At 53.0% G+C, this 55,337-nt stretch carries 62 protein-coding genes and 3 tRNA genes (2 of these 65 only partly in view); 30 read left to right on the forward strand and 35 right to left on the reverse strand.

The annotated features are described in order from the left end of the window. Together BWM17_RS01950 and BWM17_RS01955 are read right to left on the reverse strand one after the other, a co-directional pair. A protein-coding gene (locus BWM17_RS01950; protein ID WP_309492204.1) for a phosphotransferase crosses the window boundary here: on the reverse strand, positions 1 to 214 show its 5' portion. The gene continues 893 nt to the left of window position 1, outside the view; the window shows 214 of its 1,107 coding nt (coding positions 1–214); the start codon lies at positions 212 to 214; the stop codon falls past the left edge of the window. After that, positions 211 to 804, reverse strand: a complete 594-nt coding sequence (locus BWM17_RS01955) for an adenylyl-sulfate kinase (RefSeq protein WP_309492384.1) — start codon at positions 802 to 804, stop codon at positions 211 to 213. Before BWM17_RS01955 ends, BWM17_RS01950 begins: the two co-directional genes overlap by 4 nt. Positions 805 to 929: 125 nt before the next feature. On the opposite strand from BWM17_RS01955, the gene BWM17_RS01960 reads away from it, so the two are divergent. Further along, complete coding sequence (locus BWM17_RS01960; RefSeq protein WP_309492205.1) at positions 930 to 1,550, forward strand: hypothetical protein; 621 nt, start codon at positions 930 to 932, stop codon at positions 1,548 to 1,550. Between the two features lie 5 nt (positions 1,551 to 1,555). Beyond that, positions 1,556 to 2,248, forward strand: a complete 693-nt coding sequence (gene rpiA, locus BWM17_RS01965; RefSeq protein WP_309492385.1) for a ribose 5-phosphate isomerase A — start codon at positions 1,556 to 1,558, stop codon at positions 2,246 to 2,248. 10 nt (positions 2,249 to 2,258) lie between these two features. On the opposite strand, the gene BWM17_RS01970 is transcribed toward rpiA, so the two are convergent. Further along, complete coding sequence (locus tag BWM17_RS01970) at positions 2,259 to 2,945, reverse strand: ZIP family metal transporter (protein WP_309492206.1); 687 nt, start codon at positions 2,943 to 2,945, stop codon at positions 2,259 to 2,261. A 76-nt stretch (positions 2,946 to 3,021) separates the two neighbouring features. Then, complete coding sequence (locus BWM17_RS01975) at positions 3,022 to 3,936, reverse strand: NAD(P)/FAD-dependent oxidoreductase (RefSeq protein ID WP_309492208.1); 915 nt, start codon at positions 3,934 to 3,936, stop codon at positions 3,022 to 3,024. 82 nt (positions 3,937 to 4,018) lie between these two features. On the opposite strand from BWM17_RS01975, the gene BWM17_RS01980 reads away from it, so the two are divergent. The 6 genes from BWM17_RS01980 (at position 4,019) to BWM17_RS02005 (ending at position 8,094) form a co-directional block, all read left to right on the forward strand. Continuing rightward, positions 4,019 to 4,813, forward strand: coding sequence for a translation initiation factor IF-6 (locus tag BWM17_RS01980; RefSeq protein WP_309492209.1), 795 nt, complete (start codon positions 4,019 to 4,021; stop codon positions 4,811 to 4,813). 39 nt (positions 4,814 to 4,852) lie between these two features. Then, positions 4,853 to 5,308 (forward strand): Holliday junction resolvase Hjc, encoded by a 456-nt coding sequence (gene hjc, locus BWM17_RS01985; protein WP_309492210.1) that lies wholly within the window; start codon positions 4,853 to 4,855, stop codon positions 5,306 to 5,308. Between the two features lie 35 nt (positions 5,309 to 5,343). Next, positions 5,344 to 6,420 carry an RNA 3'-terminal phosphate cyclase gene (gene rtcA / locus BWM17_RS01990; protein ID WP_309492386.1) on the forward strand — a complete coding sequence of 359 codons (1,077 nt, stop codon included), beginning with the start codon at positions 5,344 to 5,346 and terminating at the stop codon, positions 6,418 to 6,420. Between the two features lie 19 nt (positions 6,421 to 6,439). Next, positions 6,440 to 7,024, forward strand: a complete 585-nt coding sequence (locus tag BWM17_RS01995; RefSeq protein WP_309492387.1) for an MGMT family protein — start codon at positions 6,440 to 6,442, stop codon at positions 7,022 to 7,024. 95 nt (positions 7,025 to 7,119) lie between these two features. Continuing rightward, entirely contained in the window at positions 7,120 to 7,335 is a 216-nt protein-coding gene (locus BWM17_RS02000) for a hypothetical protein (protein WP_309492212.1), read from the forward strand. A 129-nt stretch (positions 7,336 to 7,464) separates the two neighbouring features. Next, positions 7,465 to 8,094 (forward strand): hypothetical protein, encoded by a 630-nt coding sequence (locus BWM17_RS02005; protein WP_309492213.1) that lies wholly within the window; start codon positions 7,465 to 7,467, stop codon positions 8,092 to 8,094. A 56-nt stretch (positions 8,095 to 8,150) separates the two neighbouring features. Here BWM17_RS02005 and BWM17_RS02010 read toward each other — a convergent pair whose 3' ends face one another. Next, positions 8,151 to 9,434 (reverse strand): cobalamin-binding protein, encoded by a 1,284-nt coding sequence (locus BWM17_RS02010; protein WP_309492214.1) that lies wholly within the window; start codon positions 9,432 to 9,434, stop codon positions 8,151 to 8,153. Between the two features lie 191 nt (positions 9,435 to 9,625). Between BWM17_RS02010 and BWM17_RS02015 the strand changes: the two genes are divergently transcribed. Further along, a complete protein-coding gene (locus tag BWM17_RS02015) occupies positions 9,626 to 10,960 on the forward strand; it encodes a helix-turn-helix domain-containing protein (RefSeq protein WP_309492215.1) in 1,335 nt (444 codons plus the stop codon). 33 nt (positions 10,961 to 10,993) lie between these two features. Here BWM17_RS02015 and BWM17_RS02020 read toward each other — a convergent pair whose 3' ends face one another. After that, positions 10,994 to 11,191: a hypothetical protein gene (locus BWM17_RS02020; RefSeq protein ID WP_309492216.1), complete on the reverse strand. Its 198-nt coding sequence runs from the start codon at positions 11,189 to 11,191 to the stop codon at positions 10,994 to 10,996. 247 nt (positions 11,192 to 11,438) lie between these two features. Between BWM17_RS02020 and BWM17_RS02025 the strand changes: the two genes are divergently transcribed. The 3 genes from BWM17_RS02025 to BWM17_RS02035 all read left to right on the forward strand — a co-directional run bounded on the left by BWM17_RS02025 (position 11,439) and on the right by BWM17_RS02035 (position 14,121). Beyond that, positions 11,439 to 12,080, forward strand: coding sequence for a hypothetical protein (locus tag BWM17_RS02025; RefSeq protein WP_309492217.1), 642 nt, complete (start codon positions 11,439 to 11,441; stop codon positions 12,078 to 12,080). A 119-nt stretch (positions 12,081 to 12,199) separates the two neighbouring features. Further along, the gene (locus BWM17_RS02030; protein WP_309492218.1) at positions 12,200 to 13,300 is read left to right on the forward strand and encodes an NDP-sugar synthase; all 1,101 of its coding nucleotides are present in this window, start codon (positions 12,200 to 12,202) and stop codon (positions 13,298 to 13,300) included. Between the two features lie 134 nt (positions 13,301 to 13,434). Continuing rightward, the gene (locus BWM17_RS02035) at positions 13,435 to 14,121 is read left to right on the forward strand and encodes a 5-formyltetrahydrofolate cyclo-ligase (protein ID WP_309492219.1); all 687 of its coding nucleotides are present in this window, start codon (positions 13,435 to 13,437) and stop codon (positions 14,119 to 14,121) included. Here the strand turns inward: BWM17_RS02035 and BWM17_RS02040 are convergent. Both BWM17_RS02040 and BWM17_RS02045 read right to left on the reverse strand, forming a co-directional pair. Beyond that, positions 14,118 to 15,203 (reverse strand): DUF1786 domain-containing protein, encoded by a 1,086-nt coding sequence (locus BWM17_RS02040; protein ID WP_309492221.1) that lies wholly within the window; start codon positions 15,201 to 15,203, stop codon positions 14,118 to 14,120. The two genes, BWM17_RS02035 and BWM17_RS02040, sit on opposite strands and share 4 nt — an antisense overlap. An 82-nt stretch (positions 15,204 to 15,285) precedes the next feature. Further along, on the reverse strand, positions 15,286 to 16,491 hold the full coding sequence (locus BWM17_RS02045) for an orc1/cdc6 family replication initiation protein (RefSeq protein WP_309492222.1): 1,206 nt from the start codon (positions 16,489 to 16,491) through the stop codon (positions 15,286 to 15,288). Between the two features lie 552 nt (positions 16,492 to 17,043). Between BWM17_RS02045 and BWM17_RS02050 the strand changes: the two genes are divergently transcribed. Next, positions 17,044 to 17,454 (forward strand): hypothetical protein, encoded by a 411-nt coding sequence (locus BWM17_RS02050; RefSeq protein ID WP_309492223.1) that lies wholly within the window; start codon positions 17,044 to 17,046, stop codon positions 17,452 to 17,454. A gap of 3 nt (positions 17,455 to 17,457) precedes the next feature. On the opposite strand, the gene BWM17_RS02055 is transcribed toward BWM17_RS02050, so the two are convergent. From BWM17_RS02055 to BWM17_RS02070, 4 genes are all read right to left on the reverse strand, one after another. After that, entirely contained in the window at positions 17,458 to 18,177 is a 720-nt protein-coding gene (locus BWM17_RS02055) for a helix-turn-helix domain-containing protein (RefSeq protein WP_309492224.1), read from the reverse strand. Between the two features lie 389 nt (positions 18,178 to 18,566). Beyond that, complete coding sequence (locus tag BWM17_RS02060; RefSeq protein WP_309492225.1) at positions 18,567 to 19,070, reverse strand: hypothetical protein; 504 nt, start codon at positions 19,068 to 19,070, stop codon at positions 18,567 to 18,569. Positions 19,071 to 19,209: 139 nt separating this feature from the next. Continuing rightward, positions 19,210 to 20,505: an HD domain-containing protein gene (locus BWM17_RS02065; protein ID WP_309492226.1), complete on the reverse strand. Its 1,296-nt coding sequence runs from the start codon at positions 20,503 to 20,505 to the stop codon at positions 19,210 to 19,212. Between the two features lie 18 nt (positions 20,506 to 20,523). Beyond that, positions 20,524 to 20,904 carry a hypothetical protein gene (locus BWM17_RS02070; protein ID WP_309492227.1) on the reverse strand — a complete coding sequence of 127 codons (381 nt, stop codon included), beginning with the start codon at positions 20,902 to 20,904 and terminating at the stop codon, positions 20,524 to 20,526. A gap of 50 nt (positions 20,905 to 20,954) precedes the next feature. On the opposite strand from BWM17_RS02070, the gene BWM17_RS02075 reads away from it, so the two are divergent. The 5 genes from BWM17_RS02075 to BWM17_RS02095 all read left to right on the forward strand — a co-directional run bounded on the left by BWM17_RS02075 (position 20,955) and on the right by BWM17_RS02095 (position 24,896). Further along, complete coding sequence (locus tag BWM17_RS02075; protein WP_309492388.1) at positions 20,955 to 21,704, forward strand: endonuclease III; 750 nt, start codon at positions 20,955 to 20,957, stop codon at positions 21,702 to 21,704. 150 nt (positions 21,705 to 21,854) lie between these two features. Next, positions 21,855 to 22,490 carry a Snf7 family protein gene (locus tag BWM17_RS02080; protein WP_309492228.1) on the forward strand — a complete coding sequence of 212 codons (636 nt, stop codon included), beginning with the start codon at positions 21,855 to 21,857 and terminating at the stop codon, positions 22,488 to 22,490. Between the two features lie 102 nt (positions 22,491 to 22,592). After that, on the forward strand, positions 22,593 to 23,570 hold the full coding sequence (locus BWM17_RS02085) for a hypothetical protein (RefSeq protein ID WP_309492229.1): 978 nt from the start codon (positions 22,593 to 22,595) through the stop codon (positions 23,568 to 23,570). Between the two features lie 56 nt (positions 23,571 to 23,626). Continuing rightward, the gene (locus BWM17_RS02090; protein ID WP_309492230.1) at positions 23,627 to 24,265 is read left to right on the forward strand and encodes an MBL fold metallo-hydrolase; all 639 of its coding nucleotides are present in this window, start codon (positions 23,627 to 23,629) and stop codon (positions 24,263 to 24,265) included. 16 nt (positions 24,266 to 24,281) lie between these two features. Then, entirely contained in the window at positions 24,282 to 24,896 is a 615-nt protein-coding gene (locus BWM17_RS02095; protein WP_309492231.1) for a DUF99 family protein, read from the forward strand. On the opposite strand, the gene BWM17_RS02100 is transcribed toward BWM17_RS02095, so the two are convergent. Beyond that, positions 24,849 to 26,444 (reverse strand): DNA-directed DNA polymerase II small subunit, encoded by a 1,596-nt coding sequence (locus BWM17_RS02100; RefSeq protein ID WP_309492232.1) that lies wholly within the window; start codon positions 26,442 to 26,444, stop codon positions 24,849 to 24,851. The genes BWM17_RS02095 and BWM17_RS02100 overlap by 48 nt on opposite strands. Positions 26,445 to 26,530: 86 nt before the next feature. Here BWM17_RS02100 and BWM17_RS02105 point away from each other — a divergent pair, with 86 nt between their 5' ends. Next, a complete protein-coding gene (locus tag BWM17_RS02105) occupies positions 26,531 to 27,535 on the forward strand; it encodes a phosphate uptake regulator PhoU (protein ID WP_309492233.1) in 1,005 nt (334 codons plus the stop codon). Positions 27,536 to 27,588: 53 nt separating this feature from the next. On the opposite strand, the gene BWM17_RS02110 is transcribed toward BWM17_RS02105, so the two are convergent. Then, complete coding sequence (locus BWM17_RS02110) at positions 27,589 to 28,764, reverse strand: MFS transporter (RefSeq protein WP_309492235.1); 1,176 nt, start codon at positions 28,762 to 28,764, stop codon at positions 27,589 to 27,591. A gap of 53 nt (positions 28,765 to 28,817) precedes the next feature. Between BWM17_RS02110 and BWM17_RS02115 the strand changes: the two genes are divergently transcribed. Further along, positions 28,818 to 30,245, forward strand: coding sequence for an NUDIX domain-containing protein (locus BWM17_RS02115; protein ID WP_309492236.1), 1,428 nt, complete (start codon positions 28,818 to 28,820; stop codon positions 30,243 to 30,245). 24 nt (positions 30,246 to 30,269) lie between these two features. Here BWM17_RS02115 and BWM17_RS02120 read toward each other — a convergent pair. Continuing rightward, positions 30,270 to 30,393 (reverse strand) — tRNA-Ser (locus BWM17_RS02120). 101 nt (positions 30,394 to 30,494) lie between these two features. Between BWM17_RS02120 and BWM17_RS02125 the strand changes: the two genes are divergently transcribed. Further along, entirely contained in the window at positions 30,495 to 31,184 is a 690-nt protein-coding gene (locus tag BWM17_RS02125; RefSeq protein ID WP_309492237.1) for an HD domain-containing protein, read from the forward strand. Here the strand turns inward: BWM17_RS02125 and BWM17_RS02130 are convergent. Next, on the reverse strand, positions 31,181 to 32,281 hold the full coding sequence (locus tag BWM17_RS02130; RefSeq protein WP_309492238.1) for a Clp1/GlmU family protein: 1,101 nt from the start codon (positions 32,279 to 32,281) through the stop codon (positions 31,181 to 31,183). The two genes, BWM17_RS02125 and BWM17_RS02130, sit on opposite strands and share 4 nt — an antisense overlap. 17 nt (positions 32,282 to 32,298) lie before the next feature. Further along, positions 32,299 to 32,961, reverse strand: coding sequence for a hypothetical protein (locus tag BWM17_RS02135; RefSeq protein WP_309492239.1), 663 nt, complete (start codon positions 32,959 to 32,961; stop codon positions 32,299 to 32,301). 68 nt (positions 32,962 to 33,029) lie between these two features. Between BWM17_RS02135 and BWM17_RS02140 the strand changes: the two genes are divergently transcribed. Further along, positions 33,030 to 33,104 (forward strand) — tRNA-Cys (locus tag BWM17_RS02140). A gap of 105 nt (positions 33,105 to 33,209) precedes the next feature. Here the strand turns inward: BWM17_RS02140 and add are convergent. The 7 genes from add to BWM17_RS02175 form a co-directional block, all read right to left on the reverse strand. Next, complete coding sequence (gene add, locus BWM17_RS02145; RefSeq protein WP_309492241.1) at positions 33,210 to 34,244, reverse strand: adenosine deaminase; 1,035 nt, start codon at positions 34,242 to 34,244, stop codon at positions 33,210 to 33,212. A gap of 104 nt (positions 34,245 to 34,348) precedes the next feature. Further along, a tRNA-Leu gene (locus BWM17_RS02150) sits at positions 34,349 to 34,436 on the reverse strand. 7 nt (positions 34,437 to 34,443) lie between these two features. Beyond that, on the reverse strand, positions 34,444 to 34,716 hold the full coding sequence (locus BWM17_RS02155) for an RNA repair domain-containing protein (RefSeq protein ID WP_309492242.1): 273 nt from the start codon (positions 34,714 to 34,716) through the stop codon (positions 34,444 to 34,446). A 40-nt stretch (positions 34,717 to 34,756) separates the two neighbouring features. Then, entirely contained in the window at positions 34,757 to 35,278 is a 522-nt protein-coding gene (locus BWM17_RS02160) for a stage II sporulation protein M (RefSeq protein ID WP_309492243.1), read from the reverse strand. A 172-nt stretch (positions 35,279 to 35,450) separates the two neighbouring features. Then, entirely contained in the window at positions 35,451 to 36,695 is a 1,245-nt protein-coding gene (locus BWM17_RS02165; protein ID WP_309492244.1) for a Glu/Leu/Phe/Val dehydrogenase, read from the reverse strand. 158 nt (positions 36,696 to 36,853) lie between these two features. Beyond that, positions 36,854 to 37,984 (reverse strand): radical SAM protein, encoded by a 1,131-nt coding sequence (locus BWM17_RS02170; protein WP_309492245.1) that lies wholly within the window; start codon positions 37,982 to 37,984, stop codon positions 36,854 to 36,856. Positions 37,985 to 38,098: 114 nt separating this feature from the next. Beyond that, positions 38,099 to 38,284 (reverse strand): hypothetical protein, encoded by a 186-nt coding sequence (locus BWM17_RS02175; RefSeq protein WP_309492246.1) that lies wholly within the window; start codon positions 38,282 to 38,284, stop codon positions 38,099 to 38,101. Between the two features lie 175 nt (positions 38,285 to 38,459). On the opposite strand from BWM17_RS02175, the gene hisS reads away from it, so the two are divergent. After that, positions 38,460 to 39,740: a histidine--tRNA ligase gene (gene hisS / locus BWM17_RS02180; RefSeq protein ID WP_309492247.1), complete on the forward strand. Its 1,281-nt coding sequence runs from the start codon at positions 38,460 to 38,462 to the stop codon at positions 39,738 to 39,740. Positions 39,741 to 39,809: 69 nt separating this feature from the next. Here hisS and endA read toward each other — a convergent pair whose 3' ends face one another. The 4 genes from endA to BWM17_RS02200 form a co-directional block, all read right to left on the reverse strand. Continuing rightward, complete coding sequence (endA, locus tag BWM17_RS02185) at positions 39,810 to 40,379, reverse strand: tRNA-intron lyase (protein WP_309492248.1); 570 nt, start codon at positions 40,377 to 40,379, stop codon at positions 39,810 to 39,812. Positions 40,380 to 40,444: 65 nt separating this feature from the next. Next, positions 40,445 to 41,818: an allantoinase AllB gene (gene allB, locus BWM17_RS02190; protein WP_309492249.1), complete on the reverse strand. Its 1,374-nt coding sequence runs from the start codon at positions 41,816 to 41,818 to the stop codon at positions 40,445 to 40,447. A gap of 58 nt (positions 41,819 to 41,876) precedes the next feature. Then, a complete protein-coding gene (locus BWM17_RS02195) occupies positions 41,877 to 42,311 on the reverse strand; it encodes a hypothetical protein (RefSeq protein ID WP_309492250.1) in 435 nt (144 codons plus the stop codon). A 63-nt stretch (positions 42,312 to 42,374) separates the two neighbouring features. Continuing rightward, the gene (locus BWM17_RS02200; RefSeq protein ID WP_309492251.1) at positions 42,375 to 43,445 is read right to left on the reverse strand and encodes a phosphate uptake regulator PhoU; all 1,071 of its coding nucleotides are present in this window, start codon (positions 43,443 to 43,445) and stop codon (positions 42,375 to 42,377) included. Positions 43,446 to 43,650: 205 nt separating this feature from the next. Here BWM17_RS02200 and BWM17_RS02205 point away from each other — a divergent pair, with 205 nt between their 5' ends. Further along, a complete protein-coding gene (locus tag BWM17_RS02205) occupies positions 43,651 to 44,187 on the forward strand; it encodes a GTP-dependent dephospho-CoA kinase family protein (protein ID WP_309492253.1) in 537 nt (178 codons plus the stop codon). A 4-nt stretch (positions 44,188 to 44,191) separates the two neighbouring features. Next, complete coding sequence (locus BWM17_RS02210) at positions 44,192 to 44,392, forward strand: 30S ribosomal protein S27ae (RefSeq protein WP_309492254.1); 201 nt, start codon at positions 44,192 to 44,194, stop codon at positions 44,390 to 44,392. Positions 44,393 to 44,397: 5 nt separating this feature from the next. Here BWM17_RS02210 and BWM17_RS02215 read toward each other — a convergent pair whose 3' ends face one another. From BWM17_RS02215 to BWM17_RS02240, 6 genes are all read right to left on the reverse strand, one after another. Then, positions 44,398 to 44,754, reverse strand: coding sequence for a hypothetical protein (locus tag BWM17_RS02215; protein WP_309492255.1), 357 nt, complete (start codon positions 44,752 to 44,754; stop codon positions 44,398 to 44,400). 84 nt (positions 44,755 to 44,838) lie between these two features. Next, positions 44,839 to 45,402 carry a biotin transporter BioY gene (locus BWM17_RS02220; protein ID WP_309492256.1) on the reverse strand — a complete coding sequence of 188 codons (564 nt, stop codon included), beginning with the start codon at positions 45,400 to 45,402 and terminating at the stop codon, positions 44,839 to 44,841. 45 nt (positions 45,403 to 45,447) lie between these two features. After that, positions 45,448 to 46,467, reverse strand: a complete 1,020-nt coding sequence (locus BWM17_RS02225) for a biotin--[acetyl-CoA-carboxylase] ligase (protein WP_309492257.1) — start codon at positions 46,465 to 46,467, stop codon at positions 45,448 to 45,450. 53 nt (positions 46,468 to 46,520) lie between these two features. Further along, on the reverse strand, positions 46,521 to 47,285 hold the full coding sequence (locus BWM17_RS02230; RefSeq protein WP_309492258.1) for a hypothetical protein: 765 nt from the start codon (positions 47,283 to 47,285) through the stop codon (positions 46,521 to 46,523). 27 nt (positions 47,286 to 47,312) lie between these two features. Continuing rightward, a complete protein-coding gene (locus BWM17_RS02235; protein WP_309492259.1) occupies positions 47,313 to 48,824 on the reverse strand; it encodes a glutamate synthase-related protein in 1,512 nt (503 codons plus the stop codon). Beyond that, positions 48,824 to 49,954, reverse strand: a complete 1,131-nt coding sequence (locus BWM17_RS02240; RefSeq protein WP_309492260.1) for a glutamine amidotransferase family protein — start codon at positions 49,952 to 49,954, stop codon at positions 48,824 to 48,826. Before BWM17_RS02240 ends, BWM17_RS02235 begins: the two co-directional genes overlap by 1 nt. Positions 49,955 to 50,039: 85 nt before the next feature. Here BWM17_RS02240 and BWM17_RS02245 point away from each other — a divergent pair, with 85 nt between their 5' ends. Further along, the gene (locus tag BWM17_RS02245) at positions 50,040 to 50,639 is read left to right on the forward strand and encodes an Lrp/AsnC family transcriptional regulator (RefSeq protein ID WP_309492262.1); all 600 of its coding nucleotides are present in this window, start codon (positions 50,040 to 50,042) and stop codon (positions 50,637 to 50,639) included. Between the two features lie 21 nt (positions 50,640 to 50,660). Here the strand turns inward: BWM17_RS02245 and BWM17_RS02250 are convergent, their stop codons facing one another. Beyond that, a complete protein-coding gene (locus BWM17_RS02250; protein WP_309492264.1) occupies positions 50,661 to 51,659 on the reverse strand; it encodes a hydroxyacid dehydrogenase in 999 nt (332 codons plus the stop codon). Positions 51,660 to 51,879: 220 nt separating this feature from the next. On the opposite strand from BWM17_RS02250, the gene BWM17_RS02255 reads away from it, so the two are divergent. The 4 genes from BWM17_RS02255 to BWM17_RS02270 form a co-directional block, all read left to right on the forward strand. Further along, complete coding sequence (locus BWM17_RS02255; protein ID WP_309492265.1) at positions 51,880 to 53,151, forward strand: B12-binding domain-containing radical SAM protein; 1,272 nt, start codon at positions 51,880 to 51,882, stop codon at positions 53,149 to 53,151. A 120-nt stretch (positions 53,152 to 53,271) separates the two neighbouring features. After that, entirely contained in the window at positions 53,272 to 54,159 is an 888-nt protein-coding gene (locus tag BWM17_RS02260; protein WP_309492389.1) for a branched-chain amino acid ABC transporter permease, read from the forward strand. Continuing rightward, complete coding sequence (locus BWM17_RS02265) at positions 54,156 to 55,112, forward strand: branched-chain amino acid ABC transporter permease (RefSeq protein WP_309492266.1); 957 nt, start codon at positions 54,156 to 54,158, stop codon at positions 55,110 to 55,112. The genes BWM17_RS02260 and BWM17_RS02265 overlap by 4 nt, the downstream gene beginning before the upstream one ends. 146 nt (positions 55,113 to 55,258) lie before the next feature. After that, a protein-coding gene (locus BWM17_RS02270) for an ABC transporter ATP-binding protein (RefSeq protein WP_309492267.1) crosses the window boundary here: on the forward strand, positions 55,259 to 55,337 show its 5' end (the start). The gene runs 656 nt beyond the window's last position; only the first 79 of its 735 coding nucleotides appear in the window; its start codon is at positions 55,259 to 55,261; its stop codon lies off the right edge, out of view.

Consider the following 55,337-nt stretch of genomic DNA (forward strand, 5'->3'; position numbering starts at 1 on the left):
GCCTCATGGTCTGAAGCACGACGCTGCGTTTTTCCCCACGGACTTGAAACTCGATGAGATAGGATTTCCCGTAGCCGAAACCCTTGAGCTCCAAGAAGGGCTCGGAAACTTTAGCCCTTTCCACCCCCAGTTCTTCCACGTGGGTTATTCTGGCTTCTCCTCGGTAAAGGGAGGCCAAGTAGTTTTGGAGTTCAGCTAAACTGAGGCTTGTCATGTTGTTCCTCCTCTTCTGGAAACATTCCGCCTTTTCCCGGCTTGAACTCCAAACCTGCCCGCTAAAGCTTTAAGGATTTTTTCAGCAGCCTGCCGAGGGGACACGGCGTCCGTTTCTACGATCACCTCAGGCTTGTGGGGTTCCTCGTAGGGAGCACCCATGCCGGGAATGGTTCCGCTCAGATTTTTGAAGGCTTTTTCGTAGATTTTTTTAGGGGCTCCGAAGGTTTTCCCTCGGCTTTCCTCCCTCCGGATGCAGGTGGGTAGAGGACATTTCAAATAGACTTCCATGAACTTCTTAATTTCCCTGCGAGCCTTATCCCTGTAGCTTCTTCTGTTTCCCGTGGCGTCGATGATTATGTTTGTTCCCCCCTCCGTCAGCTGCTTAGCCATGAAGACTAGGACATTGTAGACCATCTTCCGCTCTTTCTCCGTGTAGGTTGGTTTGGGGGTTAAGATTTTCCGAAGCCTATCAGAGGATAGGATTTGAACAGGAACCTTCTTTTCGCGTAGTTTACGCGCCACTAGTCGGGCTAGAGTGGACTTTCCCGACCCCGGTAAACCTGTGAGCCAAACAGCCCAGCCTTTCATTTTCAACCATCCGTAAAGTTTGCGGATTTTTCACTCAGCCTAAATCACAATTATTAAATGGCTTAAAGGGTTAAATCTTTAATTGTAAGAAGTTTCCTAAATCAAGATTAGAAGCTCTGGAAAGGATGTTCATGATCTTCTGGCGACGTAAGGAGAAGAAAGAAACAGAGCCTCCGAAAAGCCTTTCCACAGAGGTCCCTCCAGTTTTGAAGGTTGAGAGAAGCTTCACCCCCGAAGACATCGAAAAAGCCAAAAGCGAACTCAGACTCTCCACCGTGGAGAAAGACATTCTCGGTGAAACTGTAACCCATCTTTACGAGGCCGCGGCGGAAGGGAAGATCACTCCTGAAGAAAGAGACCGCCTCATCTCAAAGTACAAGGACCAGCTGGCCATGTTGGACTCCATCGTCGAACGCAACCAGCGGATCATCAGCCTTCACGAACTGGAAGAAACCCGCGCCGAGCTTGCTAAAATGTTCCATGATAAATTCATGGAGGTCAACACCAAGATCGAAGAGTTCCGGAGAAAACTTGGACTGAAGACCAAGGAAACCGTAGAGCTAAAGCTAGCCCCAAAGGTTGAAAGAGAAGCCAAACCGTCTCCCCCGGAAAAGGTTTCTCCACCAACCCCCACACCCGCTCCCCCGCCGAGGAAGCGGACGAAAGCCGACGAGGAACTGGAAAAGCTGAGGGAAGACCTCCAAAAGGAACTGGAAAAACTGGAGCAGATTGAGCTGGAGGCCTGACCTAGATTCCCTCTTGGCGGGAGAAGGCGAAAAAGAGAGCTGCAGAAGAAGCGGTTAAACTCGTGAAAGACGGGTTTGTTGTAGGGCTGGGAAGCGGCAACACCGTCGCCCACGCCATAGCTGAACTCGGGCGGAGGGTGAGAGTTGAGGGGCTACAGGTTTCAACCGTCCCCACCTCCTACCAAGTCTTCTTCGCAGCCATCAAAGAAGGGTTGAAGGTCACTTCCCTAGACGCTCACCCCCAGCTCGACCTAGCCATCGACGGAGCTGACGAGATCGATGGAAAGCTGAACTTGGTGAAGGGAGGCGGGGCCGCGCTCGCTCGGGAGAAGATGGTAGCCTTTTCAGCGAAAAGATATGTCATCATAGCCGATGAAACCAAGCTGGTGAAAAAACTGGGCTCCACCCATCCTCTGCCCGTGGAAATTCTACCCTTCGCCGCCTCGGTAACCTTAGAGAGGATTAAAAAACTCTGGAAGAAAGCTGAAATCCGGGAAGGCGGGGGAAAAGTGGGGCCCCTCATCACCGACAACGGAAACTTCATCGTAGACGTCCACTGCGGCCCCTTGAAAGACCCTGAGAAGGCCGATGGAATGTTGAAGGCTATCCCCGGTGTGGTGGAAACAGGACTATTTCTTAAGCTGGCGGATGTTGCCTACGTAGGCGACAGGGAAGGCCGGGTTAGAAAGTTAGCTTAGGTCCTTTCAGCTAGGTCCATATTCCCAAGGCGGTGATGAGAAGGCCGCCCAGCAACACGGAGAGGATAACTTTGAGGTTGAATTTCTCATGGGCTTCAGGCAGCAGGTCGCTGGCTCCGATGTAGATGAAGGTGCCGGCTGCGAAGGCGAGGATATGCTCAAACACAGCTTCAGGGATCAGAAAAGAAAGCAAAGCCCCCAGAGGAGTGAACATGGCAGCCAGAAACAAGGCTATCAGTATCTTAGAGCCGCGGTATTTGGCTTTCATGATCACCGCCATGGAAAGCCCTTGGGGTAGCTCATGGGTTGCAACCGCTAGGGCTACTGTAACTCCCAGTATGGGGCTGAGGATGGAGCCTACGGCTATTCCCGCACCGTCGACAACGTTGTCCAAGGTTAAACCGCTCACCGGAAGCCATCCCACGTGGTGAAATTTGTAGGGGCATTCCCTCTCTTGGCAGGCGTGGATGATGGTTAACTTTTCAAAGAAGTAAAGGAAGAAAAAGCCCAGCCCAGCCGCCCAAAGGCTTCCTTTCACCTCGGGGAGCATGACCAAGAGGGCTGTGGAGATCAGAACCCCCGCGGAGAACCCCGCTAGGTATCGGAGGTCCACGTTCTTCAGCCCAGTGTAAAGGGCCAAAGCCCCTCCTAGGATGGTGGCTGCGCCGGCGATGAGGGCTAAAATAAGAAATATCAACGGTAAGCTCGCCTATCAATAGGGCATTAGAAGAAAGTGGGTTTTTTAAGGCTTTTCGAAGAGGCTCCCTTTTGCCTCATCCGCCTTTGAGGTAGCGGTAGGCGTTTACCGCCGCGGTTATGCCTTCCCCCACGGCAACGCCTACCTGGCGTACGTTCCCCGTCACGTCTCCCGCGGCATATACAGCTTTGAGGCTGGTTTCCTGCTTCCGGTTGACGAGGATGAACCCTTCACCGTCAACCCGAACTCCTGCTTTCTCCGCCAACTTGCTTTGGGGAGCTTCGCCCACGTAAATGAATACGCCGTCCACGGGAAGAGCTGCCTCTTCCCCTGTTAGGCTGTTGGCCAGTTGAACACGGGCTACATGCCCGTTTCCTTCTATTGATTTGACTAAAGTGTCCCAAAGAATCTCTACGCCGCTTTCCTCCAACCTCTCTCGGAGGACAGCGTCCGCCCTAAGCTGGCTTCTTCGGTGCACGAGGTAAACTTTTTTCGCTAAATCCTTAAGGTGAAGCGCCCCGGACACAGCGGAGTTTCCTCCGCCCACCACCATGACAGTTTTATCCTTGAAGAAGGGGCCGTCGCAGGTGGCACAGTAGCTGACGCCTTTGCCTTTGAATTTTTCTTCACCGGGGACTCCCAGTTTTTTGGGAGCGCATCCAGTGGCGATGATCACCGCCCGGCAGGAGTAAAGGTTCCTGTCGGTTTTCACCTTCTTCTCCTCCCCGTGGAGGACCAGTTCCAAGACTGTTTCCGGGGCGTGGATTTTCGCCCCATACTTTGCAGCTTGCCTATGCAGCCTGTCCATGAGTTCGAGGCCGGTCACGGGTTCGACGCCGGGATAGTTTTCTATCAAAGCGGCTTCCGTAGCCAGTCCGCCTAGTATTTCCCCTACGACAAGCGTGTTCAACCCCATTCTCGCCCCGTAGAGTCCAGCTGCCAAGCCGGCGGGGCCTGCTCCGACGATGATGAGCTCGAAGTTTTCGGCCAAAATTTCCCCCTCAGCCTCGAAAGGCTTCCGCCATGATTTTCATCTGATGTAAAGGCTTATAAAATATGATAGAATGAAGGTAATGTCGGAAAGTCTAAGTTCAGGTATGCACGCAGCCGAGGTCAGTCTTGAGAAAAGCTCTGCTGGTGAATGGTTAATTTTGGCTATAATCCGCTACAGCATCTTCGGAAGCCCTAACATCGGCATCTATTCTCTGGCCACCGACAAGTTCGTCATGCTTCCCGCCGGAGTTTCGGCCAGAAAAATTGAGAGGGCTGAAAAGGTTCTAAAGGTTAAGGCTGTAAGCCTGGATTTAGGCTACTCTAAACTGATAGGAATCCTCGCAGCCGCCAATTCCCACGGCATAATCCTACCTCACTACATTTCCGACGAGGAAGTCAGCTTCATCCGGAAACAGTTGGACGTGAGGGTCGACAGGCTTAACAGCAAGCATACATCCCTGGGAAACCTGATCCTAGCTAACGACCGCGGCGCGGTGGTAGCGCCTCTCTTCAGCCGAAGGGAGGTGAGGAGAATCGAAGAAACCTTAGCCGTTGACGCTGCCTCCAGCCCGCTGGTAGGTCTGCCTCTTCCCGGCTCCTTGGCCGTCGCAACCAACCAAGGGGCTCTCGTTCACCCTGAAGCCTCGGAGGAGGAGAAGAAATTGCTGTCAGAAGTCCTGAAGGTTCCGGTAAGCGTGGGAACCATCAACGGAGGTGTAACCTTCCTGAGCAGCGGCATCCTTATCAACAGCCATGGGGCGCTGGTGGGTGCTTTCACCACAGGCCCTGAACTCATGGGCATTTCAGCTATCCTCCCCTCCAAAGCTCGAAGTCGAACTCGGGATTCCTCTAAGCCCTTGAATAGGAAGAGTTAAGAATTTTCCTTCTTATCGTATCTTGGGATTCGAAGGGAAGTGTCTGAAAGGAAACCTACCCAAGTAGGCTGGATTCCGATGGGGCGGGGAATAGGAAGCGAAAGGGAGCTTGTCCGTAAACTCGACGGCCTCGGGTTCGCCGTCCTCCGAGCTCCTGCTTCCGGCTCCCGAACGAAGCTGGACCGCCCTGACATCCTAGCCGGCCGGAAGGGTTTCTGCCTTGCCTTGGAAGTGAAGACCACAGCGAAAAGTATCCTATACGTTGAGAAGGCGTCTGTAGCCCAGTTGCTCCGGTTCTCCGAGAGATTCGGCGCCAAGGCCATGCTTGCTGTGAAGTTTAAACATAAAGGGAAGGGGTGGCTTCTCCTCGAACCCGGGAAACTCCCCTCCACCAGGAAAGGCTACAGAATAGCCTTCAAAGAAGCCTTAAAAACGGGTAAAAGCTTGGAATCCCTTGTCGCCCACAAGCTTGAAACCTACCTTCAGCCTTCTTGAAAAACCCAAACAGGTGAAGAGAAAACTTGGAGTTCGTGGAAATCGACGGCAGCATGCTGGAGGGAGGCGGGCAAATCCTCCGGGTTTCCGCAGCCCTCTCCGCCCTCACAGGTCGGGCTGCCCGAATTTTCAACATCAGGGCTAAGCGGAACCCTCCGGGCCTTCGCCTTCAGCATATCGCAGCCCTAAAGTCTGTGGCTTCCGTGGCGGAAGCTGAGGTGGAAGGCCTAAACCTCGGCTCCTCGGAGGTCAGGTTCAACCCCAAAACCTTGAGGGGAGGGGAGTTCCTCTTCCAGATCGGAAGCGCTGGAAGCACCATGCTCATCCTCCAAGCGTTGGCTCCGGTGGCAGCCTACGCTCCGAAGACCATGTTCGCCGAGATCCACGGGGGAACCAACAACAAGTGGGCGCCTCCCGTCGAATACGTGCAGCAGGTTCTTTTCCCAACCTTGGAAAAGATAGGCTTCCGGGGCAGTGTTGCGCTGGTGAGAAGAGGCTTCTACCCACGAGGAGGCGGCGTGGTCAGGGCTAGGCTGAATCCGGCTCGAAGGCTGACGGCCGTTGACTTCACAGATTTCTCCAAGGTTTCCCAGATTCGGGGACTGGCCTACGTCTGCCGCCTCCCCGGCCACATCGCCTCTAGGATGGCTAAAACCGCCTTGGAAATGCTTAGGGACGCCGGGTATGCCGACGTGGACATTCAGGTGGAGGTTCTTCAGGATGGGGATGGCGCCTGCGCGGTGAGCCCCGGCTGCGGCCTGTTTTTGGTGGCGGAGCTTCAAAACGGCTTGAAGATAGCTGCGGACAGTTTGGGGGAGAGGGGGAAACCTTCGGAGAAAGTGGGCGCTGAGGCTGCTGAAGCCCTTCTAAGCCAGCTGGGAACCAAGGCGCCTGTGGACACGCATCTAGCAGACCAGCTTATCGTCTGGTTGAGTCTAGCTCAAGGTGTTTCAAGGCTTAAAGTCTGCAAGCTCACTCTTCACGCGTTGACCTCCATGGAAGTCTGCAAGCTTTTCGTAGGGGCGGGCTTCAAGGTGGAGGGAAAGCTGGGGGAAACCGCCAACATAACCTGCGAAGGAGTAGGCTGGAAGAACAGGTTTCTCGAACCCTAAGGAGCCGTTTGGAGCTGTGATGCGCATTTACAGCCTCCGAAAAGAAGGCGCATGGTTCTGCGTAGGCATGGAGGAGGACGACTCTGTTTCCTTCTCCAGTTTCTCCCCCAAAAGTTTAAACCACGCCCTCCAAGCTTACGGGGGCTTCCCGGGCGAAGGCTGGAAGGTGGAAGAGAAACCTTCTCCGGAGGCGAAGGAAATCTTGGAAGCCCTAGCCGAAGCCTACATGGGGAGGGAGACCAACGTGAAGCCTCCCCTCGCCTTGGGAAGGCTGTCCCCCTTCACGAGGAGGGTTCTGGAAGCCGTGCGGGAGGTTCCCCGAGGCTTCACCGCCACCTATCGGGGCGTAGCTGAAGCTGTGGGGGTTCCTAGGGGAGCCAGAGCCGTGGGGAACGCTGTGGCCGGAAACCCGTTCTCCCTTCTCGTTCCCTGCCACCGCATCATAAAGTCAGACCTCACCCTAGGCCGCTACGGTTTAGGCGCCTCCGTCAAGTTGATGCTGCTGAAGCGGGAAGGCGTAAAGATTTACCTCAGCCCCTCCAGCCGAAAACTCCGGGTCGACGTGCAGCACGTCTTAAAAAAAGGAACCCGGCGGCTGGCATAGGCGGGAAGTCTCGCCCAAAAAACCTATGCTCATATATGCCACTTTTTCACATTCACCTCCAGCCGAGCTCTAGTCTTGACTCAGCTTAGGTCACGTTGCCTAAACCCGGTGATACGTTTGATGGGGCATTAGTTTTTTCGTTTTTCAGTGCAAAAAAGTATATATTCAACGGCAGCGAGGTTTCGGAGGGTTCTTCCCTGAAGTGCGCTTGGTGTGGAAGCGTTCTCAGCAAAAATTCCGCCTACTATCCTAGGTCGATGAAAGAACCTGTCTGCCGAAGCTGCTACCGGAAATATGGAGAAGACTACTGAGCTTCGGTGATGCTGCGGGAAGGCGGGGACGATAGCTATCAGTTTCGTTGGAAAGAATTATGGCACTTATTTATGAGTAATAACTTATTAATAGTACTCCAGATATAAGCCTTCTCGGCTGGAACTATGATGCGCAAGCCGAATATCGTAGGCATTGCAGGCGCAGCTGTGCTGGCAGCCTTATCTGTGACCTTACAGCTTCTACCTCCCCTTTTCCTAACCCCTTGGTTCATGAGAATAGACTTCGTGGCGGTGCCTTGGATTTTGGCCTGGATCTTCTTCGGATTTAGGCCGGCGGCCCTCAGCCTCCTCATAAGCGTCCCCTTGGTGGGGCTTCTCGGCCCCTTCGCTGGAGGCTGGGTGGGAGCCATCATGAAATCCGCAGCCAGCGTGTGGATGATCGCCGTGCCAGCCGGCTTCGCCTGCAAGTTCGGAGTTAACCGTCTGCTTCACAGCAAATGGCTTTACGCTTTGGTGGGCCTTGTGGCTGTAGCCGTACGGGATTTGGCCACCATCCTTTTCAACCTGTATTTCGCCATTCCCGTCTTCTTCGGGATGACCGTCCGCCAGGTGGTGGAGTTTTTCTCCAACCCTGTTTTCCAGAGCTTTGTAGGCCTCTCCCTAGGGGCGGCTGGGATAACGGCTGTAGCCGTGGAGATAGCCTTCTGGAACTCCGTTCAAGGCTTCATCGACCTCTATGTGGCCTTAGCCTTAGGTTTAGCCGTCCTCCGCAGGCTGAAGATAAGGCCGGCCTCTTGAGCGCCAATCCGCCTCGGTTTTCGCTGAGTATTTTTGGCTAACCTGAGCCTCCGAGCTTACCGCTGCCACCACATGAAGATGGGCGGTAAAACTATCAGGTCCACAGGTTCACTTACGCTCGTTGCATAGGCCGGGTCATCTGGAACGAAGATGATGTAAACCTTCAGCGTAAGCCACAGCCTTTCGGAAGGTAGCTGCCAGTTAAAGGAGTAGTTGCCGTTTTCCACCCTGATGTCGCGGAGGATGATGTCGTACTCTGGGCCTCGGCCTGAGTAAGCTACGAAGATGATGGACCCGTTTACTGCGGGCTCCACCGAGCCCACGGTCTCTAGGCTTGCACCAGCTTCAACAATAGGCAGTTTCATGGCAAAGGGCAGAGGAACCACCGGTAAGTCTAAATTCATCGTCACCAAGGTGGGCCGCTGAGTCTGTATGACTATTTCCGGGTGAAGGATAGAGGCCAAAGTGTAGAGGCCGTTCACTATCCGGGGCCCCGGCCTTAGGAAAAGGTCCTCGTCCACCACGTAGATTCGCTCATTTCGCACAGCGTCGATGATGTCCCACCCCGGCCTGCTCTTGACATCGTTCGGGGACACTCCTCCGGCTGAGTGAGATTGGAGGATGATGAACTCGGGGTTGCGGTCGATGATGGTTTCGCTGCTCACAACCGGGTACTGGGAAAGGGCGTCGTGGAAAATGTTACTCCCACCTGCCTTGGTTATGATCTCGTCCACCCACGTGTCGGGGCCGAAGCTCATGAAGGGGTCATGCCAAAGCTCAAAATAGACCCGGGGCGTGTAATCCGCCTCAGCGGCTACAATGTCTTCAACCCGGGAAACTTGGTCCATCATCTCCTGCGCCACCCTGTTTCCTCCTTCCACGTTTCCCGTGGCCGTTCCCACTAAGATGGCGTTCTGGATTACATCGTCGATGCTTTTGGGGTCTAGGGCGATCACCGCATAGCCTAGGTCGCTGAGTTCCTCAACGTAGGGCAGCTGAACTCCGGCGGTGGCGAGGATGAGGTCCGGCTCCAAGCCGATGACCGCCTCGATGCTGATGGAGCCGAAGCCTCCCACGGTAGGTAAGCCCACAGCTTCAGGAGGATAATCCGAGTAGGTGTCCACCCCCACAACCTGAGGCCCCGCGCCCACCGCGAAGAGAAGCTCCGTGTTGCTGGGGGCCAAGGAAACGATTCTTTGAGGAGGATAAGGATCAATCGTCACCGACCTCCCCAAATTGTCCACCACGGTAATCGAGTCAGCCGAAGCGGAAGGAACAACCCCGCCCGCCAAGGAAGCCAAAAGCAAAACCAAGACGAAATAGGTAAGGACTGCCCTCATACGCATTCCCTCTTAATGATATATGGATGGTTAATCCATCCTTATATATTTAACGCACCAAAACCGGCAACGGCAGTCAGTTTTTTACCCTCTTTTCTCTTCAGTCGATTTTTGATTAAACTTTAAATTTAGCCGCTGTGAAACGAAATATGCGCAATTATATCTACTGGATGATTAAAAGGTAGGCTGCGTTGGAGTTCGAAGTTTTGAAGAAGGTTTACGAGTTAACCCAATTTGGGTTAACGCTCCTTCAGGCTAAGGTTTACGTTGGGCTTCTTCAGCTCGGCAAGTCTTCTGCAAGTCAGATAGCGAAGACGGTGAACATGCACAAGGCGGAGGCCTACCGGGTTTTGAGAGAGTTGGAGAAGTTGGAGTTGGCGGAGGCTTCGTTAGGCCGTCCGATAACATTCCAGCCTGTCCATCCCCGAAAGGCGCTTACAAGGCTTCTCTCTCAGCTTTCTTCAAAAATGAAGAGCTTGAGCGCGAAGAAGAGGGAGCTGAGCTTATGGTTATCTTCCATTCCCAAAAGAAGCGTAGTGGAGGAGAAAGAGCATGTTAGGTTTGAATTGATTTCGGAGCAAGCTGGCAACAAGAGAATAGCCTCCATGCTGAAGCGTGCAAAAAAGGAGTTTCTCTTCGTTACGCCGGTTGAACTTTTGGGAACCTACATTTCCATGTTAGACGGCGCAACGCTTAGAGGACTTATGCGAAGGGGAGTGAAGGTTAAGGGTATTTTAGAGGTAAAACAGTTCACTGACAGATTTTTAAACCATCTCATGGGATTGGTTAAACGCTACCAGAGAGTGGTTGACCTCAGACATTCTGACGACCTAGCCTCCCGCCTCACAATTTGCGACGGCAAAGAGCTGTTGGTCGGCGCTCAGGTTAAGCCTGGGATGGGAGAGCGTTTTGACCTCTGGACTAACAGTCCGAGTTACATTGCCATAACGAAGAGGTTCTTTGATGAAATGTGGGTTGACTCCGTACCCATGGGTGAAAGAGTTCAGGAGCTCAAGACAGGGGAACCTAGGGAGCTTTTCACCGTCATCAAAAACTTTGGAGCTTTCAGGGATAAAGCTCTTGAAATGATGAACAGGGCTGAAAAGGAAATGTTGTTCATCTCCGGCGTCCGAGGTTGGCGTCAGGTAGCCCAAGCTGGTTTGGTGGAAGCATTCACCAAAACCTTAAAAAGAGGTGTGAAGGCCAAGGGCATCGTCGAGGTGGAGGAAGAAAACTTGAAGGATGTTAAGAAGCTTCGCAAATACTGCGAACTACGGCATCTGAGCCACCTCAACACTCGGATCTTCGTCGTTGACGGGGAAGAAATGACCTACGGCTATGCGACAGAAAAGTGGACCCGCATCTGGACGAACAGCAAATCGTTCGTTGCCGCTGCCAAAGAACACTTCCAACGGCTATGGGAAATATCGTCCAATGTCGACGCTAGGATTTCCGAGCTGGAAACGGCTTCGTTGAAGAATCCTAGTCTAGCCCAATGGATGCAGGCGGCGTCTTTCCCTGTGTAATCTGTTTTGCTTGAGGCTATTTTTCCTACATGTTCATGTATAGGCGTGGATTATCTTGCCAGGGAAGTTCTCCGGAGAACTTCCCTTAGAGTTTTGGTTGGTGGAGCTTACGTAGATTTCCTTAACCTCATGTTTTTCTTTCAGTAGCTTCCTTATGATTTCACCTATTTCCGCGGGGGCCCCGAAACATTCGAACTGCATACCTTTAACCTTAAATTTTAACTTAATCATGGTTATAGGCCCCTTAAACAGGGAATCAAAAGAAAGCTGCTTTTTCTATTAAAGATTAGTAAGTTATATTCCAACTTTATTTATAGGTAAATAAAGAGGCTGCCTATCTTTCAGCACCACCCAACCGGTGGAAAAGGCTGAATGCTGAAATTCTTGACGGCTCCCCGGGCTAAAGTTTATCCCTGAGCCCCGAATTTTATTTGACCGTGGAACCGATTGAAAGAAGACTCCCTCAGGCGGTTTTAACATGGTGGCCCCTCCTTCGGTAAGAGTCCTCGCCCTAGTATCCGGGGGTCTTGACTCCCCGGTGGCTGCGTATCTGGTAGGGAGGAGTCTGGGCGTGGAGGTTTCTGTTCTTCATTTAGACAATTTCCCCCTTTTAAAGGAGACAGGCCGCTTGAAGGCGTTGAGGTGCTGGGAGAAGCTGAAAAGGCTTAAGGTGGTGGGAGAGGCCTATGTTCTCCCTCACAGTCACAGCCTTTTGGAGTTCTACAGAAAATGCGAGCGGAGGCTGGTGTGCGTGCTCTGCCGAAGGCAGATGCTGAGGGTAGCGGAGAAGCTGGCGGAGGAGCTCTCAGCCTCAGCCTTGGTGACGGGGGAAAGCCTAGGCCAGGTGGCCAGCCAGACTTTGGCCAACATCGCCGTAGAAGACCAAGCTGTGAAGCTTCCGGTCCTCCGCCCTCTTATCGGCTTTAACAAGGAGGAGATCGTGGCGATTTCCAAGCAGATAGGAACATACCTTGACTCCATCATACCCGGGGGATGCTGCGCCAACCCTAGGAAGCCTGCCACCCAAGCTAGGCTGGAAAAGGTCTTGGAGGAAGAGGCCAAGCTGAACCTAGAAGCTATGACGGCCAAGTCTTTAGCCGGGAAAAAAGTATACTCCTGAGCGGCTACAGAGGCTCCTGCCAGTGGAAAGCCTTTTTTGCCGGCGAGGGCAACCCGCCGGAAGGTTCTAGTTAGTTTTTAACCTTCAAAGAAATAAAAAGTAAGGAAGGCTGAGGGGAGTTGAAGACCATCATCTTAGCCGGCGGCTACGCCACTAGGCTGAGGCCTCTGAGTATCACGCTGCCTAAACCCCTTTTTCCCATCCTCGACAAGCCCATCCTCGACTGGATGATGGAAGGCCTAAGCCGGGCAGGTTTGAAGAACATCATCCTCTCCATCCGGTATTTTGCAGAGGAAATCATGGGAAGATATAGCACCGGCCTTGACTTCGGCGTAGACGTTCGCTACGCTCGCGAGGTTACCCCTTTAGGGGATGCAGGTCCTCTGCGTCTGATCCACAGCCTCTACGGGCTGGATGAAACTTTCATGGTGGTTAACGGAGACATCTTCGGAAACATCGACTTCCAAGCTGTGGTGGATTTCCACCGAAGAAAGGGAGGGATCGCCACCGTTCTGCTTACCAAAGTTAAAGACCCCGGGCACTACGGCGTAGCTGTACTCGACTCGGAGGGCAGGATCGTGAAATTCGTGGAGAAGCCCAAAGCCAGAGAGGCGCCTTCCAACCTAGCCAATGCAGGGGTTTACATCTTCGAACCAGAAGTCTTGAAGTTCGTGCCTGAAAATGCGAGGATGAAGCTGGCCGCGGAGCTGATGCCGCAGCTACTTTCCACTGGAAACGTTTTCGGCTGCATTCATGAAGGCCTGTGGACGGACATCGGTAACCTTTCAGCTTTCCTCCAAGCCAACTTCGATGCCCTGAAACTTTACCGCCCTGAGGGCTATGTAAGCCCCAACGCAGAGGTTCACCCCGAAGCCGAGCTCCTCCAACCAGTTTACGTCTCCCACGCTGTGAGGGTGGACGCTTACTCCAAGGTGGGCCCCTACGCCGTGCTAGGCCGGGACACCACTGTGGGAAAAACCGCCAGGGTCTACCGAAGCGTCCTGTTTCCCTCCGCCTTCATCGACACCGGAGCCTTGGTGAAAGGCAGCATCGTGGGTAACGGTGTTGTGGCTGGGAAATGGACTACCTTCAGTGAGGGAGTAGTAGTGGGGGGCGACGTCACAGTAGCCGACGAGGTCACCCTTGCCTCCGGCGTCATCGTTTTCCCCTACAAAGAGCTCACTGAAAGCGTGGAGGAGCCGGGAAAGATCATCGTTTAACATGTTTTCTTTAAACCCCCCTTTCCACTGGAAGAAAACCGAGGGAATTCCAACCATCCCAGGAAAGCAAGCGCCGCGACGGGCCTCAATTGATGCTATGGGTTTTTTTGGGACTGTGTCAGAGGGAATTTTACATGGGCGCGAAAACCTCTAAACGGCGGGGGAGAGAGCCTCCCCATTCCTCAGGACTCTCCTTCCTTGAGGTAAAGGAAGAAAAGCAGAGGCTTAGGCGTAGAATCTGGAGGCTGCTGGAACAACGCCAAGCGGCATTATTTCCTTTCCCCGTTTGGGGGAGGATGCCCAACTTCGTAGGCTCGGATGTCGCTGCTGAAAGGCTCCGCCAGCTAAAAGAGTGGGCTGCTGCTTCGGTTGTTTTCTGCAACCCCGACTACGCTCAAAAACCCGTCAGGGAAAGAGTCCTCAAGGACGGGAAAGCTCTGCTCATGGCTACGCCTAGGCTTAAGGCCGGCTTCCTTTTCATCCCTCCAAGGGACGCAAGAGGCAGGGAAAGCTACCTAGCCACCATCAAGGGGGCCTTCCGCCACGGCACCGCCCTTCCACTGGAGCGGGCTCCGAAACCCGACTTGCTGGTCACTGGCTGCGTGGCGGTGGACTTGGAAGGCTTCAGGCTTGGAAAGGGCGGCGGCTACGGGGACAGAGAAATCAGAGAGATTCAGGAAAGGTTCGGCAGGATTCTCGTGGTCACCACCGTCCACGACTTACAAGTGGTGGACAAGGTTCCAGTGGAAAAGGGGGATGTGAAAGTCGACATCATCGTAACCCCAACTCAAACCTACCGGGTTGACGGGAAGGAAAGCTAAGCTAAGCCGGCCTTTTCTTCTCCAAGCTTCTTCCTCACCGCCTCCACTAAACCTAAGGTTCCCGCCATCATGACATCGCCCCCAGGGTAGGCGAAGTGCACCTTTAAACCGGAGTCTTTCAGCATCCCCCGCCGGGGCCCTGTGGCTGCGACCAGTTCTAGGTTCTTAAACCCTCGAGGCGAGGAGATATAAAAGGCTCCGTGACCGCCGTCAGCTAGGACTTCTTCGGATGTTAACCTCCCCTCCGCCAAGTTCACTGCGAAGGTTTCCAGTTTAGAAGGCGTCAGCAGGGAAGTGTGATGCTCCATCAGCCCCAGCACAGTGCCTTTATCCACCACCGCCATGATGGTGTGCGAGTTTCCCAAGTTCATGGCCAGCACACAGTCAGCGAATTTGACGGCTTCATCTTGAAGACAGCCTAAAACAGCCGCGGGCACGCTGTCCATGACCCATACACCGATGTTTGGCAGCTGCCGTTTAGCCGCCTTGACTCCCGACTTCATCCTATAGTAGCAGTCGGGAATTCTGTCTTCAGAAAACATAAGGCTGGCAAGTGAAGGATCCTTCAAGAGAGGCTCCCTCATTTTTTTCAGCCTAAACTTGTTTCCAGCTTCCCCTCTTGGGGGAACCCCGTGGTCCTGCACAGCCAAGGCCACAGCGTCTAGGTTCTCTAGTTTTTCTCCGAAACTCTGCAAGAACAACGCTAAGGCTTTTATGTTCACTTCTTGAGTTTCAAGACGGGGACCGTTCCAAGTCTCGGGGGCTTTGCTTAAAACTTCCACCCCCAAACGCCTAACCCTGTCTAGGTCGTTGTAAAAGGTGTAGGCTGCAGCCTCCGTGGCGTAGAAACGATATCCCTGCTTCAAGAAGTCTTTCACCACACCTGTTAAGGCGCCACCGCCTACTGTGTCTCCTGTGATGAGAAAGCGCCGCCCTTTCTCCGCCAAGGCTTTTAGTTTTTCAGCCAAAATCCCCGTTGGGCTTGGAAGCACCAGTTTGATGCAGTTCTCCAAGTTTTTGTTAGAGTCGTAGAGTAAAATGTCCTCCGTCCCCGAACCGATGTCTAAAGCCAGAATTTTCAAGGCTTAACCTCCCCGCCGCGGGGAAGACTGTTCAAAAAGCTAGGGGGCGCTCAGAGGTTAAAGAAGGTTTCCCAGCCGCTGGCTATTTAATGAATCCTTTGAGGTGTAGGTCTTCTCGGAAAATTCTTTCCAAAGTGCTGAAGGGCACTTTTAAACGGATTTTTTTAGTCCGCCCATAACGTCCTAGGCTGGCAATTTTGGCATTAACCGCCCCCAGCATGTCCAACTCGTTCAGGAGGCCGCTTATCCTCCGCTGAGTCAGGGCTTCAACTCCAATCCTCTGAGAGAGTTCCTCATAAGCCTCATAAAGTTCTCCAGAAAAGAGGCCTTCTCTCGCCGTCTGCTTTTTTTCGTAGAGCACAAAAAGAATTAGCTTAGAATGAAGGGGGAGAGAGTTTAAAACCTCCAAAACCCGGTCATGTTCTATCTTCCTCTGCGCATCTCGCACATGCTCCTCCGTCACTACACTGGCGCCGTCCCTCTCAGCCACTTCCCCAGCAACCCTTACCAAGTCGAGAGCCCGCCTTGCATCCCCATGCTCAGCGGCAGCAAGGGCTGCACAGAGGTTCAGTGTAGCGGAGGGAAGACTTCCGTTGCGGAAGGCCAACTTTACCCTCTGTTGCAGAATATCCCGAATCTGCTCAGCGCTATAAGGTTTGAAGACCATTTCCTCTTCGCTGAGGCTGCTGAGGACTCTGGCGTCTAACATGTCCTTGAAATAGAGGTCGTTAGATATGCCTATGGTGGTGAGGCTGCTGGATTTCAGCTCTTCGTTGATGCGGGTTAACTTGTAGAGCAACCGGTCTCCATGTTCTTTGACTAAAGTGTCAACTTCGTCCAAAGCAACGATAAAGGCGCAACGAGCATCGTTTAATCCTTCTTTAAACCTGTCCAAGGCTTCTGCCACTGAAAGCCCAGTGAAGGGAATGCTAACTCCTACAGCTGAGCACATGTTTGAAACTACTCTATACTCGGTTCCTGCTGCTCGGCAGTTTGTGTAACAAATTCTCACTTTTTCCCCCCTTTTTTCGCTTTTTTTAACCAATCTCTCCAGAACATACCTTGTCACCGCCGTCTTTCCTGTCCCAGTTTTACCGTAAGCAAAAAGATTGGAGCATTTCATTTTTTTAAGGGAAGGAGCAAGGATGGAGGCAAATCTTAATATTTCTTTTTCTCGGTGAGGGAGTTCTTTCGGTACAAAATCATGTCTCAAGACTTCCCTGTTTACAAATATTGAAGATTCACCTGCATATTTTTCGAAAAGCTGCTCTAGTTTATCTACAGACAATGCCTCGCCTCTAGAACTTTCTCTAAAACAGCGAGAGACAAAATAAATGGTTGACTTAAGAAAAGAAGACATGAAACACAAAAAGAATAGATTAGACATAAAAGATTAACCAGTACACCCGCCGGTTTCCACTGGAAAATAAGTTAGGTGCCCAGAAAAAATATATTACAAATGCCAAAAGATACCTCATACGGTTTATCTTTGTTTCAGATATAAAATTACTCAACCAAACTTTTAATGTTAACCTCAATTTCTCTGTAACAACATCACTTCTTAGAAATTTAACTTTTCCAGTGGAAACATAGGGGTGGAGCAGGCGATATAAGTTCAAATTAAAACCGTTCACAAAATATAATATTTCAACCCCCTTATTTCCACTGGAAAAGGAAGATACGGCCTCTTAAAGGATATTTTCCTTAGAAAAGGTTGTGAAAAGGTGAAAAGAAATTTTTCTTTAGAAACTCCAATTTCTAAATTTTTCCCATACGATCCCTGTTTGACTTCACAATTAAATTTATTACATTGTGAAGAGAAGTAAGTGAAGGACAGACGTTGGAATTGAGAAAGGTAAAAGTGGAGGTCGAAGACATCAAAGGAAACAAGTACACCTTCACGGTTAGTTCTCCCATAAACCGAGATAAAATAATCAAGTTCATCGACCTAGTAGAAATGATGGCCGGTTCTTTGGAAATTAAAAATCCCTCCTCCTCAGACACGAAATTTGAAAAAATCCTCCAAACCGTGAAAGAACACTATCCTTTTCAATGGTTTACATCCACTGAAGTTCAGTTAGCTTATGAAGAAAAATTTAAGGAGCCCATAAGCCTCAGCACCGTTTCCACCTACCTAAGCAGGTACTGGGAACAAAAAATTCTAACCCGCGAAGGCTCTCCAGCCAGTCTTCGGTATAGACTTAACCCTGAGGTTTTAAATTCAGCACCGAAACAAGAACGTAGTGGCTAGAATTCAGAGAGGCTCTTCTTTAACAGAAAACTCAAAACTTTTCCTGATCCTTTCACTTAAACTATAGCTGAAAGGTATTACATCAGTGTTTCTAACCACATAACCTTCTCTGTAAAGTTTTTTCATTAACCTCGCTGCGTGCTCCCGTGTTTTGCCGATGACCTCTCTAATTTCCGGAGCTGTTTTAGGGCCGCTGCGGTACAAAACTTTTAGGACAGCCATCTCTGTGGGGGTTAAGCGAGCGATGGAGACGTTTCCCCCCTCTAGCGTTGGACTCGGCTCCTCCAAACGTGGAGTCAAGCCTCGCATTTTTTTATCTTGGGCATTAACCTGCTGTTCAAGCTGGATACGCTTTTCATCTAGGGCAGATAGTTTATCGTTATGGACTTTCAATATTTTTGCGAATTTTGTCTGAGCGCGGAAGAGCTCTTTGATATTGGCGGTTAATGCTGATAACGTTTCCCTCTCAGCTTCATGGAAAGATTGAAGGCGGTTTAACTCTGAAAAGGAAGCTTCAATTCTGTGCAGAGCATAGGAGACACTCTCCTCAACTTTAGCCATCTTCTTACTTAACTGAACTATGGAAAGCTGAACCAAGTCGCTTAACTCCCCTAGAGAACTCTTTTTAGGCCTTCTGAATAGAAGCAGTGCGAGAAGAAATCCGAAGGCCGCTGTAAAACTCAACAAGCCTAGAAAAAACACTTCTCCGGAAAAAACCGTCATGAAATCTCACTCACCCTCTCACATGTGACCTGAAGAAAATCACAGAAATAATCACCTGTGACCTCTTCAACTGCATAATTCCCACCTGATATCACAAGTGATGCTTTTGTAAGCAAGCACATCACATTTGACCTGACATTCATTCAAAAAATTATTCTCTTTATCAGGATTTAAACCTTGTGATTCCACCTACAAATCATGTGACATCACGTTTATATGATAATTTTTCATTAAAAAGGAGTTATTCGGTGAAAAGAAGCTTATTTTTAGGGCTAAAATTGTTTTTAAACAATAATATAAGTTTTTATGTTAAGACATCACATGTCAAGTCACAGCTGATGTTTATTTATGATTTCAGGCGGTCACGGCATCACATGTAATCTGTGACATCACGTTTGATATTTCAATGACTTGGGAGAAGTCAAAGTATTTAGGGCTTTTTCCAAGGCCTCCCTTACAGAAACAATGGTTGCGGCTCTTTGAAGTTCGTCGGAACTTGATGAGGACTCTTCGCGGACTTGTCTATGTAAATCTAAATAGTCCTTCAGTCTACTGGACAATTCGATGTATTGTTGGAAGGCAGGCAAGTCGAAGATCCCCAGGGAGCCCAGTAATAAAAACGTGTATATTGACTTTATTATGTTTTTCTGAGCTTGTTTCAGGGTTCTATTGAAAGAACCTTTACTAATTTTTCCTTTAATTCTAAAATAAGTTTTTTCTTCAGTTATCATTTTATTTCCAGATAAATATGGAATTATAGTGTCTATTAGAAACGTTTCCAGCTGCGTTTTGGTTAAATGACTGTTTTTAAGTAGAATATCAGTGATGGGGTCTTGGTCGAGGTTTCTTAGCCATTTTTTGAATTCTTCAGGGTCCTTTAATTCCACGCTCAAGGAAACACCCTGAAAGAATACGTTTTTGTATACCAGTATTTAAATCTTCCCGCAATCATAAGGTCTAAGGTTCCAATTTTTGGAGGCTTACCATACCTTTAGAAGCTAGGTGAGCAGGGAAACCCAGGCTTTCCGGAGGCTAAACAGAAATCTTGGCGGAAAAAGGCTTACCGCCAAAGGTTTTTTCACAGACTTCCGCAACTTTTTCACGGAATTGCGGCAAGGTATAGACTCTCACAATGTCCATAAACTGGGTTAGGGATGCTAAAAGAGGAGAAAGCTCCGTGGCTTTTTGAACAATCACACCCGCAGGGGTCTTCCGGTAGACGAGGATGTCTGACCGCTGCCTCTCCACTGGGTTGATGGGTACGGAAAGAACTTGAGGGACGTCGATGACGATGAAGTCCGGGTCAACTCCGGTTTTTTCCCCGATTTCAACCTCAACCTCGCGGCGGATGTTAGGTTTGTTGAGGAGGTTGGAAAAGAAGGTGTCTTTTCTGAATATGATAAGCTCGTAGGTGCTCTTCAGAAGCTTTCTGCTGCGAACCCCCAAAATATATTGGTAGGCTTTCTGAAGCTTTTGGTCGACTTCCTTCTTGAGGGAGAGCAGTCCTTCTAGGACTTTACCGTCGTCCAATCGGAGAAACTCCTCCACGTCTTTGAAGGAGGCGAGGCCCAATTTTTCGCAGGCAAAATCCATGGCCCTTGCAATCATAACATTAGTCGCCCGCACTGTTCGGTGGAAGTAGACAGTGTTAAACATTTCCATCCTAGCGATGATGAAGGATTCCAAGACGCCGAAAGCCCCTGAACCGTCGGCCATCAGCCTCTTCTCTATCAACTCTAGGGATGAGATAAGCCGCTGGGCATCCACCTTTCCATATTCCACTCCAGCGAAGTAGGAGTCCCGAGCCAGATAGTCCATGATGTCTGCGGAAAAGTGGCCGGCGATAACCTGGTTCAGAAAAATTCTCTCCGTACGGTCTAAATGTCCTGTGGAAAGCTGAGCTATCTCTTTCTTGGAGAAGCCATGACTGGAAAGGATGTCCCCGATTTCGCTGCTCTCAATCACCCACTGGGTGAGGTCTTCGTGAGTTTGATGGCGGTGCTTTTCGAGGATTTCTTCGTAGACATGGGAGAAGGGGCCGTGGCCTACGTCATGAAGCAGCCCTGCTAGACGGACTTTTTGAATTTCCTCCTCCGAAATGTAGCCCTTTTCGGCGAGATAGACTCCCAGCATGCCTGCCAAGTGCATAACCCCGAGGGAGTGGAGGAAACGGGTGTGAACGGCGCCAGGGTAGGTTAGCTCAGCTCCTGCCAGCTGCTTGATGTTCCTCAGCCTCTGGACGGGGGTGGAATCGATGAGCTTCTTCTCCACTTCTGTGAATCGGATGTAACCGTGGACAGGGTCCTTGATTTCTCCAACTCCTTTCAATGGAAGGATCAGTTTAACTCACCTGAAGTGAATGCTGGTTTTCGAATTTCCCATGCTCTTAACGAGGTTCATCAGCGTTCGACCTGCTAGGGGATCGTTTTCTTGGGGGATAAACACCGAAGCTAGGGCGGTCTTGCCCCATTTGGCTGCCAAATATTCCGCCAAAACCCTAGCGAGGTGGGAGTTCTTATAGCCGAGGAGAAGGCTTGAAGAATGAGGCGCGGAAGGAGGAATGGGCGGGGTTGCCACGGCTAGGGTGCCCAGTTTAGTTTTCTCCCCTTCGAAAAAGAAGCTTAGGATAGCGTTGTCCAGTTCGAAGATGTAGACTGAAAATTTTCTTCCTTCCAGCTCCACTGTTTTGCTTAGGGCTTGGGGGAACATCACTCCTTTAATCTCCAAGAAATCCTTAAAACATTGTGCTGGAAAAGGGAAATAACTTTTTGCGGAGGATGATAGATAAAGTTCAACCGCTTGAGGCGGCGACGACTTTGAAGCAGGATGCCAGCTGGATGGGTTCAATAATTTCCAGACTTAGGAAACACTTCGGAAAAATAATGTGGGCCAAATCGAAAGACTCTTTCGAGATTCTCGTGGCAACGATCCTAAGTCAAAACACCTCCGATGTCAACAGCCATCGCGCCTTCAGAGAGTTAAAAAAAGCCATGAAGCTTACTCCGCAGGTTCTGGCTGAAAAGCCTCTGGGAGAGATCAAGCAGGCCATTCGAACAGCTGGGCTGGCTGAAATCAAAGCTAAAAGGTTGAAAGAGGCTTCCAAGTTCATCTTGAGGGAACTGGGAGGAAACCTGTCCAAAGTGTTCAACCTCCCTCCAGAAGAGAGTAGAAATTTTCTGCTGAGATTACCAGGTGTCGGAGATAAAACCGCCGACGTCATCTTAGTTTTCGCGGGGGGAATCCCCGTTGTTCCAGTGGATACGCATCTTTTCACCATAGGGAAGAGGCTGGGGCTTACAGCTTCCAGCCGCTACCAAGATGTCAGAGCAGCCTACGAGCGGCTTATCCCTCCAAAGGAAAGGGCGGAGGCCCATGTTCTCTTCATCGAGTTGGGGAAAAAAATCTGCACGGCTAGGAATCCTAAGCATGAAGCTTGCCCTATTCTAGACCTGTGTCCCACGGGGCTGAAATCTGTCTCCCAAGTGGATGATGAGGCTGAGAGGCGGCTTTCTGATACAGGCATGTGACTATTTCCCACCTCCGTGGGGGAAGCTTCAGCATTTTTTCGTCAATTTTTCCTCTCCCAGCAGGCTTTAATCCCGTTTCCAATCCTTCTCTGATGATTGTGAAATTTTATATGATGTCCTTCACGCATAAGACTTGAGGCTGCAAAAGAATTGAAACCGCTTAAAAACTGGGAAAAGAAGGATTCTCTCTTCGGAAAAATTAGCGACCGCTTCCACCGCACTCCGCCTTTGAGGGATAAGGTTTTCAACTCCCTCTACAAACTTAACAGCATCCAAGCTAAACTGGAGCAGTTGACCAACAAACTGGAGCAGAAGGATCGGGAGCTCTTTGGCAAATGCGCTGAATCCATGGCCCGGGGAGATGAGGAGCGTTCGAAGATCTATGCCAACGAGTGCGCTCAGCTGAGGAAGATGGCTAAAACCGTTTTGGGAAGCCAGCTGGCCATCGAGCAGGCTGCTTTAAGGCTGGAGACGGTGAAGGAATTCGGAGACGTGGCCAAGGAGATGATGCCTGTAGCTGGTGTAGTTCGGTCGTTGAAAGGGAAGCTGGTGGGAGTTATGCCTGAAGCCTCCTTGGAGCTCAACGAAATTGGAGAAACATTAAACGAGATCATGTTCGAGGCGGGGGAAGTCTCCGCGTCGGCTCCCAGCTTCCAAGCCTCAGGGGAAGAGGCTCAGAAAATCCTTCAGTCCGCTTCGGTTTTGGCTGAGCAGAAAATGAAAGAGAAATTCCCCAAACTTCCAGTGGGAGAATTTGCGGAGGAGCGTTCTCCCGACCTCGGCTAGTCTTCAAAACAGTCCGCAGCCTAGTCTTTCAAGACTTCCTTCAAGCTACTCCGCTTCCCCCCTCAACAGTGCGAGGTGGTTTAGGATAGAAGGTTATTTCCGATGGGAAGAGAGGAAAGACTTGAAGATGAAGTCCTAAGGATCTTTTTCGTCCTCTTGTCTGTGGTGAGTTGGTTTTTTATTCTCCAGTGGGCAGCGGAGCTTCTAGGCTGGCCCAGCCGGCCGGCGGGGTGGTCCTACCTCGCCGCCTTCTACGGGGCCTCTGCCGCCTATCTGGTGGGAAGGACGAAAGGGCGGCTTAGAAAGGTCGTCTACGACTCCCCTTTTGCCGCTTATATCAACCTCCTGATAATCCTCGTCCCCCTATTCCTCATCTACCTAGCCTTGGCAAATCCCCCGCTGGAGGAGGCTCCTGGAAAAATCAGCCGACTGACGGCTTCAAGCCCCCTCACCTTGGCTTCAGGTTGGCTTTTCTCCTTCACCGCCTACAGGTTTCTGGACAAGCTCTACGACAGGATTTTTGGGGTTTTCGAAAAAACCGGCCCCAGAGTCAGCTTCAAGACATCCGGCCCCATTCAAAGAGATGCGGAGGAGGTAGCGGGGAGGCTTGAGGTTGAGGCTGGAAAGCTGGCAGCCAAAGCCTCTGCTTGGGAGAAGCATGCCCACAGGTTGTACGATAAAGCCTTAGCAGCTCAGGTTTCAGGAAAAGCCGATAAAGCCAGCGCCTACCTTACAGCCTACTGGGAGGCGAAGAAGAACTCAGACCTGCTGGTGAAGGTGCAGGTGCAACTGGAAGGCTTAGTGGAGAGGCTTAAAACCCTCCACAGCTTCGCGGAAACCATGGCCGAGATGCCCTCCGCCTTCAAAACCATTTCAGAGCTTAAAGGGAGACTGAAGGGAGTTATTCCCGCTTTCTCCGGCGAACTGGAGAAGATAGGGCGAACGGTAGAAGAGCTTCTGGCCAAGACGCAGGCTCACGGCGGCAGCCTCCCAGAACAGCTCCAGGGAAAAGAGGCTCAAAAAATCCTCCTAGAAGCCGGCGGCGTAGCAGAGGCGAGGCTGAGGCATGGGAAAGACTAATCTGCTTTGGAACCTGATCCTTAGGTGAAGTTTCCCTGTCCCTCGGAGGGTTTTGGATGCTGGTCAAGAGACTGACGGTAGGGCCGCTGATGGGAAACTGCTACATCGTAGGCTGCGAGGAGACGGCTAAGGCCGCGGTCATCGACCCGGGGGCAGAGCCTGAGCGAATCTTAGAGGCGTTGAAGAAAAGCCGTTTAAAGCCTGTTTACATTGTCAACACCCACGGCCACCCGGATCATGTCTCCGCCAATGCTCCGGTGAAGAGGAGGACCAGCGCCCTGATTCTGATACACGAACTGGACGCCTCCCTGCTTTCTTCCCCCCGCCTAGACTCGGAGATAGAGCTCCTCCTCGATGTCGGGGAGAATTCCCCCCCGCCTGACAGGCTGTTGAAGGACGGGGAAACCATCCGGGTGGGGAAGGTCACGTTTCAAGTCCTCCACACTCCCGGCCACACCCCCGGCAGCATCTGCCTCCTCGCCGAGGGCAGCCTCTTCACCGGAGACACCCTCTTCGCCGGCAGCGTGGGTAGGACGGACCTCCCCGGCGGCTCCCCGGAGGCCTTGAGAAACTCGCTCCAGCGGAAGCTTCTGCCCTTGGACGACGGGTTAACCGTCTACCCTGGACACGGACCCCCCTCCACCTTAGGCTACGAGAAGAAGCACAATCTCTTCCTCAAGTCTTCTTTTCTCTGAGATTGAAGGCACAGGGTTGGAGGCCGCTGGGTTGGTGAGGGTTCTGGGCGTGGAAGATGGCAGTTTTCCCAGCTGGCCGGCTGGGGTTAAGAAGGGAAAGGCTCTTCTCGCCGCGGTCACTCTCCGAGATTTCACCGTCGAAGACGTTGCCCTCGCTTGGGTGGCTGTAGACGGCTGGGATGCCACCGAGGCCGTCATCCAGATGGTGAAGCAGGGAGGGAAAAAACCAGACTTGGTGATGTTGGCCTCCCTTGCCTACGCCGGCTTCAACCTCGTCGACCCGGAGGAGGTTCACCGCCGCCTCCGCCTCCCCGTCCTCATTGTAAACCCCCAGAAACCCGACAGCTTAGCCGTGGAAGCCGCCCTTAAGAAGCATTTCCCCAACTGGAAGCAGAGACTCGCCATCTTGGATAAGGCTAAAAAACCCTACAAACTCAGCTTGGAAGAAGGCGGAGAAGTGTTCTTCTACACCTACGGCCTAAGGGCCTTCGAAGCCCGAAAGCTCATCAAAAAACTGACAGTCTTCGGCCACCGCCCCGAACCCTTGAGGGTCGCCCGGCTGATAGCCCGAGGTCTCAGCCCTTCAAGGCGCGCCAAGCATCCGAGAAAAATCCATCACGGTCAAGGCTAAGGTTTTCAGATTGACCACCGCTGCCACACCGGGGGTGGGCGTTAACCCCAGCCTCTGCTGGTAGAGGGTCTGCTTTTGCCAACACCCGGAATTGATCAGCCTCACCCCCCGGTAGTAGGTTTGGTCGAACACATGAATGTGGCCTGCGTGGTAAACGTCGGGAACCCGGTCCACCACCATCCAGTCCCGGGTCTCCGGGGCTATGGGGGTCCTCTGCCCGTAGACAGGGCTCAAATGCCGACCCTTGAGAAGGCCCAGCATGGCCTTGGCGGGGTTCCGGTGGCTGACGTTGGGCATGGAGACTAGGACGTCCTCCAAGCTTCGCCCGTGGTGGAGGAGAAACTCAACTCCGTGAAGCCTCACCTGCGCCGGGTTTCCCAGGGAAACCAGCTGAGAGCCGCATTTCTCGTAGAGGGCTTCGGCGTATTTTTTAGAAAGAGCCGGCTGGGGTAAAGCCTTTCGAACGGCGTCGTGGTTTCCCGGAATGACAATGATGACAATGTGGTCTGGAACCTGTTCGAGCAGAGCGGCAGCTGCCTCGTATTGGCGGCAAACGTCCTGAATCTCCAACTCTTCTTCCTGCTGAGGGTAGACTCCTATCCCGTCGACCAAGTCTCCTGCCACCAGAAGATACTTGACCTTTCCGGCGAGCTCCCTCTCCCGGCGGCCTCCCCCGCCTCCCCTCAGCCACCCGAGAAAGGCTTGGAAAAGTTTCCCCTCAAAGACCTTGCTTCCCACGTGGAGGTCTGAAATCAGCACAGCGTTTACCTCCTCTGGGGAAAAGCCGGGTCTCCTCTGGGGAACATCCGGCAGGATTAGGTCTTCCGCCACAACCAAGCCGTTTCCAGTTTTAACGCCTACCACCCCTACAACTTGGTCTAAGAGCAGATTTCGAGCTTTGTCCACCAGCATGGGATTGGAGTCTTGGACGAGAACCTGAGCCTCTGCCTCCAAGTCATCCACTCTCAGAAAGAATCTTTTCCCACGGCTGACTTTTTCCGCCACCATGCCCACGAACTTAACCTTAGCTCCCGCCCTACCCTCCAAAGACTCCCTGATGGTGGCTGCGTCCCTCAAATCCAACCTTTGCCTCAGCAACCTTTTCAGCTGCTGAAAGCGGCTTCTGAAATATTCCATGAAGGCTTCCACGCTTCCCTTGGAAGCCAGCTGAAGAGTAGGGTCCATGACCACCTCCACCCTAGCTTCCACATCCTTGGCCTCCGGGCGGAAGATCCCTTTACCCATCTCCACAGGTTCAGCTTCCCGAAGCCCCTCTGTGGCAGCGCGCTTCTCCCTCTCCAGCGTGGAAGCCTCCTCCACCATGGCTTTGCTGACAAAGGGAAAAGAAGGAGGGGCCTCTGATAATTTCTTCAAAACTCTGTCGACAATCTGCTCCGGATCTTGACGTTGGGAGAGGGTTTGGAGGAGGCTGAAAGCTTCCGCCTGCATCTGGTAGCCGGCTTCGTGGACCTTTCGAAGAGCCCGCTTCACTTTTTCATCCGGCTGAGCTTCTGGGGTTTGACGGTAGCCTAAGGTTTCAGCCTCCAACCGTTCAACCTACCTGCCTTGAAAACAGCCGTCCGCATTAGTGTAGATTAGAAAACGATTTAAAACTTGCCAATGCCAGTTTTATGGTGAAGAAGCTGTCTGTTGAGGTTAGGAAAATTCAGAGGACAGCTGACGGAACCTACATGCTTTCCCTGCCTAAAAACTGGGCTAAACGCTTCAACCTCAAGAGAGGCTCCCCCATTTACTTGAGGGAGCGAAGCGACGGCTGCTTAGTTTTAGACCCTGAATATGCCGTGGAGGTTTCTCCGGAGATAACGTTGAAGGCTTCGGAGAGGCTGGAAGACCGCATCCTCAGCAGCTACCTCCTCGGCTACGAGCTTATCTTGGTTCAGGCTCCCAGGGTTACGGAGGAATTAATGAAGCGAATAAAGAGGGTGGTTGCCCGCCTCATCGGAGTTGAAATCATCGAAGAAAGCCCTCAGACGGTGGTTTTGCAGTGCCTCCTCAAGGCTTCCGCCTCGCCTCCGGAAAAAATTCTCCGCCGGCAATACGTCCTTTCCTCCAGCCTCTGCAGGGATGCTCTAAGCCACCTCGTCGACTTCGACGTCGAAAAAGCCGCCTTGGTGAGGGCGAGGGACGAGGAAATCGACCGGCTTTACTTTCTCTTGGTCAGGCTTCTCCGAAGCCTCATCCTGAACCCTCGCCTCAGCGAGAAGCTCAACATTTCCCTCATCGACTGCTTGGACTACAGGCTGATAGCCAGCCTCATCGAAAACATGGCTGACGAGGCGGTGAAGATAGCGGAATCCACCGTGGCCATGGGCGCAGAGGGAAGGCTTCCTCCAGAGTTAACTCAGGCAATAGCAAGCTTTCAGGAGAGCTTTCAGGCTGCCTTTGAAGAGGCCATGAGGGCTCTGTTTTCCAAGGATGAAAGACTTCAAACCTCCGCCCTGCGGAAGAAAGCGGAGTCCCAGCGGGCTTTGGAAAAGATAAAAGAAACCTTCACCCTCTACCAGCAGCAGACGCCCCCCGCCTTCTACAACCTCATCTTTCTCTTCGACCAGATTGTAGACTACCTCACCGACATGATAGATTTGGTCACACCTTCCCCTCCGCCCAAAACCAGTTGAAAAAAGGCGGCCGGGAAACCGTCACCACCCCGGCGGGGAGCCGCGTTCAAAACTCATCCAACAACTTTTCGAAATCCTACTCCACCGGCAAGGAAGAGGGCGATGGAAAGCCCGGCGTAGGATACCGCCGCCGCGATGGAAAAGCCCGGTTGAAAGCCGTAGGCGGAGATAACCTGCCCCAAGAGGGCTGGGCTGGCGGCCATGCCGGCGTAGAAGCAGGTGCTGTAGGCTCCCATGGCTAGGCCTCTTCCCCCCTGCGTTGTGGTCTCGGCGAGGAGGGCGCTGGCGGAAAGGAAGGTCATTCCCATGGCTAAGCCCACCAAGCCCATCAGCGCCGCGAGGACCGGGAGGTTGGTGGAGGAGGTTAGGAACAGGGTGGCGGAGGCTGCTGTGAGGAGGCCGAGGAACATGAACGGCATCCTCCTGCCCAGTCGGTCGGAGAGGGTGCCGAAGGGAAGCCGGATGGCGGCGCTGGCCGTGGACTGGGCTGTGAACAGCAGGCCGATGGCGAAGACGCTTAGGCCGATGCTTTTGGCGTAGAGCGGTATGAAAGCCGGCGTTATCCCCCAGGTGAAAGTCAGGCAGAACGCTGAGACAAAGCAGACGAGGGCTACCCGGTTGGCGAACAGCAGCCTAAACTCTTGGAGGATGCGGGCGGAGGGCAAAGCCGCCTCCTTCCGTTTTGTGCTGGGAAAGGCGGTGAGGCCGAACAGCAGGCCTGCGGTGATGATGAAGCCGGAGAGGGTGAAGGAGCCCTTGAAGCCGGCAAGTCCGGCAATTAGGCCTCCGAAACCCGGCCCCACCGCCATGGCCACGGCCATGAACGTGGTATACAGCCCGTAGGCTCGGCCGAAGCTGAGGCTTCCGGACACATCCCCGACGAAAGCGATGATGGAAGGCGTGTAGGCGGCGATGCCTAGGCCGGCTAAGGCGTAGACGGCTAGGATGAGGTAGGGCTGCCCGGCGAAGGGGAGGAGGAAAGAAACCGCGGCGTTGATGAACGCGCCCAAGAGGACCAGTCGCCTCCGCCCCAGCCTGTCGGAGGTCAGCCCGAAGGGAATGGCCACCGCCGAGGCGGCCAGCATGAAGGCGGCGGTGATGAAGCCCACCTGGGTGAGGGTGGCTCCTTGGGCTTGGGCGTAGAGGGGAATGATAGGCAGCCTCATGAAGGCTCCGAGGTAGACGAGAAAAGTAATGGTGCAGGCGACGAAGAGGGGCGGCAGCCTCATTCTAAACCTCCTATCTTAAATTTCCTCCCCCCTTATCAGGTTGCCTCTCCCAGGTGGGAGGTGCCCGCCGAAAACAGGCTGATTTTTTCTTCGGAATGTCCATCAAAATAGTGGGGAGGCGGATGGAGCGGAGGGACGTCGTCACGTCATTCCTCGAGCATGAAGGGAAAATCCTGATCCTGAGGAGGAGCGAGAAGGTGGGAACCTACCGGGGAAGGTGGGCTGGCGTCAGCGGCTACCTGGAGGAGGGCGAAGACCCTCTCCACCGGGCTTTGCAGGAGCTCAGGGAAGAAGTAGGGCTAACCTCCGAACAGGTTCAACTGCTCCGGAAGGGTAAGCCTTTACTGGTTCCAGACTTGGAAAAGAAAGTCGTCTGGAAGGTTTACCCCTTCCTTTTCAGGGTGAAGTCTGACCGAATTCAGATGGACTGGGAGCACCGGGAATGCCAGTGGATAAGGCCTGAGGAAATAGGCCGGTATGAAACCGTTCCAAAGCTGGAGGAAACTTTGGAAAGAGTCTGGGAGAAACCCGGCGGGCAGCCGTTGGACCCGCAGGTCCTCAGGGAAATCGAACTCATCAAAGCAGACCGCTGGAAGGGCGCAAGCCAACTGGCCCGGGAAGCCCTGAGGGTGGTGAAGCTGGCGGCGGAAAGATACTCCCCACCCAAGGCGGCTGATGCGGGGGACTATCTAGGCTACCTGAAGCAGGTGGGCCGGCTGCTGATGGAGGCAAGGCCCAGCATGGCGGCCTTGGCCAATAGCGTCGGCTTCCTCCTCCATCAACTGCTGGAAAAGGGGAAGACGGAGCCTCCCTTTTCCCTTAGGGCCTTCGCCCTTTCCAAGGCTGAGGAGCTTATCCGGCAGTCGGAGGAGGCCTCTGCGGCTGCTGCCCGGAAGGCAGCGGAGCTGTTTCCGCGGAAGGCCAAGGTGATGACCCACAGCTACAGCTCCACGGTTCTACAGGCCTTCCACCACGCCCTCCAAGCTGGAAAGGGGGTGGAGGCCGTGGTCACCGAGTCTCGGCCCCTCTGCGAGGGAACAGCCACAGCCAAGGCTCTCTCTGAGATGGGTATCCCCGTGGCCTTCATCGTCGACGCGGCGGCCGGCTGCTTTATGGATCGGGTGGACTTGGTGCTGGTGGGCGCCGATAGCATCCTAGCCGACGGCTCCGCCGTCAACAAGGTGGGCACGCTGACGATGGCCTTGGCTGCGCGGAGAAGCCGGGTGCCCTTCTACGTGGTCTGCGAGAGGCTGAAGTTTCACGTCCGCAGCCTGCTGGGGGAAGCGGTGGCGCTGGAGGAAAAGGACCCCTCCGAGGTTGTGAACCCTCAAACCCTGCCGGGGGTTGGGGTGAGAAACGTTTACTTCGACATCACCCCGGCTGACTGCCTATCCGGAATAGTGACCGAGGACGGAGTCCTAAAGCCCCCCAGCGTCTCCGCCCACATGGAGGAGATGCTGAAAAACCTGTACCTAGAATAGCCGGGCCAGTGGGATGAGAGAGGATGGCGCCGGGGAAGGGATTTTCCTGCCCAAGGCATTTTGAACCCCTGAGGACCCGAAGGTCCACTGGATGTTCCGTCGCGGAGGCGATCTCGAGTCCAGCGCGTTACCGCTCCGCCACCCCGGCTAAGCTTGATAGCGCCGGGGTTGTTTTAAACCGTTTCCCCGCCCCCTTCAGGCTAGGTTTATTAAGCTGGCTCTGGGACAGTTTAACCAGCGGTGGCCCGGATGAACCGGAAGGAATTGAAGAAGCTGGCCGCTGGGATCAAAGACCGAAAATTCAGGGCTCAGGTGGAAAGTTTCATCGACAAGACTCTAACTCAGGGTGAAAGAAAGGGGCGGGGAAGCCTAACTTTCTTCACAGCTCCCGCCGGGCGGACTAAGCATCATTCCTATCCCGGCGGCTTGGCGGAGCACACGGTCTCCACCGTCAAGCTCGCCCTCGCGCTGGCGGATGTGCTGGAGGAATGCTATGGCTGGAAGAAGGTGAACAGGGATTTCCTCATCGCCGGAGCCCTCATCCACGACCTCTACAAGCCCGCCGTCTACGTCCTCCGGGAAGACGGAACCTACGACGTATCCCCCCTAGGCCAGCGGCTGGACCACCTGTCCCTCCTCCTGGGGGAGGCTTACAAACACGGCTTTCCAGTGGACTTTCTCCACGTGCTGGCCGCCAGCCACGGGGAATGGGGACCCATATCCCCTCGGACGCTGGAAGCCCTCCTCGTCCACCTCGCCGACCTAGTGGACTCTCGGCTGGTGGGGGAAATTCAAAAAGCCGCCTACTTCGCAGCCAAAGACCTAGGCGAACAGCCCCTCACCCTGACGCCCAAGGAGGCCTTGCGCCTCCTCGAAGACGGGGAAAAGCTGAGGAGAACCCTTCGGAAAGCCGGAGCCGGGAAGGGGCCGTCGGGCTAGAGGGCGGAGTCTTCGAAAACCTGCCCCACCTCCACCTTCTCCACCGGCCTGTCGACAGAGGTTAACACCTTCAAAGTTTTCTTCTCCCAGTCCACATGCTTCAAGACGCCTAAGCCCAGAAACCTCTCCGCGGCATCGTAAAGGCCTAGGATGGAGCCCTTTTCCAAGGAAAAACCAGCCTCCGGAGGCTTCACTTTTCCCAAGGGCAAGACCTTAACCGCGGGAGTCTTCAAGTGTTTCCGATACATCTGCCACCGGAGCTCTTTTCTTTCCTCACGGGTCCGCCGTCTCACCGCCGGAGAGGCTTTCACTCTCATCAGCTCAAGGCCTTCTTTTTCCAAGGCTTCAGCCAGCGTTCCTGTCGTCTCCCTCCCTTGAAGAAGCACAGCGCAGCGGGCTTCAGCGGCTTGGAGGAGGCGAAGCTTGTAGGCTTGAGCGTCCTCCCCATCCACCCAGCCGTCGGTGTTCAGGACGGTGAGGGGGAAGCTCCCCCGACTTTCCCGGCAGAGGACGGAGACGGCTTTCAAAATTTTCCCCTGAACCTGAGACGGCGAAGTGGCGCCCACGAACAGCAAACGGTCCGGGTTTTCGAAGGATAGGTCGTAGACAAGGTGGGTAAGAGCGCAGGAGCCGATGGTGGTGGGCGGCCCTAAGTCCGACTGCCCGGGGTCGCTGTCCACGATGTTCACCTTCAAAGGATGCGGATGGAAGCCTAAGGCCTTGTTGGCCAAGAACATGGTGAAGGTGGTCTTCCCCACGTCCACTCCCCCTAGGACGGCGGCCACGGTGTTTCCCCCCTCCGCCCTCCTCAGAACGGTTTCAGCGGCCCTTTCCCAGTCTTGGGGGATGGAGTTTCCCTCAAACTCCTCCACCAAGCTGCCCTCGCCCAAGGTCAGCTGAAAGCGGGAGGCTTGGACGCAGAAAGCGGGGACGGTTCTCCACCGGCGAACTCTGACCTTCAAGCCCGCTGGCAGAGGCGCGCCCAAGACAGAGACCTGCCCGCTGAGAAGAGTGAGGGAGGCGGAGCCGTGGAGGATGAGGGTTTTCCCCGGGGCTACGGAAACCTCCCGAAGGCTCAGGTTGTTCCCCTCCTTCAAGCCTCTGCGGCTTCACCTTAGCGGAAGGCGATCTCCAAGGCTGAGGCCTCATCCCTCTCCCTCCGCCCTATCCCCAGCCTCCTAGCCTTGGCGGTGGTATCCCTTTCGTCGACGAGGAGGATTTGAGCTTGGACTCCTGTCTCCTCAGCCACGGTCTCCACTACCCTCCTAACCGCCTCGTAGGAAGACCCCTCGCTCTCCGCTCCCAGCCGACCTCGGCCTCCCACCTTGACCACCAGCTTTTTCACACCCCACCCTGTCACTGCCGCCTTTAAGGCTTCCTTCAGCTGAGCGAGGCTGCGGTAGCTGGCCTTCTGCACCACCGTCCTTCCCAGCAGGGCAGCGTAGCCCACGGTTTTCCCCGGGTCGATGCCCACCGTCAAGGCTTCAGGGATGACAGAGGGCAGACCCTTGACGGCTCTGAGGGCTTGAGCAACAGCCTCCTTCACAGTGTCTCCCCGGCAGGCGATGACAGTGTGATGCTTAACTCGCCTCGCCTCCTGCTCCGTCGTCAGCACAGCCTTAACGGTGAGGGGCACAGGGTCCTCGGGTCTTCGAAGAATAAACCCCAGCCCTTGCTTCCTCAGCTCCTCCCTTAGCCGATAGCTGAGCTCTCCGTCAGAGGTGGCCACGGCCACCGCCGCTTCTCCCATGGGTTTAGAGTGCCCGCTTAAACCCATAAAAGCTCCGCCGAAGGAAGGATAGGTTTTTATCAACCTGAAAAACTTTTACATTTAACCCTTCCAACGCCGGGATGGCCGAGCGGTTAGGCGGCGGGCTGCAGACCCGCTTCATGCAGGTTCAAATCCTGCTCCCGGCTCCAAACTCGGTTGACCTTTGTTCCTATTTTTATTATTCAGCTGCTCCCACATGGGCTATTGATTTCCAAGCCAAAAGTTAGGTGTAGCTGCGCTCTTTGGGGTGAGCTTCACCCAGCTTCTTTTTCGAGCTGAGCCATCAGCTTGTCGATTTCCCAAGCCCACTCTCTTCTCCACCGGCGTTTGGTGGGGTCGTCAAGCCAGGAGCCGTCGATGCCGTTGAGGACGAACTCCCTGAAGTCGGCTGGCGAGAATCCCATGTACTCCGCCATCACGATGTACTCCTTTGTAGGGTTGGTCTTGAACATGGGGGGGTCGTCGCAGTTTACCATGATCTTCAAGCCGCGTCTCGCCATCTCCTTGATGGGGTGGTTGGCGAGGTTGTTTCCGAAGTAGACCCAGGCTGTGGAAATCGGGCAGACGGTGAAGACCACGCCTTCCTCCGCGCATCTTCTGGTGAGGGCTTCGTCCTCGATCACGTGGTAGCCGTGGTCGATGCGCTCACAGCCGAGGAGGTCGAGGCATGTTTCCACGTTGCGTGGAGGGGCATCCTCGCTGGCGTGGGCGGTCAGGTGAAGGCCATGCTGGGCGGCGAGCCTGTAGGCTTTCCAAAACTTTTCAGGCGGGTTGTCGGCTTCCGCGTAGTCCATGCCTATTCCGATGAGCTCGTCGCGTGGGTTTTCGATGACGGTTTTAACCATTTCAAAACCTTTCTCCGGGGGTTCCATGCGGTTGATGCCGGCGATCATCTTGCACCGGATGCCGTAGTCCCTCTCCGCGTCGCGGATTCCGTCGCGGATTCCGTCGATGGCAGTGTCGTAGGGTACGCCTAAATCCATGTGAACCTTGGGACTCCAGAACATTTCCCGGTAGCGCACGTTGTGCTCCGCCGCCTCCTGCAGGGTTTCGTAGGTGATCCTCCGAAAATCATCCCGATCCCGCACCGCCCGCGCCACCAAGTCGTATATCTGGAGAAACCTGTAGATGTCCGGGTAATCGTAGAGGTCCTCAGGCTTATCGTGGGGAGGCAGCTTCACCCCATGCTTTCGAGCAAGCTCCACAAACGTTGAAGCCTTCACCGAACCCTCCAAGTGAACGTGAAGCTCAACCTTCGGAATCCTGCGGAGAAAATCGTGCAGATCCATAGCTGTTCCCAACCTAAACTTTAGGTGATTAAAATTTACGCTGAACGTTTAATTTAGCTTTTCGATTGCTTTGAACATTCCAAGAAAGTCCGGTGTTCAAATACTGGTGCGGGGAGTGGGATTTGAACCCACGAACCCCTCCGGGACAGGGTCCTAAGCCCTGCGCCTTTGACCAGGCTTGGCGATCCCCGCTCCTTCGCTACCCGCGGCAACGGGTTTTCTTCCACAAGGTCTCCCCGGTTTTGGTGTTTTTTATTTCTAAGACCCTGTGGAAGGGGATGAAGACCTCGGCTGCGCCCTCCCGGTAGAGGAACCAAGACCCGCCTGCCTTCACCACCCGGCTGCAGGGCACCGTCTTCCTGTCTTCCGCTACTCCCCGGTGGGTGAAGGTTACGGTGTAGTCTTCGGGGTTAAGTCTTCTATCCCACAGAAACCTATTAAAAACATCCCTCAACTTATGTTTTTTCGGCAACCTTTTTGGCCTCTGCCCTTTTTTGGTTTTCACCGGCCCTTCAGCCGAAAAAGGTCTGAAGCAGCGCAGGGGTAACGAAGACCTCGATGACCGCCGCCAGAAAAAGTAAAGGCAAGATTCGGAGGGCGAAGAAGAGGAAGCCTTCTTTCATCACCAAGCCCAGCCCCCTTTCGCCCCTGAGCTTTCGTACGGCCATGAAGCCGAACTTAAGGCCGATGGCGGAGCCGAGGATGACTGCTGGAAGCTCGAGGACTCCGTGGGGTAGGATGGCCGCCAGCAGGAAGAAGAAGCCCTCCCTCTTCACGGTTTCAAAGGCAACCAGTCCTATGGTTAAGCCGTTGAGGGAGATGAAGAGGAGGGGAGGGATTCCGAAGAAAACACCCAGCAGCATCACCAAGAAGCTTTTCCCCGCGTTGTTGATAAAAATGAACACAACAAACTCCACTGCTGTCAGCTCTTGGACGCCGCCGTAAAATTCCCTTAAAGCCTCCATGAACTCCGCTGAAAGCTCTCCTCCGGCAAGGTAGCCGATGAAAGTAAAGGCGAAGAAAAGAAACAGCATAGCTAAGAAAGGCCGTTTCATAGGGTAAAGATATTGCCACCTCTCCAATTTTTTCCCTCAACAACCATCTGGATCAGAAGCAGCTCTAAATCTAGGTAAGCGTACCCATCTTATATATGTCAGCGGAAACAATAAAACCTTTTATGTAAAAAAGGTTCTCCTTGGAATGCTGCTAAGGGAAAAGACCCTTAAAGGCCTCGGCAACCCGTTGCACGGCAAGAATCATAGCAGCGGTTCTCATGTCAACATTTTCTTTCTTCGCCAATTGGTAAACGTCGTTGAAAGCCTTAACCATCTTCCGCTCAAGCTTTTGGTTGACTTCCTCCTCTGTCCACTGCTCTCGGTGCAGGTTCTGAACCCACTCAAAGTAGCTGACGGTAACCCCGCCGGCGTTGGCGAGGATGTCAGGAATAAGCAGGATGCCTTTTTCATATATTATCTTGTCCGCTTGAGGCGTCGTCGGGCCGTTGGCGCCTTCGCTGACAATTTTAGCTTTAACCTCCGCCGCGTTTTTTTCCGTTAGAACACTTTCCAAAGCACAAGGCATCAGGATGTCGCAGTCCAATGTCAGAAGTTCCTCGTTAGTTATCTCCTCAGCTCCAGGATAGCCGAGCACAGAGCCGGTTTGCTGTTTATGTTCCCTTAGTTTCACGGGGTCTATTCCGGAGGGGTTGTAGACGCCTCCTTTGGAGTCGGACGCCGCTATGAGCCTAGCGCCCATCTCCGCAGCGATGACAGCGGCATGATATCCCACGTTTCCATAACCTTGGACGGCAACTCTGGCATCCTTGATGCTCATACCGAGTTTGCTGCACGCTTCTCTGGCGCAGATGGCCACGCCTCTTCCCGTAGCTCCCAGCCTGCCGAGGGAACCTCCGATGCTCACCGGTTTACCTGTAACTATTTCGGGCACCGCATAGCCTTTGATGGTGCTGTAAGTGTCCATGATCCAGGCCATAACTTGGGGATTGGTGTAAACATCCGGGGCGGGGACATCCTTGTAGGGGCCTATCTCGTCGAGGATCATGGTCGTGTACCGGCGGGTCATCCGCTCCAGTTCCCCTTGGGACATTTCCTTGGGGTTGCAGACCACTCCGCCTTTGGCTCCTCCGTAGGGGATGTCCATCACAGCCGCCTTCCAGGTCATCCACATGGCGAGGGCCTTAACCTCGTCCAAGTCCACCTTGGGATGGTATCTTATGCCTCCCTTGTAGGCGCCCCTCCAAGGGTTATGCTGAACCCGGTAGCCTGTGAACACCTTCACCTTGCCGTCGTCCATCTTAACCGGCACTGATACGATGAGAACTCTTTTAGGATGTTTGAGTAACTCCGTGATGTTGGGGTCTAATCCTATCTTCTCTGCAGCCATCTCCAGCTGTTTAATGGCGATGTGGTAAGGGTTAGTATCTTGGCTCACGGCAAATTCACACCTCTCTGCGAGAAGATACGTTATTCAAGTTAATAATAAAATTTTCCACCTTCTATATACATCCAGAAAAACGTTGGTATTATTTATAGGTAGTAGATAGTTCTTAATGAAAACTTCCAAGAAGGCTTCGGCTGGGAAATTTCTCTTCAAAATCCGTAGATCATGTTGTTTAAACCCAGAAGGTGCAGGTTGCCTACGTGCACTCTCCTGAGGTGTTTCTTGGCCGCCTGATAGCATCGTTCCACCTGCTTCTCCGGTGTCACCGGAAGATCCACCATCAAGTGGTCGGGGTGGAAGATGAGCAGTGAGTAGGGTATACCCTCGTCCAAGCTTGAAATGAATCGAGCTATCTCTCCCACTTCCCCCTCATCCACGTAGCCGGGTACGAGGAGGGTTGTGGCATTGACCACCGGCAGCCCAGGGCGCTTGGTGGAAAACTCCCTTGCAACCATTTCGAAGTTTTCGTAAGCCCTCTGGTTGGGGACCCCGCTCAAAGCGAGGCTGAGGATGGGGGTGAAGGCTTTGAGGTCGAACTTCAGGTTTCCCCCGCTTTCCCAAGCTAGCTCCGCGGCCTCCCTCACCAGCTTGGGGTTTCCGCAGCCGTTCCATTCGAAGCAGATCCTCAGAACGCGGTTAGGGTTTTCTTCCCTCAAGGTTTTGGAAAGCCGGAGGGCGAAGGGAAGCTGCGGCTCAGGGGAGCCTCCGAAGAAGCACAGGCACGTGTAAGTGGAGTCGGCGGAAACCCGGCGGAGGAGGTCGCCTTGCTCCACAGTTTGACCTACGTTGATTTCCTTATGGTTCATGTTCTGACAGAAGAAGCAGTCAAAATTGCATCCGTAGAAGAACACGGCCAAGTTAGAGTAGCCTACCTCAGCCCCCGGCCTCCGGGCATACTTGGGATAGCCTTCCCCGGTGCCCCCTGGGCAGAAATAGGCGGCGCAGCAGTTGGTCACGTGAGGGTCCCGGTAGGCGTGGAGAACCCCTCGGTCGGGTTTGGTGAGGCTGACCAGTCTTCCATCTTGGTTCCAGCGGAGGCCGCAGTAACCCTTTTCCCCCGGGCCCATCCTGCATTCGTTGGAGCAGAGAGTACAGGGGATACCCCCTGAGGTCTTAGGTGGGCTTGGGGGTAGCCCCCATTGAAGGCGGCTTCTCCGGTGGGCTTTTAGGATGAGGGGCTCCGCTTCCTCCGCCTTCTCCTTCAGGCAGGAGGGGCAGACTCCCAAGGCTTGGGCTATGAGGCGGTCTTTTCTCCCGCAGAGCATGCAGGTCTTTTCCATCCAACCTAAAGCCTTGAAAGACATGGTTTACATTCAGTATTGTGGAAGTCCGCTTTCTCTAAAAGCCTTATCCCCAAGGCCGCTTGGGTTATGTTTCCGGTAGGTCGCTGCCGGTTATTTGTAGGCTACCAGTTTGGCTCCCAGCTCCTTTTCTAGCTGCTGAAGCTTCTTCAACCTAGCCTTAGACAGTTTAGCGGGGACAGGCGGCTTCTGAACTGCCAGAAGGACAATGCCCAGGCTTTTCTCCAACTCCCTAACCTTCCTGAGTTCGGAGTCAGCCAGTTTCGCGAATCTGCACACGGGCTTCACCTCCCAGTAAAGACAGCGGCATATCCAAATATTAAGGAAGCGACGGCTCAGTAAGGCCTAACCATGGGAAAGCTGGGCTTAGCCTTTTATTGCTCCAGCAGCTTTTCTAATCTGTAACCTGTTTGAGGGGAGAAGGCTGAAGAAAAATTTCCCCCTGCCCCGGGGCATGAGGGACATCGAAGCTGAGGAGGCGGGACGCCGGCTTTGGGTCAACCGCAAAATCCTCGAGGTCATGGAGAGGTACGGCTTTCAACTGGTGGAGCCTTCCCCCATCGAAAGCCTCGAAACCCTAGAAGCCAAATGCGGCCCCAGCATCCGGGAGGAAATCTACTGGTTTGAAGACAAGGCCCGCCGAAAACTGGGTCTAAGGTTCGACCTCACCGTGGGGCTGGCGAGGATGGTGGCCAGCCGCCCTGACTGGGCTACACCCCTGAAGCTCTGCGCCCTCTCCAACATGTGGCGCTACGACGAACCCCAGTACGGGCGCTACCGCTGCTTCTACCAGTGGGACGCGGAAATCTTCGGAAGCCCCCTGCCTGAGGCGGACGCGGAAGTTATCGCCCTCAGCGTCGACGTTCTCGAAAACTTGGGGCTGAAAGACTTCGAGGTCAGGATCAGCAACCGAAGGCTGGTGGAAGCCTTCCTCAGCCAGCTGGGCTTGGAAAACCAGGAAAAGCGGGAAGCCGTGTTGAGGGTCATTGACAAACGCGGCAAACTGGAGGAAAACCGCTTCACCCAAGAGCTGGAAAACCTGAACTTGGCCGCCGAGCAGAGAAACCGTCTGCTGGATTTTATTTCCATAAAGAAGGAGCCCGAAGCCGCCTTGGCAGTGCTGGCGGAGACGCCTTGGAAAAGCCCTGAAGCAGAGCGGGGTTTGGAGGAGCTCCGCCGCGTCGTCGACAGCTTGAAGCTTCTGGGAAAGACAGCTCCCTGCCTCTTGGACATGAGCGTCATCCGGGGAATCGGCTACTACGACGGAGTGGTCTTCGAAATCTACGACAGGATGGAAGCCGCCCTAGGGGCGGTGGTGGGAGGCGGCCGCTACGACGGCCTCTGCCGCGTCTACGGCAGGGACCTCCCGGCCACGGGCACCGCGGGAGGCATCGAAAGGCTTCTGATAGCTTTGGAGAAAGCGGGAAGCATTCCGTCCTCCACTCAGGCTCCCCAGGTCTTTGTGGCTGCGGCTACCTCGGAGGTGAGAGGGAAAGCCTTGGAGCTGGCGGGATGGCTGAGGGCTCAGGGCATCTCCGTGGACTACGACCTCAAAAACCGGCCTCTCAAGGGTCAGCTAGAGTACGCGGATGCCTCCGGCATCCCCTTCGCCCTCGTCGTCGGCCCTCGGGAGCTGGAGAAGGGCTTGGTGAGACTGAGGGATTTGAGGAAGCGCATGGAGGCGGAGGTTAAAATCGAAGAAGTGCCCTCCAAGGTTTCAGGCGTCGAAGGTTAGGGTTAAACTGGTAGTGTTACTAGGTGCTACTATCGCGCATAACCCCGTCCTAGTTTCAGCCGTCGAGGGTTAGGGGTTGAACTGGGAGAGAGTGTAATAGACTACTTCTCCTCTCCTTTCGATGACCCCTAGGATGGCTTCCTTCTTGAGGCTGCGGGCGCTGCTCAGGGTTTTAACCAGCTCCTGAACAGGGAGGGGCTCCCCCTCCAGCATGGTGCTGATGAGGAACTTAGCAGGCTCCTTGCCGTAGGCTCCTCTTTCGTAGACCCGGAAGTGGCTGCCGTGCCCGAAGCCTTTCTTGACGGTGTAGCCTCGGCTTCGAAGGTCTCGGTAGACTAGGTATTTAGACCAGACCCTCCGGTCTTTCTGAGAGAAAAAAGAAAGCAACTCCTCAAAGCTCATCGCCACGCCGGAGTCTTTCTCCACAACCCGTAGCTCCCCCTCCGCCACCAAGTAGAGGGCTTCCCAAGAGGCAAGTTCCAAGCGGCCTCGAGTCTCCTCCCCAAAGCCTCGGCTGACGAGGCGGGCGGCCTCAGGGTCTTTCAAGCTCACGTAAACCTTTTCCCCCTTCACGAACCCTTCCACAGGCCGCTTCTCAGCCGCGGCTTCCTTCTCAGCTCTTCCCTCCTCGGCTTCCATGTACCCTTCTCCCTTTCAAGGAAAAAGTGTTAACAGTTAAATTAAGCCTCCAGTTTGAAGCTGCCTTAAACCTGCGGCTTGACCATTCTGCCCCATCCCGGCTTGCCGACGAGGACGCCTTCTTCCACCACCAACGACCCTCGGACAAACGTCATGACGGGGACCCCTCGAACCCTCCACCCATGCCAGGGGGAAACCTTGCCCCGGCTGTGGAGTTCCTCCACCCTGATAAGCCTCTCCCTTTTCATGTCCACCACCACCAAGTCGGCTTCAGCGCCCACTTGAACGGCCCCCTTCCTCGGGTAAAGGCCGAAGATTCTAGCCGGGTTCTCGGAGAGAAGTTGAACCAGCTTCTCCAAGGACAGCCGACCCCGGTTCACTTGGGTCAGCATAAGAGGGAGCAGAGTTTCCACACCGCAAAAACCTGAGGGGGCTTCCCAAAAATCCCTCCACCCCCGCTCCTTCTCCTCCGGGGTGTGAGGAGCATGGTCTGAAGCCAACGTGTCCACTGTTCCCTCCGCCAAAGCCTCCCATAGGGCCTCTCCGTCTTCGCGGGAACGCAGAGGAGGGTTCACCTTGGCAGCGGGGCCAAGGGTTCGGAGGTTCTCTTGAGTGAGGAGAAGGTAGTGAGGGCATGTTTCCGCGGTCACCCCAAATCCCGAAGCCTTAGCCCACCTCACTAAGCCGACGGACTCCCGAGAGGTTGCGTGGACTAGGTGAAGGCGGGCTCCCACCATCTTGGCGGTGAGGAGCACCCTAGCCGCTTCCGCCGCTTCCAAGGGGCTGGGTTTAGCCTCCGAGTGGGCAGCTGGGTCCCGCCGCCCTTCCTGCCTCAGCCGGTTTTCCAGCTGAGCCGCCAGCCGGGAGTTCTCCGCGTGAACCCCTACGAGAAGCTGGGAGGAGACCGCGGTCTTCAATATAGCGAGGACCTCCCAGCCGCTTTCAGGCACGGAGAAGATGCTGGCTCCTTCAGCTCGCTCGCGGGCGGAAGCCATCATCTTCACCCCCACCGCCCCTGCTTTTTTCAGGGAAGGAGCCTCCGCCAGGTTGTCGGAGGAAATGCCTCCCCAGAGGCCGAAGTCTACGTAGGCTTTTTTCTCCGCGGCCTCCTTTTTGGCTTGGAAGGCCTGACCGTCCACCGTGGGGGGCTTGGTGTTAGGCATGTCCATGACTGTGGTCACGCCCCCGAAGGCAGCGGCTTGGGAGCCTGTGGAAAAATCCTCCTTATGGGTTAAGCCCGGCTCCCTGAAATGCACATGGCTGTCCATCACTCCCGGGAGGATGAGGCCGCCTTTCACGTCCACAATGAGGTCGGCTTGAACCAGCTCTGGCTCTGTGGTGAAGGCTGCGATCTCCCCACCATCCACCACCAAGCTGGCTTCGAAGATGCCTCCGGGGGTGAAGATTTTACCTCCCTTGATGAGGACGTCGGCCTTCATGGCGGTTAAGCCTCGCCTGTCTAAGCCGGTTGGCTCTTTTATATTTAACGACCAACCTTCACCCCGCTTGGGTAGTTTGGGCTAGGGCTTCCAGTTTTTCAACCTCCGCCTTTCTAAATCCCACGTAGAGGCCGTCCCTCTTCCCCCCAACCCAAGTCCTTGTTTTCTCCCCAGCTTTCAGAACCCTGTTTAAAACCGGAGAGAGGACAGTAACAGTTGGAGGCTGAGCTGACTTGCTGCCAGTGAGTTCCAGCTTTATCTCCAGCCCGCCTTTGATTCCTCTCACGGTTAAAAACCGTCCGCCTTTCAAGGGAAGCAGCCCGTCGAGGGCTTCATGCTCCACATCCAAATGCGTTACCCTAGCTAGGGCATAGCCCTTTAAGTGAACGTAGACCGTTGCATCATGGAGTTCAATTCGGTTGCCGCCTTCTTGAAGGAAAACATGGGCTTTAAGATGAATTTTGCCTTCCGCTGGACCTGTCAACCAAGCCATCTCCCCCGCTTAAAAAATCCAAGTGTCAAACGGCAAAGAAGCAGCTTCCGGTGGCGCTGTCTCCTAGACAGATTTGAAAGAGCATATTTTGGTGGGTTCTTCCAGAATTCGGTTGATTGTGACTTCGGCTATGGTCTTGTAGTAGGTTGAAATCTGGATTAGGTTCCCCACGATCTGGCTGAGGTTCAAGCATACTAAGCAAGGGTCGGAGACACCTCGCTTCCGCATCTCTGCGAAATTCCCAGCTATCTTTTCCGTCAGCCTTTTTTCTCCCTTCACGCTTACCTCCACGGTTTCGATGACATCGTTGGCTAGGGCCATGTCCTTGGTGAAAAAGGCTCTGAAAATCTTATCCGAAATCCCTTTGATCACTTCGTTGTATTCGCGAATCTCCTCCAACAGCCGAGACTCTGTTAAACCCCTCTCCAGAAGCTGAAGAACACCATAAGCCATGGTTTCCACAAAGTCCCCGATCCTCTCTAGGCACACGGCGATGACCCTGTTGCCGGAGATGTGCGTCGGAGACTCAATGCCTATCTTCTTAGCCAGCTCCGGCTTCCGCATGGCCGTGAGAAGCTGCCTGATAATCAGCCAGTAGATTCTGTCTGCCTCTACCTCCATATGCAAGGCCTCTTGGGCGAGCTCCGGCCGGCGTTCCAAGAGGGCTCTGACGGTGGCCTCCTGCATGGAGCTCACGATGACATGGAGGCGGCTGATGAGGCCGTAGATGGGAAACTTGGTTGAGTCCACAAAGCTTTGAAGGATAACCTTCTTCAACGTCTGCTCCACTACCCCCAAGCCTGTAAGCTGCTTGACGGTGTTGCGGATTTCTTCAAAATGCCGAGGATGAATTTCCTTGTTCGCCTCTACCTCCATGGTGTCGTGGCCGAGAAGATAGTTTCCTGTGAGGACTCTCGTCAGCATGCCTTCCCCTTCGCAGAGGTCGCTTTTGATGATACATTTCACAGGCTTTTCCTCCGCCATCTTGCTGGGATAGATTCTAAGGGAACCGTCGTCCTCCCTTTTGATGTAGACGATGTCTCCCTTCTTTAAACCGGTCTCTACACTCCAATCTCGAGGTAAGGATACGATGAAGGTTGAAACGCTTACCTGCTGGATTTTTCTAGCCTCCAAACCCCTCGTCCTCCGAGCTCTTGTGATTAAATCCTTATAATAAACATGAATATAAAGATATTATAACCTAATATATTTTAAAAAATCCCCCCGCAATGTAATTATGCTCTCTATACTAAGCCAAAAGTCGACATAGCCGTGAATAAAAAATATGGGAAGCCAAAAACATATATTTTCCAGCAGTCAAAACCTGAAACGCAGCCTCTTGGAGGAAGGAAGGGTTAAACGTAAACTTCTCCTCCCCAACCTAAGGTCGAAGCTGAAGAAGCCTTTAGGCGAACTTTTGAAAGAAGCAGAAGCCAGCGTAGAAAAGAGGCTGCGGAAGAAGCTTGAACAACTCAAGCCCCCCAAACTGGTGGCCGTGGGGGACCAGACTTCCGCGGCGCTGGAGAGAATGGGAATCAAAGCCGACCTCTACATCGTGGACGGAAAGGTTGAAAGACGAAAAACCTCCGAGTTAAAGTTGTATCCCTCCAAGGTTTTGAGGGTCGAAAACCCAGCCGGTGTTTTGACGGAAGCAGCCTTGGTAGCTGTGAGGGAGGCCTTGGAGTCGGAGGAAGCGGGGGTTATCCTTGTCGAGGGGGAGGAAGACCTGCTGACCCTGCCAGCAATTTTATATGCTCCCAAGGAATCTTTGGTTCTCTACGGGCAGCCCGGAGAAGGTGTGGTAGCGGTAAGGGTCACCGCTGAAAGGAAAAAATTCGCTGAAAAGATCATAAGCCGCATGGAAGAGGTTGAATAAAAAATTGTCGGAAAGGGTAAGGAAACCTGAAAAAGGAGTTTGGAGCCGCTACGAAGTCGACTACCAGACGGGAAAAGTTACCTTCAAGAATAAAAGATGCCCCCGCTGCAAGAAAACCATGGCCCGCCATGATAACCCATCCCGCTGGGCTTGCGGCGGCTGCGGATACATGGAATACATCAAAAAAGCAGCGGAAAAAACCTGAAACAGCTACTTTTTGGGCGCGGCGGCTTTCTTCGCTTTTTTCTCCTTCAGAAGTTTTTCCTTTTCGCTTTTGGGCAGTCCTCTCCAAGCAAAATATTTGGGAATTACTTGCTCCGCTTTTTCCGGAGAAAAATAGGCGTGGACTGTTCCCCGAGTTTTCCATGTGCGTGTCTTGGTCTCCATCTTGACGATGTGGACGAGGCTGGGGTCCGCGTTCAGCTTCCCGGCGAGTTTCTCCCGGACCTCCTTCCTGCTCGGCGTGGAGGACATGGTGTGAACGACTTCAAAGACAGCCTCCTTTCTACTGAGGAGAGGGTTTTCTTTTTCTTCGACGATGTTAACCTCAAACTTGGGGGAAGACATTTCAACTACTCAGCCGGCGCTCAAGGTTTCTGGTAAAATAGGAGCCGAAGTTTATATAAACCAATCGCCCCGCCAGAGAAGCTTTCACAAATTTTTCTTCCTTGAGGCGGCCTTGATCTTCAAGGCTAGAGACCGCATATGGCGGGTGCTGGCGACGTAGGCTGCCAAAGCCATCTTGAGGGCATCGCCGGGAAGGAAGGGCAAGACCCCCACGGCCACAGCCCGCTTCAAGCTGAAATCCAGGTAGAAAGAAAGCTGAACAGCTCCCAAGCTGTAGATGATGGCCGTTCCCAGCAACATGGAAAGGAAGACGTAGACGAAGCGTCTCTCCCCCTTTAACTCCGTCAATTTTCCGATGACATAGGCTCCCAGAACGAATCCTGCTAGGTATCCGCCTGTAGGGCCGAGGAGGACGCCGAAGCCAGCCATGCCTCCCGCGAACACCGGGAACCCAACGCCGCCTAAGCCTATGTAGACCAGCTGACTGAGGGCAGCTAAACGGCCGCCTAACACGGCGCCGGCTAGATAGACGAAGAAGGTCTGGAGCGTGATGGGCACAAGGTAGAGGGGGATGGAAATATACGCGCCTATGGCGGTGAGGGCGGCGAAGAGGGCGGCGAGGGTAATTTCGAAAGGCTTCATCCTCATGGTTTTTCTCAGGTTCTAAAATGTAAACTTAAACTTCTTATAAAGTTAACGATTCCTCAGCACCTTCACATCCCCGGCCAAAACCTGCCTCAGCGAGCCGTCTGCAAGCTTCAGAAGCAGCCCCCCCGTCCCATCCAAGTCCACGGCTTCCCCCTCCACGGCTTCTCCTTGAAACTCAACCCTAACCCACCTGCCCAAGGTGTCTGAGAGTCTTTTCCACGCATTCAGGATGGCGGTGAAATCACGGCGGAGAAACAAGCGGTAAAGCTTCTCTTTCTCCTCTAGGAGCACTTGCACAAATGTTGTTCGGGAGATTTCCCTGCCAGCCTCGTCCTTCAGACATGTGGCAGCCTCTCTCAGCCTCGGATCCAAGGACGCCGGGTTGACGTTGACGTTCACTCCCACCCCCACGATAACGTAGTTGATGAGGTCTGTTTCCGCGTTTATCTTGGTCAAGATCCCTGAAACCTTTCTTCCCTCTAACAGCACATCGTTAGGCCACTTGAGCTTTGCCTCCAGATGACAGACCCTCCAAATGGCGCGGGCGACAGCCACCGCTGCCATGAGACTGAGAATGGGCGCATATCGGGGATGAATCTTCGGCCGGAGGATGATGGACAGCCATACACCGCCTTGGGGGGAAAGCCACATCCTTCCCATTCGGCCTTTTCCTCGCTTCTGGGTTTCAGCAACCACCACAAGGCCTTCTTCCCCGCCGGCTTGAGCCAGTTCTTCAGCTTTATCCATGGTGGAATCCAGCTCATCGAAGCGGTGGACGCTGTGGCCTATGAGGCTTCTACCCCGTTGAGCTTGAATCTCCCATGGGAAGAGAACGTCGGGGACACCCAGCAGACGGTAGCCCAGCTTGGGCTTAGATTCGATGGTGTAACCGTCTTTGCGGAGGGCTTGAATCTGCTTCCACACAGCCGCCCTAGTAACCTTCAGCTCCGCGCTCAGCTTTTCACCGGATACGAACTTTCCGTCTTTCTCCTTGAGGCTTTTCAGAACAAGTTCTTTCGCGTTTAAGGCCACCGACGCTTCTCCCAAGATATTTCTCTGATTCAAGGGAATAAAAACGCGCAGTGCGGGCTTCAGCTTTAGACTTCAGCTTCCCCCGCTCAACTGTAATGTTCGTGGTAAGGCCTGCGGGCTGCTGGGATCAGCTTAGTGAAGCCGTCTTTCAGAATTCTGTCAGTATCGTAACCGAAGTGTCTAGAAAATTTTTCCACCAGTTCCCGGAGCAGCCTTAGGTCTTCTCCATTCATCTCAACAGAACGGACGTGATTGTTCAAACCTGAAATTTCCCCTCTAAGATATATGGTTCCCCCGTGCATTCCTGTGCCTAGGAAGTTCGCCTTCCCTTCCCTTTCCCCGCTCCCGTTCAGCCTCAAGAGGACGATGACGCCTCCCGCCATGTACTCGCCTAGGAAGTCCCCCGCGTTCCCGCCTACCACAAGAACGGGTTTCCTTTCCTGAAAGCCTTTCATATGAATGGCAGCTCTGTAGCCTACGCAGCCGCGGATGAAGATCCGTCCGCCCCTCATGGCATAGCCTACGATGTCGCCTGCGTGGCCATGCACCACAACCTCGCCGCCGGCCATGGTATTGCCGCAGCCGTCCTCTACGTTGCCGTAAACGGTTATCCTTGAGCCTCCCATGAAGGAAGCTAGGTCTCCGCCAGGTGTGCCGTGGATTTCAACCTCTACACCGTGGCTTAACCCTGCTCCAATGTACCTCTGCCCGTGAACGTTGAGGATCCGAAGCTTCTTCGCGCCTTCGAAAACAGCTTTCTTGATAAGCCCGTTTAGGACCCTGTGGTGGAGGCCTTGGGCGTCGATGACAGCCGTAGTCTCCTCAACTTTCATCTTTTCATGTTCCACCATCAACCACGTTCCTCCTAGCGGTGGAAACTACTCTCCAGCCATCTTCACCCCTAAAACTTTCAACTCACCCTCCGTCAGCCCTACGCCGCGGAGGTGAAGCCTGTTTCCCCTCAAGCTTTCAACAGAGTTCATTCCCATACCCCCCAGCATCATTTTGATTTCAAGACTCCACGCTTGGAGCAAGTTTATCAGCCTTCGGGAGGCTGTGTCCGGGCTGAGCCTTTTCGAAATCTCCAGATCGGTTGTGGCTATGCCCCATGGACACTTACCCGTGTAGCATTTTTGGCAGAGGCTGCAGCCCATGGCCACTAAGGCAGCTGTGCCTATGTAGACGGCGTCAGCGCCCAAGGCTATTGCCTTCACCACATCAGCGCTGTTTCTAATTCCCCCTCCCACGATGATCGAGGCGCGGTTACGGATTCCCTCATCCCTTAGACGCTGGTCCACCGCCGCCAACGCCAGCTCTAAAGGTATGCCCACATTGTCCCTCACAACTAGAGGCGCGGCTCCTGTAGCTCCCCTCATGCCGTCTATCACCACAGCGTCGGCTCCCGCCCTCACGATTCCACTGGCGATGGCCGCTGAATTATGAACCGCCGCTATCTTCACGAAAACCGGCTTCACGTAGTCGGTGGCCTCTTTCAACGCGTAGATAAGCTGCCGGAGGTCTTCGATGGAGTAAATGTCGTGGTGGGGAGCCGGTGAAAGGGCGTCGGTGCCTTCGGGGATCATGCGGGTTTCAGAGACTTCCCGGGTAACCTTCTCCCCTGGAAGATGGCCGCCGATACCCGGCTTGGCGCCCTGACCGATCTTAACCTCTATGCCCGCTGCGGCGTTGAGGTAGTCGATGTGCACTCCGAACCTTGCGGAGGCCACCTGAACTATGCAGCGCCCCCCATACGGGTACAGCCTCTTGTGGAGGCCCCCTTCCCCTGCGTTGAATAGGGTTCTGAACTCCAAAGCAGCCTGTGCCAGAGCCTCTTGCGCCTCTAAGCTGATGGCCCCGTAGGACATGGCTGCGAAGAGGATGGGAGTCTCCAAGGTCAACTGAGGGGCGATGGCTGTTTCTAGCACAGGCCCATCGCCGCTGTCGCAGACTTCCAAGCGGTCAGGTTTACTTCCCAAGTAGGTGCGCAGCTCCACAGGCTCTCTCAGGGGGTCGATGGAAGGATTGGTCACCTGACTGGCGTTTAGAAGGAGTTTATCCCAGTAGACGGGCATGGAAGTGTCGCAGCCCATTCCTGCGAGAAGGATTCCCCCCTTCTCCGCTTGGCTGACCGTCGCCCGTATGGTCTTCTCCGCCCAGTAGAAGTTCTCCCGGTAGGCGGTGGGGTTCTTCACCACAGCTATGGCTTGAACGGGGCAGAATATTACGCATCGGTGGCAGTTAACGCATTTTTCGCTTCTAACACTGAGCCCTCTGCTCTCTCTGTTGTGAGAGAACACGCCGTAGGTGCATTGGACTACACAGGCTAGACAGAGAGTACAGCGGTCTCCGTCCACCTGCACCAAGTATTCAGAAAGCAGGTAGCTTTTCATCAAACCTCACTGGAAGCCAGAAGTTTTTCAACTGCCTGAGCCCTCAGCCTGCCCACAACCAACTCGCCTCCTTTGGGACGCCAGCATCTCTCCACACTCGGACAAACCAAGCGGATGGCTGCCTCTTCGGAGGACATGTAAATCAGGTCATCCTTAACGCCGACGCAGAGAGGCCGCAATTTTATCCGGTCAGTCAGCCCCACCATTTCACCGCGGCTTGTAAATATCACCGTGAAAGGTCCGTTCATCAGCAAGCTTCCATACACTTGACGGAGCGCTGTGTACAGTTCCTTTTCTTTTCTCTCCATCCTGTCGATTTCAAACCAGAAGGGTGGTGCAAAGACCTTGGAAACAACTTCAAGAGGCAGACCATGGACACGCCTCAGAAGGTCTAAAGCGTAAACCAGAACCTCGGTATCGGTGTGCATGGTGCAAAGGTAACGGTACATTTCTAGGTAGCGGCGGTTGGTGCCATAGGATGAAATTTCACCATTGTGGACCACAGCCCAGTCGAGGACACTGAAAGGCTGAGCGCCGCCCCACCAGCCGGGCGTGTTGGTGGGGAACCTCCCATGAGCCGTCCACATGTAGCCCTCATACTCTTCCAAGCAGAAGTATTCAGCGGCATCCTCAGGGTAGCCGACGCCTTTGAAGACACCCATATCCCGTCCGCTGGAAAACACGAAAGCACCCTCAATGGCATTGTTGACTGTCATTACCTTTTCCAACACGTAGTCATCCCAGGAAGAACGTCCACAGCCTTTCTTCGGTTGCAGAAAGTACCGCCACAGCAAGGGCGGGTTTGAGAGTTGAATGTTGTTGTTCGTGGGGATTTCCTCGGTGAGATGGAGGTTGAAGTGCTTGGCCAGAAATTCTTCAGTTCGCCTCTTCGCCGTCGTGTTTTCATACATCAGGTGGAAGGCATAGTAATCCCTGTAGTCGGGGTAAAGCCCGTAGACGGCGAAGCCTCCTCCCAAGCCGTTGCCCCGCTCCCGCATGTTGGCCATGGCTCTGATGATGTCTTTTCCGTCGAATCTTCTTCCACCGCGGTCCATAACCCCGAAGAGAGAGCAGGCCTCCACCACCTTAGAATCTCGGTAGGGGTTGTTTGCGCAGCCTAGGTTCTCCATTCAGTTCACCGGCATCGGGGCTTTTGTTGCCTTTAAAAGGCAGTAGAAAAGTTTATAACCATTTCCTAAATTATATGTCATAAACATGTCAGAAAAATACTTAAAACTGAGAAAACTTGACAGCCAAGAAAGGCAAATAGTACGATGCCTCATCAAAAACCCCCGCCTCTCCGACAACGCCATAGGCAGACTGACAGACATACCCATCCGAACGGTGAACAGAAAGAGAAAAGAACTGGAGGAAGAAGGCCTACTCAGCTACTACACTTACCTCAACATAGGGCCTGATGGGCTTAAAGAATTCGGCGCAAGACACCTTTACCTCATCAAATTCAAGCTAGGCATTACTCAAGACCAGATCATCAAAGAAATCAAAGAAGAGCCCAATGTTCGAACCGTCTTCACCGACCTCATCTACGAATCCCACATAGCTGAAATCGACGGCCACACAGCCCTCATCATGATCATCGAAGGCCAAACAGACGACGACATCAACAACGGCTTCAACGGAAAGATTCTGCCCTCGTTGGAAAAGAACCATGGGAAAGGATGCGTCGAACAGGTTTCAACCATAAGGCTCAGCAAACCCATCCGAATCTTCCACAACTACCTTCCAATGGTAAACATGGAGAAAGGCTTCATCAAAAGAAACTGGGCTGACGACGCCATCTTTGTCATCCCATAACTCTATCTGAACAATCAGCTACTACTTCAAGCCAAGTTTGTCTAAGACTTCAGGGTTGACCACAGCTTCCTTTGGAGGTGCTTCGCCTCTGAAAACTTTCAAGACGTTTTCAGCAGAGTATTCGTAAAGTTTCTCCGTTGACCTTCTCGCACTGTCTCCGATGTGAGGTGTCACCACCACATTTTCCAGCTGGAATAAGGGATTATCTGGTTTCGCCGGCTCCTCCTCGAAAACATCCAACCCTGCACCGGCGATACGTCCTTCTTTCAACGCCTTGTAGAGAGCTTTTTCATCTATTATAGCCCCTCTGGCCGTGTTGACGATGTAGGCTGTGGGCTTCATTTTTTTAAATTGGTCTTCGCCGATGAGATGCTTTGTCTCTTGGGTAAGCAAGGCGTGGATGGTGATGACTTCCGCCTCCTTGACCAAGGTTTCAAGGTCTACCAAGGATGCGCCGACCTCCGCAGCGCTTTCCTTTGAGACATAGGGGTCGTAGGCCAGAATCCTAACATCGAACCCGCGAAGTTTCTTAGCCACAAGTCTTCCTATGCTTCCCAGCCCGATGATTCCCACGGTGCATTCGGAAAGCTCATCCCCCACCAGCTTACCGCCCCTCCAACCTCCAGCTTTGAGGTGAGCCATGGCCAGAGGAACCTTTCTCATAACCGAAAACATCAATGCTAAAGCATGTTCAGCCACAGCGTTCGCGTTCACTCCCGGAGCACGGACAACTAAAACATTTCTTTGAGTGGCTGTTTTGACATCGATGTTGTCGATTCCAGCGCCGCACTTAGATACAACCTTGAGATTAGGAGACGATTCGATGATTCTTTTAGTGACTCTATCCCGAGCTTTAACGATGATGGCGTCGACGTCCTTAGCTTCCTCTATAAACTCCTCCTCAGTGTAGGGGCGTTCAAGGCCTACCTTGATCTCCGCATATCCTCCCAGAACCTTTTCTAAAGCTCTGTCCCCAGGCGGGAGGACTTCTGGGACAAGGACTTTAAACTTTCTTTCCAACTAAACCACCCACAGCCCAGCATAATTCCTATTCTTCGGTGCTCATATAAAATTTAAGCCCCACGTTTCGCATGGATTCATCTGGCCTCTAAACACTTCGATGTATTTTCCTGTTTTCCATCATGAATAATAAACCGGAATTAATGGCTAACCAGTTCTTGCGGTTGCAAGTTAAAACCTTTAAATTCCCCGCTGTTTTTAAATACACGAAGACAGAGTTATGGATGTTGTTCTTGTCAATCCTCCTGTTGAAGTTTCTCGAGAGTTAGAGGTTACTTCCGCCAGCTATGGCTTAGCCAATATGCCTCCTCTAGGCCTCCTCTATCTTGCCTCTTCACTGAAAGCAAGCGGCTTCCAGGTTAAAGTTGTTGACTGTAATGCGCGTTTACATCTCATAAGGAGCGCAGAGGAGGCTGCAAAGATAGTCACAGCCGAAAAGCCTTCCGTGATCGGGATTTCGGCTACAACTCCTCAGCTGAGAGGTGCGGTTCGACTTGCTAAAGCCTCCAAGCTAACCCTTGGAAAAGATGTTACCATAGTTTTAGGCGGAAGTCACGTCACCTCCGAGCCCAATTTCATTAAAGCCTTCCCAGAAATAGACACTGGCTTCATAGGGGAGGGAGAAATATCTTTTCCGCTACTTGTTAAAAAAATCCTCAACGGGGAAAAGATTAAAGGCGAACATCATGGTATTGCACCTCAAAACCTCGACGCGTTGCCTTTTCCAGCTAGGGAGTTGATAAAAAAATCAGACTACTTTGAACATGGGAAAGAGTTCGCAAACATTTCAACATTGAGAGGCTGCCCCTACAATTGCGTATTTTGCAATGTTCCCGCCACAATGGGTCGAAAGCTCAGATTCCGATCAGCAGCCAACGTCGTGGATGAAATGGAAAAAGTCGGAAAAGAATATGACTGGCATTTTTATTTGGTGGACGATATTGCCACCATTTCAAGGAAGCACATGGCTGATCTATGCTCTGAAATCCTCAAAAGGAACCTAGACGTAGTTTGGGCTCTGCAGACAAGGGTGGACCTTGTCGACAGGCGGCTTTTACTCTCCATGTACGAAGCTGGATGTCGGTACATAAATTTCGGCGTAGAGTCAGGCTCTCAAAGAATACGTTACGATGTTATCGGTAAAAAGTTTAGCGATGAAGAGATTTTCAGAGTTTTTAGGCTTTGTAGAGAGATCGGCATCCGCACACTCTGCAGTCTTATGATAGGTCTTCCCACGGAAACCGTTGAAGATGTTGAAAAAACGGTTCAATTGGCAAAAAAGATCCCGGCTGATGCTGTTGAAATTTCGCTCACAGAGATTTTTCCGGCCACTCCTTTATTCAGGGAGGCGGTGGAAAATAAAACCATCGAACCTAGTGTGTATGCGAGGATCGCCTCAGGTGATATTTCGCCTCCAATTTACTATGTTCCAAAAGGCATGTCTCTCAGTCAGCTTCTAAATTACAAGAAAACCCTGACTGTTAAAAAATAATATTTTCACCTTGCCATATGCCATCAAATTTATATAAATGAAACAAATTACTATGGCTTACTAGTCTGGCGAAAATCTAAAGCTGTTGACAGCTATAATACATGTACTAGGTGCCTGTTGGTGATAGAGGCAGTCGGTTACACGCTCACAATAGGGATGCGACTTATTGTTGCAGGCATCATCATAGGTTCAGCTTATGCCCTTGGCGCCCTAGGTTTAACCCTGATCTGGGGTGGGGCGAGAATAATCAACTACGCCCATGGGGAACTCGTCATGATAGGGGCTTATGTCTCATTCTGGCTTTTCACGGCCTTCAAAGTCCCGCCGCCCTTAGCAATTCCCTTTGCAGCAGGGGTGGCAGCGGTTATCGGCCTCGGGCTTTATCTCGGAACCATAGGGAGACTCACAAGAGCTCCTGAGGAGATGGAGAGCTATGGGTTGATTTTAACTTTCGCTTTGATGATACTTCTATCTAACTCCGTTGCTTGGATGTTCACTTCGGACATTCAGGTTTACAGGTGGATGATGGTCCCCATAGACTTTTTCGCCGTATCAACACTTCTCAACCGTTTGATGATTCCTATAATATGCCTTCCCGTGGCAGGAATAGTATTGGCATTGATGAATAAAACATGGTTTGGCAGAGGCATCTCTCTGGTAATCGACAACGATCAAGTTGCAGGTTTGGTGGGTGTGAACGTAAGAAATGCCTATTTCGGAATTCTAACCATAGGAACAATCACTCCAGCCATTGCAGGTCTAGCTTGGAGCTTTAACTATCCCTTCAGTCCCTTCATAGGCATTGAACACGCCATACTAGCTTTTGTGGTGGTTATCCTAGGAGGCCTCGGAAGCCCCAAAGGAAGCATAGTTGGCGGTCTGCTGATAGGGATAATTGAAACAACTCTCGTTTACCTGATATCTCCGGGTTTAAGGCTGGCCATAGCCTACTCAATCTTTATACTGGTAATTCTGCTTAGACCTTCAGGATTATTTGGAAGAAAGTGAAAGTTTTGATGGCTCTATTAAGCTCAAAACAGATAGCCGCCCTGACCCTGTTTATAGTAGTTACAGCTTCCGTTCCTGTATTCGGAGGAACCTACGCAGCCAGCATACTGATCATAGTCCTTTCGTTTATTGCGCTGGTTTCAGCATGGCAGATAATTTCAGGATACGCAGGTTACATACTTTTGGGCTCAGCAGCCTTCTACGGATTAGGCATGTATATGAGCGCTTTGTTAACGCCCATCTTAACACTTTATGGAGCCATACCGGCTTCCGCAGCTGTATGTTTCGCCGCTGCTCTTGGCCTAGGAGTACCGTTTCTAAGGATTAAAGGTCCCTATTTTATCATCGCAACACTTGCCCTCGGAGAACTCATAAGAAACATCGTCACCTTCACGGAGACTAACTACTTCAGAACATTAGGACGTATAACTATAATGTACGATTTGACAACTATCCTCTACTTGCTGATAATAAATGCAGTCGCAGTAATTTTGGCGGTCTATTTTATCAAAAATTCAAAGTTCGGTTTAGGGTTGATGAGCATTAAAAATGATGAAATCGCAGCTGAATCCTGCGGAATTCCGACCACGAAATATAAGCTTCTAGCCTTCGGTATAACCGCCGTCTTCATGGGCTCCACCGGAGCCATAATGGCTTCCAGAGCCGGCTACATAGACCCCGACATAGCCTTTCCAGCATACATATCGATCTACACGCTTGTCATGGGCATAATTGGCGGCCTAGGCAATCTAATAGGAGGAATCGTAAGTGCAATAATCTTAACCCTCTTATTCGAAATATTCCTCTCCATGGGTAATCCTTACCCCTTCGGCATCTTACTGGGCATCCTCCTGATACTCAGTGTACTCCTTCGAGGCAAGAGGGTTACTTTACTCAGGATTTTCAGAATGCAAAAGATCACTGTTCAGAAACCCTTATCACCAGCAAAATAGAATCCGAGAGAACTCTCTTAGAAGCAGGGAAAAATCATGGTTTTCCCTCGCATGGATGGGAAAGCGTATATAAGCTGTGGTGTTAACTTTTGTTATTGAAAAATCTCCCGTTAAACGTAAGAATCATTTCAGGGATCGATGGTTAAATGACCATTCTCAGATTGAACAAAATAGATAAACGCTTCGGCGGGATTAAAGCGCTGAAAAGTGTAGATTTTGAAGTAG

The sequence above is a fragment of the Candidatus Hecatella orcuttiae genome, from assembly GCF_002009985.1.
Lineage (GTDB): Archaea > Thermoproteota > Bathyarchaeia > Hecatellales > Hecatellaceae > Hecatella > Hecatella orcuttiae.

Bases quoted from the DNA above. Each gene is read 5' to 3' on its own strand.
- BWM17_RS01955 (WP_309492384.1), bottom strand. From the start codon at position 804: ATGAAAGGCTGGGCTGTTTGGCTCACAGGTTTACCGGGGTCGGGAAAG.
- BWM17_RS01960 (WP_309492205.1), top strand. From the start codon at position 930: ATGTTCATGATCTTCTGGCGACGTAAGGAGAAGAAAGAAACAGAGCCT.
- BWM17_RS01980 (WP_309492209.1), top strand. From the start codon at position 4,019: ATGTCGGAAAGTCTAAGTTCAGGTATGCACGCAGCCGAGGTCAGTCTT.
- BWM17_RS01995 (WP_309492387.1), top strand. From the start codon at position 6,440: ATGCGCATTTACAGCCTCCGAAAAGAAGGCGCATGGTTCTGCGTAGGC.
- BWM17_RS02005 (WP_309492213.1), top strand. From the start codon at position 7,465: ATGCGCAAGCCGAATATCGTAGGCATTGCAGGCGCAGCTGTGCTGGCA.
- BWM17_RS02010 (WP_309492214.1), bottom strand. From the start codon at position 9,434: ATGAGGGCAGTCCTTACCTATTTCGTCTTGGTTTTGCTTTTGGCTTCC.
- BWM17_RS02020 (WP_309492216.1), bottom strand. From the start codon at position 11,191: ATGATTAAGTTAAAATTTAAGGTTAAAGGTATGCAGTTCGAATGTTTC.
- BWM17_RS02025 (WP_309492217.1), top strand. From the start codon at position 11,439: ATGGTGGCCCCTCCTTCGGTAAGAGTCCTCGCCCTAGTATCCGGGGGT.
- BWM17_RS02035 (WP_309492219.1), top strand. From the start codon at position 13,435: ATGGGCGCGAAAACCTCTAAACGGCGGGGGAGAGAGCCTCCCCATTCC.
- BWM17_RS02055 (WP_309492224.1), bottom strand. From the start codon at position 18,177: ATGACGGTTTTTTCCGGAGAAGTGTTTTTTCTAGGCTTGTTGAGTTTT.
- BWM17_RS02075 (WP_309492388.1), top strand. From the start codon at position 20,955: ATGATAGATAAAGTTCAACCGCTTGAGGCGGCGACGACTTTGAAGCAG.
- BWM17_RS02085 (WP_309492229.1), top strand. From the start codon at position 22,593: ATGGGAAGAGAGGAAAGACTTGAAGATGAAGTCCTAAGGATCTTTTTC.
- BWM17_RS02090 (WP_309492230.1), top strand. From the start codon at position 23,627: ATGCTGGTCAAGAGACTGACGGTAGGGCCGCTGATGGGAAACTGCTAC.
- BWM17_RS02110 (WP_309492235.1), bottom strand. From the start codon at position 28,764: ATGAGGCTGCCGCCCCTCTTCGTCGCCTGCACCATTACTTTTCTCGTC.
- BWM17_RS02125 (WP_309492237.1), top strand. From the start codon at position 30,495: ATGAACCGGAAGGAATTGAAGAAGCTGGCCGCTGGGATCAAAGACCGA.
- BWM17_RS02135 (WP_309492239.1), bottom strand. From the start codon at position 32,961: ATGGGTTTAAGCGGGCACTCTAAACCCATGGGAGAAGCGGCGGTGGCC.
- add (WP_309492241.1), bottom strand. From the start codon at position 34,244: ATGGATCTGCACGATTTTCTCCGCAGGATTCCGAAGGTTGAGCTTCAC.
- BWM17_RS02160 (WP_309492243.1), bottom strand. From the start codon at position 35,278: ATGCTGTTTCTTTTCTTCGCCTTTACTTTCATCGGCTACCTTGCCGGA.
- BWM17_RS02170 (WP_309492245.1), bottom strand. From the start codon at position 37,984: ATGGAAAAGACCTGCATGCTCTGCGGGAGAAAAGACCGCCTCATAGCC.
- hisS (WP_309492247.1), top strand. From the start codon at position 38,460: ATGAGGGACATCGAAGCTGAGGAGGCGGGACGCCGGCTTTGGGTCAAC.
- endA (WP_309492248.1), bottom strand. From the start codon at position 40,379: ATGGAAGCCGAGGAGGGAAGAGCTGAGAAGGAAGCCGCGGCTGAGAAG.
- allB (WP_309492249.1), bottom strand. From the start codon at position 41,818: ATGAAGGCCGACGTCCTCATCAAGGGAGGTAAAATCTTCACCCCCGGA.
- BWM17_RS02195 (WP_309492250.1), bottom strand. From the start codon at position 42,311: ATGGCTTGGTTGACAGGTCCAGCGGAAGGCAAAATTCATCTTAAAGCC.
- BWM17_RS02215 (WP_309492255.1), bottom strand. From the start codon at position 44,754: ATGTCTTCCCCCAAGTTTGAGGTTAACATCGTCGAAGAAAAAGAAAAC.
- BWM17_RS02220 (WP_309492256.1), bottom strand. From the start codon at position 45,402: ATGAGGATGAAGCCTTTCGAAATTACCCTCGCCGCCCTCTTCGCCGCC.
- BWM17_RS02230 (WP_309492258.1), bottom strand. From the start codon at position 47,285: ATGGTGGAACATGAAAAGATGAAAGTTGAGGAGACTACGGCTGTCATC.
- BWM17_RS02235 (WP_309492259.1), bottom strand. From the start codon at position 48,824: ATGAAAAGCTACCTGCTTTCTGAATACTTGGTGCAGGTGGACGGAGAC.
- BWM17_RS02240 (WP_309492260.1), bottom strand. From the start codon at position 49,954: ATGGAGAACCTAGGCTGCGCAAACAACCCCTACCGAGATTCTAAGGTG.
- BWM17_RS02245 (WP_309492262.1), top strand. From the start codon at position 50,040: ATGTCAGAAAAATACTTAAAACTGAGAAAACTTGACAGCCAAGAAAGG.
- BWM17_RS02255 (WP_309492265.1), top strand. From the start codon at position 51,880: ATGGATGTTGTTCTTGTCAATCCTCCTGTTGAAGTTTCTCGAGAGTTA.